Genomic DNA, 57,671 nt, shown 5'->3' with positions numbered 1-57,671 from the left:
CTGAAGTCAAGATTAATTCTGTAATGGATGGGCATCGAATGATAAATGTCGATCATCCCGCTATAAAAGAGTGGGATTGGCCCGCGATGACGATGGATTTTAACGTGGCAGATAACATTACCTTGTCTGATTTGGCCTCTGGAACGCTTGCGCATATTGAAATTTCAAAATCCTCAAGTGGCGAATATCTTGTTTCTACCATTCATGTTGTTGAAGAGGCAAGTAGTGAAACAAGTACCGCTGTCGACGCTGTGTGGACTCAAGCAACGGTCAATGCAGTGATGAGTGCTAGCAACCAGTTAAGCCTTGAACATGACCCTATTGAGGCGTGGGATTGGCCTGCAATGACAATGGATTTTAACGTCGCTAATGAGGTTGATTTATCTGACATTACCGCTGGTATGCGACTGCACATCGAAATTACCAAAACCCAAGACGGTGCGTACGTTATTACCACAGTACATATACAAGCATCTGATAAAGGAACGATGGATAACAGCCAACATGAAGGAGCGCACGAATGATAGAAGCAGTCATACGTTGGTCGGTCTCAAACCGCTTCTTTGTTTTACTCGCAACCATCATCATAGTCGGTGGCGGTTTAGTTACAATGAAAAATACGCCAGTAGATGCGATCCCAGATTTATCCGATGTCCAAGTGATAATCAAAACGAGTTATCCTGGTCAAGCGCCACAAGTTGTAGAAGATCAGGTAACGTACCCGCTAACGACCGCCATGCTTTCCGTACCGGGTGCACAAACGGTTCGAGGTTATTCGTTTTTCGGTGACTCCTACGTTTATATCATTTTTGATGATGATACCGACTTATATTGGGCAAGAAGCAGGGTGCTTGAATATTTATCGCAAGTTGCCCCCAATCTACCTGAAAACGCCAGGCCGCAATTAGGTCCAGATGCCACAGGCGTTGGTTGGGTTTATCTGTATGCATTGGTCGACAGAACCGGCCAACACGATATTTCTCAATTACGCAGTTTGCAAGACTGGTTCTTGAAATTTGAGCTCCAAACTGTGCCTGGCGTGTCCGAAGTCTCGGCGCTAGGGGGTATGGTGAAACAGTATCAAGTGAAAGTAGATCCTGAAAAACTCCGCGCTTACGGTATACCGCTTTCTCATATTCAGATGGCAATAAAGCGAGGGAATCAAGAAGTTGGGGCCTCTGTAGTGGAGCTTGCAGAAGCTGAGTACATGGTTCGTGCTACGGGGTATATTTCTGATAAGAAGGATATCGAAACTATTCCTCTTGGCGTCAATGACAATGGCACACCGCTTTTAATAAGGGATATTGCCACTGTAGATATCGGTCCACAAATGCGCCGCGGTATAGCAGAGCTAAACGGCGAAGGGGAAACAGTCGGCGGTATTGTCGTGATGCGTTTTGGCGAGAATGCTCAAAAAACGATAGATGGCGTCAAAGCAAAACTAGAGGACTTAAAAAAAGGACTACCTGATGGCGTTGAGGTGGTCACTGTTTATGACCGTTCCGCATTAATTGAAAGGGCCGTTGATAACCTAGCTTCAAAACTATTAGAAGAGTTTATCGTAGTCGCTTTGGTATGTGTCGCCTTTCTTTTTCATGTTCGGTCGTCACTCGTCGCTATCATCAGTATTCCTGTTGGGATCATTACCGCGCTAATCGTTATGTATATGCAAGGTATCAATGCCAATATCATGTCGTTGGGCGGCATTGCTATTGCCATTGGCGCCATGAGTGATGGTGCGATCGTTATGATTGAAAATATGCACAAACACATGGAAAAGACGCCTCTTACCAAGGAAAATCGCTGGCAGGTTGTTATCGATTCTGCGGTCGAAGTTGGACCTGCGTTATTTTTCAGTTTGTTGATCATTACGGTTAGTTTTGTACCTGTTTTTACGCTTGAGGCCCAAGAAGGGAGGATGTTTTCCCCTCTTGCTTATACGAAAACATATGCAATGGCTGCATCAGCGGCACTTGCGATTACACTGGTCCCAGTCTTAATGGGGTATTTTGTACGTGGAAAGGTGTTGCCTGAACACAAAAACCCAGTCAACAAGTTTTTAACGTTTTTATACATACCGACGCTCAAGACAGTTTTGCGCTTTCCAAAGTCAACGATGGTCGCAGCATTGATTGTCTTGGCTATCGGGGTTTGGCCAATTGATAAAATTGGTAGTGAATTTATTCCCCCGCTTGACGAAGGCGATTTGATGTATATGCCGACCACCTATGCCGGCATATCAATCGGGAAGGCACGAGAGCTTCTTCAACAGACCAACAAATTAATAAAAACCGTACCAGAAGTAGAAACGGTATTTGGCAAAGTAGGGCGGGCGGATACGGCGACGGACCCCGCGCCACTGACCATGATTGAGACATTCATTCAATTGAAACCCAAAGAACAATGGCGAGAAGGGATGACCACGCAGGACCTTATTAAAGAGTTTGATGCAGTGGTCAATTTACCGGGCTTAACCAACGCATGGGTGATGCCAATAAAAACCCGAATTGACATGCTTGCCACAGGAATTAAAACCCCTGTTGGGATTAAAATTGGTGGTCCCGATCTAATGGAAATTCAAAAAATCGGCCAACAAATTGAGTCAATATTAACTGACGTCGATGGCACGGCTTCAGTGTATTCTGAACGCGTCGCTGGCGGTCGCTACTTGAAAGTCGACATTGATCGCGAAAAAGCCGCCCGATATGGGCTCAATATCGCTGATGTTCAGCAAATTGTCTCTAGTGCAATTGGCGGTGTTAACGTAACACAGAGTGTAGAAGGGCTGGAGCGCTATCCAGTAAATATTCGTTATCCGCAGTCATACCGAAGCTCTCCAGAGTCGCTTTCTTTGTTACCTGTAGTGACACCACAAGGAAAACGTATAGCCTTAGCTGATGTTGCTGACGTCTACATCGAAGACGGACCACCGGGTATCAAGAGTGAAAACGCGCGGCTCAATGGATGGGTGTATGTTGACATCGATGGTGTAGACATAGGCACGTATGTGGCTAACGCGCAGCAAGTTGTTGCTGAACAACTCGTTTTACCCGCCGGCTATTCAATTAATTGGTCTGGCCAATACGAGTATATGTTAAGGGCAAAGGAGAAGCTCACATACGTTGTGCCTTTGACGCTCGCTATCATCGTTATTCTATTGTACCTCAACTTCCGAAACTTCATTGAAGTAGCCATTATTATGGGAACGTTGCCATTGTCGATGGTTGGTAGCATATGGCTTATGTACATCGAAGGCTTTAATTTCTCCGTGGCCGTGGGCGTAGGTTTCATTGCTCTGGCCGGTGTCGCTGTAGAAATCGGAGTCATTATGCTTGTATATCTCAATCATGAATATCAGGCACTGATGGATAAATGCAAAGAAGAGGGTACCTTACCGAGCGTCAACATGTTGACCGAGGCAGTACTGCACGGTGCAGGATTGCGTGTTCGTCCCGTCATGATGACAACGGCCACTATCATCTTTGGATTGCTGCCGGTGTTATATGGCTCTGGTACGGGGTCCGAAGTCATGAGTCGTATTGCGGCGCCGATGGTGGGGGGAATGGTTAGTGCGATTATTCTGACACTACTCATATTACCTGCCATTTATTTAATGTGGCGCAAACAACAGCTCAAGAACCTGGCTGTCGTTGCGTAATGAAAGTACCTGTTCGCCGTTCACATCGTTGGCTTATGCTGCTTGTCGGCGGGCAGGTGTTGTTTTGGTCGTTAAGCGGCCTTTACATGGTCTGGTTTGATATCCACTACATTCACGGTGAACATTTTTTTACCTGGGCCCAGCGCGATGATGAAAGACGTCACAGGCTTGCTGATCGACAATACCATTGACCCAAATGCCATCAATATTGAAGCATTTGTGTCATCTATAACCCATCAAGTCTAAGGAGACTTCAAATGAAACTAATCTTTTCAATCCTCATGGTAGCCTTAAGTTTTTCTACTTTTGCTCACACAACACTTAAGACATCTACACCTAAGGATAATGCGATGTTGATGTCATCTCCACCTGAACTATCATTGGTTTTTACCAAGCCTGTAAGGTTGGCTAGAGTCACATTGCAATCGAAAAGTGGGGAAACCATTCCGTTTGAGTTTAAGCCAAGTACGGAACTCGCTAGTGCCTTTAGTTACGAATTACCCGGATTACCAGTAGATACATACACTGTCAATTGGATGTTGCTAGGTCAGGACGGTCACAAAATGGAAGGGGCTTTTAGTTTTATGGTGCATGCTTCAATGATGAAACATAACGACAAAAAGCACGACAGCACGCACGGCAACCATTAGAGGACGCTATGGACATTTGGCAGTTGGGGTTGTTGATTTCAAAGTTTGGTGTTTATCTCGGCGTATCAGCGCTGCTTGGTGGTGGTTGGATTTTGTGCATTACCAATACTGATATTGACACCAAATTTACTTTACCCGCAAGCTTACAAACAACGGTAACAAGGCACATGTGTTTGTTTGCGGTCATTGGCATCATTTTTAGTGCTTTTGACTTTTTGTTTCAGGTTGGGCAGCTCGCTCAATCTGGATACGCTGGTATGTTTGACCCCATTATGCGAGAGATGGTCGCGCATTCAACGCTCGGAGATGTTGCAAAAAGTCGACTAGTGCTGTTCGCAAGTGCGCTACTATATTTAACCTATTTAGGTCATTCAATTAGAAAAACCGCCATTATTTCAAGTCTCTCTCTTGGAATTTTCATTGTTATTGCGTTGGCAGGATTTGGGTATACATTTACGTTAACTGGGCATACTCAACAGTTACAACCTAGTTTAAAATTTATCCTGGCTGCTCATGCCGTTATTGCGCTCGCGTGGGTGGGTTCACTCTGGCCTCTTTCAAGGACGTGCGTAGAGCTTTCTACCCCCAATTTGCACCATGTCATGACAAAATTTGGGAAATCGGCGATGTACCCCATTGGGGGGCTAATTATTGCTGGTTTACTACTGGCTTGGCAACTTGTGCGTTCTGTTAGCAGTTTGCTCGACACAAACTACGGCTTTGTATTGCTTGTTAAGCTGTTGTTTGTTGGTGCTATCTTTCTAATCGCGTTGTTACACAAACTGCGATTGGTTCCTCAGCTTTTAACCGGCATAACCAGTCCTCGAACGCTTCAAAAATCAATCCAAATCGAACTTTGTATAGGGATATCTATTTTAATGGTGACGGTGGTGTTAAGTACCGCCGTAGGCCCCAATTATTGAAGAAACACAAAATGAAAAAAATCTACTTGTTGTCAATCGTACTCTTTCCTTTGCTGTTAACTAACTGTGTTAATGCTCATGATAAAACGCATAACGACACCAGTAATAGTCCTATGTTCTCAGGGGTAGACTCCGACGCAGGAATAATAGCAAAACAATTCCACAAAGCACTCTCCGAGGCTAATGCAGAGACAGTCATGAGCTTACTTGCCGATGATGTCCTTATTTTGGAAGGTGGCAGAATTGAGCGCAGTGCCGACGAATATCGTGCACATCATTTGCAAGCAGACATGCAATTTTCATCTGCCGTAACCACGAAGACGATTGAGCATCATGTTCGTGTGCATGGTAATACAGCTGTCTCCATTTCAAGAAGTCACACTTCTGGAAACTATAAAGGTCGAGATATTGATAGGACAGGCAATGAAACGCTCTTTTTAACGCTGATCAATGGACAGTGGAAAATCAGTCATATTCATTGGTCTCACTAACTCCCCACCAAATTAAAATAAAAAGGTCAAAACGATGAAACTTTTCTATGCAAGCTGCGTTGTTATTTTTTTAGCCACATCACCATACATTTATGCGTCTGAGCAAACGAACGACGAAACCGAGATACTAGAAATGATCCAAGATATTGAAAAGGGGTGGGAGTCTGGTAACGGTATGCCGTTCTATCAACATTATCTTGGCCAGGTAGGTGCGCGTTACATTGAGTCAGGCGGTCAGAATAAAGGGTTAGAGGATTTGGTCAAAAATCATGTAGAGCCGGAAAAAGAGGTATTGAAACGATTGACCATTGATATTCTAGATATCGAAACAAACGTTGAAGGAGACTTCGCTTGGGCAGTTACGACAGTAAATGTTTCAGGAGAAGTACGCAAAACCGGCGCAGTTTTTGATAAAAAAGGATTTCAAACCTATTTGTTTCGCCGAACTGATGAAGGATGGAAGGTCATTCATTCGCATTCATCTACCCGTGATAATAAGCCACATAAGCACCGTTAACAACGTTGAATTCCGTGCAAAATCGCAATATCACATTGGATGCAATACGAACGTTAGCCATTGTGTTGATGGTTGTATTCCATTTTGCTTACGACCTTCGTTTCTTTGGTTGGGTTGATTGGAATGTCCCCAATGGAAAAGGGTGGAGGGAGTTTCGGTATGTAATATTGACGCTCTTCTTCGTGAGTGTAGGCGCGTCGCTCGTGCTCGGGAATTATCGAAAATTTAGTCTAAAAATGTTTTTACTGCGGCTGTTTTCCATAGCGTTCTGGGCCGCGGTAATATCGCTTTTTACGTATTATTTTTTTAATGCAAACTGGATATTCTTTGGCGTATTGCATTTTATTGCTGTAGCGAGTGTTTTGTGTGTTCCGTTGATTAGAAAACCCATATTGTCGCTGTTGTTGGGTTTTGTTGCGGTCACGTTGTTTAACATTGGCCTAGTATCCAGTAAATGGCCATTTAATCTGATCAGTTTGTCACTACCTCATTCTCCAAACGATTACGTTGCGATTTTTCCATGGATAGGTGTTGTATTGTTTGGTATTGCGATAGGGCACGTTTTGAAAAGCGGATTTGATCCGTTTGCAAAATGGAATATCCCGAATAACTTGACTCTTCTCGGACGGCATAGTTTAGCGGTTTACATATTGCATCAACCTATCTTTTTTGCGCTGTTTGGTACTATCTATTGGTTTAGCTCATCGGTGTAACTATGCACCTTTTACTTTGCCATAAATCACCTTCAGTAATTAATATCCGCTATGCTGCCGCAGACATAAAATTACGATGAGATATGCACATTATGAGGGAAGGTAGAGTCAAGGCAGCAGAGTAATGCTTGATAAACGCATATGCGCTTGCGCGCAAATGCGTGTGTCGATACACTCTCGATATCAACGCTAATGTGTTTACAGCAACGCAAGATTAATTCGGAGAAGATTGTGCTTTTAGTGCCAACAAACCCAGACTACCGTTAATACTCAAACAGTTTTGGTCGTTCTTCTTTGAAGTTGGTGTATTTTGACCACAAAGAGTTGCATTCTCTTGACTCTATTACGTCAGTTATTTGTCTTACAGTAGCCATATCGTTTTCTACCAGCAATGCAGACACTTGTGATAACATTTCGGCTTTAGCGGGTTGTTATTCAAAAATTTCATGAAGTCTCAAACATCCCCTGATAAAAACCAAGCTGTCTACCATGCAGATTACGCGAAAAATGAAACGCGGTAACCGCTCTGGTGTTTTGTATTCGCTTCGTTTAACCAAAAGAGTAAATTCTGCTCAAAAGCAACAAGGTTTTCATTGATCCGTTGCGTCGCATCGACATTCAATATACCAAACCGCGACATTTCAGCCTCATAAAATGCAAGATCTAGTAATGCTTCGTAATACAGCATTTTAGCATCTTCTAGCTTGTTTTTGACTTTTTCAAACCGTAAAATTGCGTGCTCTTGAATTGAAATCACTTCTCTTAATATGCTTGGATCACACCGAACCGTTGCTGTTTCATCAATTGAAGTAAGCGTTAAGTCGTTAAAAAACCGATCGTAACCATCTTCCACTAAGAACCGGCGAAGATATATGGAGACCGCGAGGTTTTTAAATATCAGCCCATTTTGTGTTTCTGTTTCTCCCATTAGATTTTCAAATGCTGTCTCTGCATATTGAACCTTGTCTAAATTTAATTGCTCAAGACGCCTTACTTCTTCCTTATGGTCTTGAGTGAGGCGAACAATATCGTTTTCGTGCCTCTCAGTCAGTGAATTAATTTGCCGCTGCGTGTTCATTTGTAGTTCTATCAGTTCACGATCCGTTGCTTCTCTCAAGGCAACTAAGTCGCTTTCAGCTTCATCTTTAACTGCCTTCGTTCGCGAACTTTGAACATGGTTCATCCAAGAAGCGAGTAGTGTTTCAGATTTAGTCGATTTATGCAGTTGATTTAAATGGGGTTGCAATTGCATTCGAATGTCTTACATGTTGAGAACCTGCAAAGACCGCTTTACCTGCTCTAACTCTTGAGCACTCAACTCACGTAACTCTGCGTCAGAAGCCTCTGAAATTTTCTTATTTGCGTCATCAATTTGTTGCTCAATCCGAGCCAGTCGCCTGTTGACTTCTGAACTCGAAAGGGTGGCATTTTCCAGCAAAATCAAGTCACGATTAATTTCATCAATTTGTGCTTTAAGACCAGTTAATCCTCTGTAAAAATCGCCATGCTCACGATCATTTGGATGTGCGAGCGATGATGACATCACAAGAAACAAACATATCCATCTTTTCATAAACTATTTCCTTGTTACAAGTAACCACAATGCCAATTCAATATGGGTAGAACATACGTTCACAATATCGAAATCGTCACAGCAATGACTAAAAGTTTTTTAGTCAGGGCGCAGAAGAGAACTCATAAACAGACCAGTAGGATCGTATTGTTGTTTTAATAATTTCAAACGAGCTGTGTGTTGGCCGTAGTAAAGTGCAAGTGGCGACCCATTCCCCATGTCATAATTTTGGTAAGAATGGCCATTAAAAAACGGTGATAGCAAATCGAAAGATTTATTTACCCAATCGATAACTTCAGTATCGTCACATTCAGCTTGAGTGATCCCTGTGATACTACAGACGAAAGAAGCGTTGCGGTGAATAAATGCCGAACCGTCAGCGTTTACATCCTGAATAGCGCCACAAAGCGGGTCTAGCATAAATCCACCTGAATTTACCGGACAAGCACGGTAACATGATAAAAGTGTTTCAATGAATTCGTCTGATAGCTCACCTTCAATTATGCCATTGCGCCAATACAAGTTCAGATCACTATCGTAGTTATTGGACTGGCATTCAACGTATTGCGAACGCCTACTTAACAATTTGGCACCGTCTTGCCATTTGGCTACAGATTCCAAACCGTGCACCGAGTCCTCACTAAACCCCATTATCGAAATTCGTGCTTTATCGTGCGTAGATCGCGAGAGATATGCATATAGAAAAACCGATCTGTTATCACTGAGCACTATTTCGCTATATTGCCTAAGAATAGATCGTGCGTGACATAACGGCCACTCGAGTATTCGGCCATCAATATTTTGGGGGGCATCGTGTAATTTAAACGTGATATCGGTCACAACGCCAAATTGACCATGGCCACACCCTTTTAATGCCCAAAATAACTCCGCGTGTTGGGATTCGGTCACTTGTCTTACTTTACCGTCAGCAGTTATCAATCCAAACGCGAGTACATTGTCGCAACTCAAACCAAGCTTTCTGGACAAAAAACCGATCCCCCCTCCCAATGTTGCGCCGACAACACCAACATCGGGACAGGTACCCAAAGGAACCACTTTATTGTGTTGCGCTAGAAAATGGTCCAATTCACTATTTTTGACGCCTGCGCCGACGTTTACTGAGCTCTTATCAACATTCAGTACAGTTGTTTTAAACATCGACATATCAATTACAATTGCATTGTTAAGGACCGACATGCCACTTACACCATGCCCTTGACCCTTAATTGTAATGGATAAGCGCAACTGCTTTGCACATTTGACAATGTGTATAATATCGGTCTTTGTCTTAGGTTGAATAATTACTAACGGAAAACGCGAAACACCTTGATTGAATACTTTCCTGTTTTCTTCATATTCTGCACTACCCGGTGACCAGAATGCGCCGCCAACAAGACTTGCCAGTTCTACCAGGCTTGTTTCAGTAGCACGCGTGTCAATTGAATCTGTTTTTGTCTGTTTTGCAGGTGAAACTTCAACAATACTCTCTAGTAAATTCCAACTACGACTTCCAAAAGTGTTTGGCGTGACATCGCTCAGCAATTGTCGCAGATATTGTGCAACTAATCGGGGAGGTAAAAGCTTGTTTGCCGAAAACATACTGCGCATTAACTCCGATGCAGGCAAAGCTCGATTTGAGGCTTGCCTTATCGTTTCCTGCATCTTCGTGTCGACGTTTCCAGGAGCCACAGTTGTAAAAACAGCAATATCGTTATCGACTTCAAGTTGAAAACACTGGCACAGCATATTTAATGATGCTTTGCTTACACAATAAGCTGAGGCGCCAGCAACGGGTTGTACTGGCAAATCACTGGTTAAAAACATCACGCGGCTATGACTAAATTTTTTTAAGCATATCTGCGTTAAAAGGCGAGGTACTTCGACATTTATCCATTGGGTTGCCTCCCACTCATCAGGGGCGACGTTGCTAATATCTCCAAATGGCATGACAACACCTGCGCAATGGATCAGGTAGCTAAAGTGAGTATGCTGATTGACAACGTTTTGAAGGCTTTTAATACAATCCCTATTAGTGAAATCGATACACTCGATTCTGACCCTATCCCCATAAGACCTTTTAAGCTGTTGTAAAGTTTCTGGATTTCTACAAAGTGCTACGATCTGGATAAAAGGGTAGGAGAGTAGAAGCTCTTTTGTAAGCGCAAGTCCTATACCAGAGCTAGCGCCTGATATTAGTGCTGTCTGTTGATACAACATCTTAAAAGCCTATTTCGTAGAAGAGTGAAAGCTCACTTATATGTTTGATAGCTTCAGCATAAGTAAAGTCCTTGAATGGATAAATAAGTTAATGATTTGATTACAGAAATGTAATCAAACTGTAATCGATTCGTTGTGAAGCTTTGATCTGAATCAACTACATTTGAAATGAAATCACTACGATTAAATACATAAACATTTAAGGGTAAGGTTCAGTGACTCGGTTCTCGTTAGTAAACATTTGGATAGCACTACTGCTGGTCAACACGTTATCGGTGAGTGTCCATGCTACGCGTGACATCGGATTTCATGAACATGCATCGACGGTGTTTATCAATGGTGAACGTGCACACGATGATGAGCAAAAAGAGCCTTTCACATCTTGTTATTGCCCAGACTGTTTTTATACGGACAATTCGTCTTCCAACGCACCTCTTGCCATTCTTGAAGCACACTCCTGTTTTTTAATTGAGGCGCTAGAGGATAGAAATCACAGAGATCGTTATCAGGTGCTCAAAAGACCTGTTCCGCCAAATCACCCGCCTCCCATAGAGTTTTTTGTTACTTCGTAAGCGCACTTAACAACGCAGTGCCAAATAAGTAAATCAACCCAGTTAGTGGGTAAGAAATACAATTTAAAAAGAGAAATACTATGCGATTACGTAAAGGAGTGTTGCATGCAATGATTTTTGTGGCCGGTATGATCACATCGTCACCATTGCTTGCATCTGAGACCACCGACCGGTTTGTCTTTGTGGGATACGGTGACGTTAAATATGAAAGTGCAGATGTAGCCGACACCGATGCTTTTTCGGCCAGGTTTATTCCCATTTTTTTATTCAGCTTAAATGACAAAATGCATGTCGAAGCAGAACTCGAGTTTGGATTGGGCGAAAACGGGGAGACCGAAACCGAGCTCGAATACGCTGACATCCATTATTTCCTGAACGACAACACAACATTAACTGCCGGAAAATTCCTTTTACCATTTGGGCAGTTTAGTGCCAACTGGCACCCTAGTTGGATTAATAGAAGTATATGGACCCCCGGCGTCTATGGCGCTCATGGCTCGAGCCAAGCAATGGATCCATTGTTACCTATTCTTAGTGACGTAGGCGTAGCTGCACAGCAAGTCTATCAAGTCGGCTCGGCCAAGGTGTTTGTGGATGTTTTCATGACAAACGGTCCGCGCTCTGAAGCTGCTCATGACGAAGAAGAGATTGAGGATGATCATGATGATCTAATAGCTCGCTTTTTCGCACCCTCTGCTGCAGCTGATCCTGATTCGGAAGAAGATGGTCATGGTGAGGCGTTCCCGGAAGTGGAATTTGAAGCGACGAGTTCTGACAACAATAGCAATAAAGCGTTTGGTGGCCGCCTGGCTATTGCCTTACTACCTTCAATCGAGATTGGAACGTCATATTATCAAGGTGCCTACGACGAACAAGGACAACTAGATATCACAGCCAATGGGTTTGATATCAACTTTATTAGTACTCACGCCATCATCAGAGGCGAGTATATTAAAACTGAAACGGACTCATTTGTTGAGCGAGATCATGAGCAAACTATTGACTCATTTTCACGCAATGGATGGTTTTTACAAGGTACTTTCTTCGTTGGGCACGCTTTTCAATCCCTAGGTAGTACTGAATTGGTCCTTGAATATGCTGAAACCAATAAAATTGAAGAAGCGGAGCGCTGGATGGTAGGTGTCAACTATTGGTTGGACCCTCGTTCAGTTATTAAGGTGGGCTATGAAGATACAGACGTAGTTGAAGGTCCTGATGATACACGGTTTGCTGTGCAATTCAGCTATGGATTCTAGGGGATATCATGAACAAGAAATTAATTATATGTGCACTAATCACATTTATTTCGTTACCGAACTTGGCAGACGATGAAACCACACTTTCTGGCGCAGAGTTAATTAATAACAACTGTGCGCGTTGTCATAACAGTAGGCCTGTGCGTGAGTTTTCTATCAGTGAGTGGAGAGTGATCATGCCACACATGCGCGAAAAAGCGCATTTAACCGGCAGCGAAGTAAAAGCCATTCTTGAATTCATGGAAATAGCTTCTAGTCCTGCTCAACCGGTAGAGGTGACTCTGGCTAAATCATTAACAGTCAATCCACGTGACGTACTCACTCGATATGGTTGTCAGGGGTGTCATCAAGTGCAAGGCGCAGGCGGAACACTCGGTCCATCGCTGGATAATGTTATTAGCGAAAAAGGCAGGGCATTCTTTTTGCGCAAAGTTAAGGAGCCTCAATTTAATAACTCGTCGTCCGCAATGCCGCAAATGCCGATTACAGATGATGAGCTTGAAGCTTTAGCTGAGTTTTTATCGTCCATATAGCCTATTGACCTGAGTCTAAGACATTAGATTAAGGTGACAAGACGTAAACTTTAAACCTAAAACGCTCAACTGAGCATAATCAAAGGAAACAATCTTATGAAAAAGCTTACTTCACTATTACTGGCCAGTGCTTTAGTCGTTGCGCCAATAGCGACTTCTTTTGCATATCAACAGACTGACAAATCTGATATGCCGATGATGGATGGTCAGATGATGCAAAAGATGCAGACGCATATGGAAGAAATGCGCGCAGTATTGGATGCCGTTAAGAGTGAATCGGATCCGGAGAAGCGCGAAGCCATGTTGCATGAGCATGCCCAAAAGATGCAAGACATGATGGGCATGATGGAAGGAAGCGACTCGATGGGGATGAAAGCGGGAAAAGGAATGAAACACAAACACACTGATATGTCCACCGAAGACAAAATGAAAATGATGGAACAGCGTATGTCGATGATGGAAGACATGATGAGCCAAATGATGGGGCACACCGCTGAAAAGTCTAAACCAATACATAAACACAAATAGAGCTAATCACCACGTTACGAGGCAGGAGGTGACCTGCTGTCTCGCTTATTTCAATAATCACAGGAATTTTACATGAATAAATTAATTAAGTTTTTTTCAATTGTAGTCTTGTCAGTTGGACTCCTCGGAGGATGCGCAAGCCAGGTTTATCACGACTACATCATGAGTGGGCAAGTTGTTACAGTCGATGATAAGCAAGCAGTGGTATGTGTATCTGATACGGATGGTTTGAAGGAACATCAAGTTTTTAATGTCTATAGAACTGTCTACGACCCTACAGCAATCTCAGAAGGTGAAAACAGCTATTCACGAGAGTTCGTTGGGAAAATTCGTCTTGGAAAAACTAAGGATAAGCACTTCGCGGAAGCTATTGTGCTGGATGGCGAAATTACGCGTTATGACATGGTCGAGTTTGACCGTGGTTTTTGATTAATATTTTAATTAGGAGTATGCCGTTGTGAATAATAGAGTTTATCACCAACCCTACCGTATAGCGATTATTGTGACGCTGGTATTAGTGAGTGTCTTATTCACAACCGCGTGCTCAGCAGTACCACAAAGTACTGAGCCAGACAAAAAAAACAATTCATCAGAAACTAAAGAAACTCAGCCTGAGTTAAACGTTGATGACTTCGCTAAAATCCAAACCGCTTTGCGCTCGTTAGACAATTCATTAGCGACCCAGCCAAAAAGCAATGAGAGTGTAAATCCGAGTGATACCAGTGTTTCACTCAATACATCATCAATGCCACTTTCAGCAACAAACACAATGAAAATGGGAAAGAGTAAGAATAAAGGCATGATGCCAATGCGCGGGAAATCGTGCATGGGAATGATGTGCAAAATGATGATGAAAAACAGCTCAATGATGGGTACACCACCTGAACAAAATAAAACACAGATATCTGGTTCTCCATTAAATGAAAGCTTACCCGGTGTCAGTGGAGCGCTGCATTTATACCACGTTGGAGAGCAAGCTTTTTTCTTAAACCACAAAGAGACACTCGAATTGACCGATGGTCAGTACCAAACGCTTCTCACGATCCGAACTGAATGGGAGTCTACTCAACAAAGCTTTACGCTGCAGCGAAGTGCGTTAGAAGCATCGTTGTGGGAATTGACCGCTCAGGGGCTACCTCAATACGACAATATCAAAGACACCATTGCTGAAATAGAAGCCACAAACAGCGCCTTGCGGTTGCAGTTTATTACATCGGTAGGGAAAGCGGTATCAGTATTAACGCCCTCTCAGATCGCTAAGATAAATAGCCTGTGGATGGCCGAACAAACAGGTGAGTTATGAGCATGTGGTGGCCACACACATCATTTTTTCTGCGTTACGCCGTCATTTTGAACGTTATGCTGTTATTCGCAACGACGAGCAGTTACGCACAGCAACAGCCAGAGGATAGTGAGCATGCGAGCCACCATCCTGAAGCTACCAATGATCCCACTGTCAACGCTAATACGGATGTTTTGCCGACTGCTACACAAGGTAAAGGGCCGCTGGGCAATGCTGACGCCATGATGGGACCCGGTATGGCAAAAGGCATGGATAAAATGATGGAGAAAATGGGTGCACCCAAACCTAAAGATCTCTATCCCACGCTAATGCGCATGCATTCAGCTACACCCGAACAAAGAGAGACTGTTCTGGTTAAAGCAACCGCAAGAATGCAACAAGGAAGTGAGCAACTTGCTACAGGTTTTGATTGGCTTGCCCGCGCAGCTGCCACTGATGACTATTCCCAAATGCAAATGGCTGTTGAAACAGTTAAAGAGGGTATAGCCCATTTTGACAGTGGTCTTGCTGCGAAACGTGCCATACAAGACGGGCAAGAACCACGAAGAGTGGCATTAACCTGGTTCAAGTCACAAATGAATTTGCTTCCCAGTGCGCCGGAAAAAGGTACTTCAACCCTATTTGGTATGACACCGTTTCACAGCGCAGTGATGCTCGTTTTACTCATATTTACAATTGTTATGGTGTATGTGTATGGATTTAAGATGCGCAGAGCTGCCGCGCTGCTCGAAGAGCTTAAGTCTACAGACACCGCAAGCACATCTGCGCCAACGACAAAAGTTTCCTCTGTTGTCGAATCTAATCCGGCTGCCCAGCAGCATGCTTCGGCACCAGCGCAAAGTAGCGAGCCAGCATTGTCATCCACTGCCTCATCGCGCAAGGGCACGTTTAGTGGCGATATGGTAGTAACCGCGATTTTTAATGAAACCCATGATGTTAAAACGTTACGTCTAGCCAGCCCAGATGGACAAACCATTCCATTTGATTTCGAACCAGGTCAATTTGTCACGTTCACACTGAACATCGATGGTTTTGAAAAGCCAGTTAAGCGCTCATACACCATTGCATCATCGCCCACTGAACAGTATTACTTTGAAGTTACGATAAAGCGAGAGGAGTTCGGTGTGGTTTCTCGTTATATGCATGACGCGGTTGAGGTAGGAAATACGCTTTCAATTAAAGCCCCCGGCGGTAAATTTTATTTCAATGGTCATGGTTCAAACAGCGTGGTGTTGATTTCTGGGGGAGTGGGGATCACACCGATGATGAGCGCTGTCCGCTACTTGACGACGACGTGCTGGGACGGTGATATTTATTTTCTGTTTTGTACGCGAACGTCCAACGACTTTATTTTTGAACAGGAATTAAAATATCTGCAAGCACGTCATCCTCGGTTAAAAGTACTGGTCAGTATGACTCAAGCAGAGGGTACATCCTGGATGGGGCCCCAAGGCCGCTTTTCATCCGCAATGATAAACGAATTTGTGCCAGATATTGCCTCAAAAACTGCGCATATTTGTGGGCCTCCTGCAATGATGGATGCTACGAAAAAAATGCTAGCCGAATTGGGTATGCCTAACACGCATATTAAAACCGAAGCGTTTGGGGCTGCTAAACCAGAGCCCGCTCCCGTTAAACCTCAATTAGCCACTAACACCAACGCAGGCGACAACAGACAAGTACGGTTTAGTCTTTCAGACGTCGAAGCCCACGCGGGTCCGGATGAGACCGTATTAGACGTCGCTGATGGACTCGATGTAGATATAGAGAATTCATGCAGAGCGGGTTCGTGCGGGAGTTGTAAGGTGAAACTGCTACGTGGTGACGTCGATATGGAGGTTGATGATGGGCTGGAGCCTGAAGATAAGCTCAGTGGGTATATTCTGGCGTGCCAAGCTATCCCTAAATCTGATGTGGAGGTTGAGGCTTAATGAATTCTCAAGAGCGCACAATTGTAAGCAGCTTGGTTGTCCTAATGATCCTGCTATGGCTCGGTTTTTTATGGCATAGAGACCCAGCATTCCCAGGCAGTTTTATTGGATTTGGCGTGGGTTTAAGCGCTTCGGTATTAATGCTTATCCCATTGGTATACATGACCATTAAGCGTAACAAATCACTTAAGAAAGTCGTGACGAAGCACATCGCTATGCCAACGCTCCTGCGTATACATATCTATGCTGGTGTGCTGGGGCCTATTCTAGCGCTGATCCATAGTGCCCATCGTTTTGATAGTGCTACCGGAGTTTCGCTTGTTATCTTTATGATGGTCGTTGTGATCAGTGGGTTTGTGGGTCGATATGTACTCGGTCTTATTTCATCGAATGTGAAAGAGAAAAAGCGCCAAGTAAATGAACTCCACGTTGCGCTTTCTAACGCAAAACAGGCGTTGAAAGACGCAGTCTGTGATGACAGATATTCGACGTTTGCCCAAACATCCGCACGACATATTCCTTACATCACGTTAAATGTGCCTACTTCAGCACAAAGTAAATTGTTCAAACAAGAAAGCCAGGTTCTTTCTATCATTGATACAATTTCCGATGTTGAGTACAGCATTCTCATTCATGACACCGCGAAGGTGTGGTTTGCTCGTTGGTTAAAATTTCACATCGTGATTTCAATGACACTTTATGTAGTCCTGTTTTTTCACATTTTCAGTGAAGTTTACTTTGGACTGCGCTGGTTATGATGAAATGGATAATAATCGTTCTTGGCTTAGTTGCTGCTGGCTTTGGCGTCAGTCATTTCATTCATATGCCTGAAGATAGCGCACAAATTCCATGGGAAAAAATGGTTGAACCCGGTTCACTCAATAAAGCACATGCCTTTCTCGCGGATGACTGTTTGAGTTGTCACACACCGGTGAAGGGCGTTGAGCGTGACAAATGTGTGGCGTGTCATGCAAATGATACGCATATCGTTGCGCGTCAACCCACTGCATTTCATACCGACATCAAAGAATGTGCAAGTTGCCATGTAGAGCACAAAGGTGAATCGGCCAACATTTCGCTCATGAGCCATATAGCGTTAGTCGACATTGGTTTCAATATGCTCCCCAACCCAAATGTCCCGTTTGACGAGGGCGCTGCCACCATGGCGTTTTTGGAGAACATACTAGCGAATAAACAAACTCCTGAGCCCTTGTTTGTGCACCCTGAGGTCAGTGATAAAGAAGCCTTATTAAATTGTACGCAATGTCACAGCAACGATGATCGCCATTTAGGTCTATTTGGAGAGGATTGCGTGCAGTGTCACAGCACAGACAAATGGTCATTGCCAAAGTTTATTCACCCGTCGAGTCAATCACGTGATTGCAATCAATGTCATGAAGCGCCGCCCAGTCACTATATGCAGCATTTTAAAATGATTTCCGCCAAAGTGGCAGGCGAGCCTAAAGCTAAAGTTGAGGAATGCTATGCCTGCCATCAATCTACGTCCTGGAACGATATTAAGCGTGCCGGGTGGTATAAACACCATTAAGGGGTACAAACTGTGATCACAAATTCCATTGCGCTCGCAACCTCGGTGCTGATCGCAATAGTATTGTGTCTGCCTCGCTTACGACAATCTTTCCAATGGCGAGCAACAGTCACACCGTTGGCTTCCATTATTGGTAGTGGCTTTTTGATCATTGCACCACTGCTGCATTCGGTAATGGGGAAATGGGCACTGCTTGGAATAGTGTTGTTGTCCATTCTGGCATATGCGCTGGGGTCGGTTATTCGCTTCAATATACGCCACGCAGAACCTGAGCTAGCTAGCAATCAACAAAGCAGTATTATGACGCTTGAAAAAGCAAGTCAATGGGCGCTTGGTGCGGCATATGCCATTTCCGTGGCGTTTTATATTAGTTTGTTTGCAGCGTTTGTTTTTGATCGTTTATCTATCTCTGATACGACGTACATCAAACTGTTTACCAGTGGGTTGCTTGTCATCATTATGGTGGTCGCTTGGCTTCGAGGTGCTAGGGGGCTAGAGACCATTGAGCTATTCGCCGTGACAATAAAGTTGGCTATTATAGTAGGTGTGCTCGCAGCGCTGGCAACCTACGACATACAAGTACAAAGTGCTTGGTTTCAACATGAAGCGATACAGGCATTGAGCCATTTTGAAACTGTTAGCATGCTCGCAGGGATGCTCATGGTAACGCAAGGGTTCGAGACAACCCGTTTTATGGGGAATAACTATACGCCAGAACAGCGCATTAAAGCGAGTCGTTATGCTCAGTGGATCGCTATTTTTCTCTATGTTGTTTTTATCGGTCTAACGTGTCCTATTTTCCTGAATTTTCCGATCACGGAATTAAACGAAACAACGATTAGCTACACCCTAGGGCAAGCAATATGGGTATTGCCGATTTTATTACTGGTTGCCGCCACGGCAAGTCAGTTAAGTGCAGCATTAGCCGATACTATCGGTGGCGGAGGCCTCTTAAAAGAGCTTTTCCATTTACCTATCTCCCCCCAATTTTACTACGTTTTAGTTATCGCCATCGCAGGTATATTAGTTTGGTCATCTAACGTATTTGAAATTATTAATCTCGCTTCAAAAGGGTTTGCACTTTATTACCTGATCCAAACAATAATCGTGATCAAACTCGTGATGCGTCAAAGCACAGGTCAACGCATTAGGTCAACAAAATTACTTGGTCTATCGGTGATCGTTCTCTGTTTATTCTTTGTGATTGGCTGGTCAATTCCAGCACCTCATAGCTAATAAGGAAAATACCGATGCTATCACTAGAAACTACACCAACAATTGACCAAATTAAAAATGCGGCTAAGCGCTACGCTATCATTGGTGTTGGAAATCTACTGCAGCGAGATGATGGCGTTGGTGTGCACGCGGTTCGTGCTCTGCAACCCCTGCTAAAGTCTTATTCAAATGTATCTTGCATTGACGCTGGGACACTGAGCTATGAACTTTTGGAGTGGGTCGCGAGTTCCGATCATACGATAGTCATCGACGCGGCCTACATGCGCTGTTCGCCTGGTACGGTGAGAGTGTTTGAGGACGAGGCAATTGCGGATCAGTTTAAGCAAGCGACGACCCATTCCGTTCACCAGATCACGGTGCGTGTGTCCTGCTTGCTCGCGAGGACTATGGTTTGCAAGGTCAGCTAAAGTCTGATTGTGGAAGCGTTGTTCCTCTTATTGATCCAATCAAGCATTTGGAAGGTGTTCGTTTTGTGCGTGACCCAACTCGTGGAGGGTTGTCAGTATTACTCCATGTCGTTGCTAATGAAACAGGCTTCGATATCGAGTTAATTGAAAATAATATTCCGGTGCGACCTGAAGTGGCAAGCGTGTGTGAAATATTAGGCTTTGATCCGTTTGTTTTAGCGTGTGAGGGACGCATTGTTGCTGTTGTTGCCCCTGACATAAGCGGTAAGGTGCTAGAACACTGGCGGAGCATTCGAAACGGGGAGCAGGCCGAACACATTGGTGTAATAGTAAAAAACACCGAATCAAAAGGGCGCGTGACCATTGTTACGCCAATGGGAGGAAGACGTTTCATGAATGAACTCGAAGATGAGCCGCTTCCAAGGATCTGCTGAAAGAATAGGTGTTGACCTGTGAGCAACACATAGGTTTACCCTAGTAACGTGAGAGTAGAACATAGGATTAAAGGCGTGCTTAACCGCATATCTATGTTGATAAAAGAGGAGCGTTAAAATGCGCGTTAAACAAATTGCAGATGCACTAGAGATTAGCGCGGACAGCGTACGGTATTACACGCGCATTGGGTTTTTGGTGCCAAGTAAATCGCACAATGGTTACAAGTATTACAGGCCCGCTGATGTGACACGACTACGGTTTATTTTAAGCGCGCGTTCATTAGGTTTCTCTATCAATGATATTAAGGAAATTCTGTTCACGTCATCACAAACCAACGCGCCATGCCCGACGGTTCGGCGCCTTATTGAACAAAGGTTGAAAGAAACTGAACAGCGGTATCAGGACATGCATGAGCTAAGACTGCGCATGCGAAAAGCAATCTCAGAATGGGAAAATACACCGGATCAGCATCCAACGGCCGATACGATTTGCCATTTGATTGAAGGTTTCACAACACTTAAATCATAACATTATTTAGAGAGGGAGTGGCTCATGAATTCAAAAACGGACGATGCGAAAATTCATTCGTGTTGTGGCGGTGACAAAAAAGTATCAACCGCTAGTAAGGCGGTCGAGAGTGAAACACATACTGAGCAAGTCTCTGCGTCTTCGGGTGAGCTACAACTCAATATCCAAGGTGCAAGTTGCGCCAGTTGTGTGTCTAAAATTGAAGCGGCCTTAAAACAGGTCTCGGGTGTCACCAATGCTGAGATGAATTTTGCTGAACGCTCGGTGTTGGTGATGGGCAGTTCATCCTCCCACGCATTGATTAAGGCGGTAGAGCAAGCTGGGTATAACGCAACATTAGCGAATACGGATTCAGATGAGGCTGCCATTGAAGAAAAGGAACAGGCGGACTGGGCATATTATAAAAAACTAATGCGAGACATGGTCATTGCATTATCTCTGGGTGTGCCACTGATGCTTTATGGCTTGGTGACGGGGGAAATGAGCGTCAACACGACCACTGAGCGGATCGTGTGGTTGATTGTAGGGATCATGACATTGGGTGTTATGGTGTTTTCTGGTCGGCATTTTTATGTAGGTGCTTGGAACTCCTTTAAAAACCACGCCGCGAACATGGATACTTTGATTGCATTGGGGACAGGAACAGCCTGGTTGTACTCTATGGTCGTTGTGTTTTTCCCCGGATATGTGCCTGAAATGGCGCGGCATGTCTATTTTGAAGCAACAGCCATGATAATTGGTCTCATTAATTTAGGCTTAGCGCTTGAGATAAAAGCACGCGGTAAAACGTCCGAGGCAATTAAACGACTGATTGGTTTACAAGCCAAAACAGCTCGCGTCATTCGTGATGGGCATGATATAGATATTCCGATTGAAGATGTTCTGCTAAATGATCTTATCCGGGTTCGCCCTGGGGAGCGCATCTCTGTTGATGGCTTAGTTGTCGAGGGCCAGACAAGTATTGATGAATCAATGCTAACGGGTGAACCCATGCCCATAGAAAAACGAAAAGACGATGAGGTCGTTGCCGGCACGATAAACAAATCAGGCTCTATCGTCTTTCGAGCAGAGCGCGTGGGAAAAGATACCGCGCTTGCTCAAATTATTAACATGGTAAAACGCGCACAAAATTCTAAACCGCCTATTGGTCGATTAGCTGATATGATTTCCGCCTATTTTGTACCGGTCGTCATGATCATTGCCGTGATCAGTGCGCTGGCCTGGTTGAATTATGGTCCATCTCCTGAAGTAGCTTTTGCAATCGTTTCTGCGACCACAGTACTGATTATTGCCTGCCCTTGCGCCTTGGGTTTGGCCACACCGATGTCGGTGATGGTCGGTGTGGGAAAGGCGGCTGAAGCGGGGGTTCTTATCCGAAACGGCGAAGCGCTGCAATCTGCATCAAAAATAACCACTATGGTTCTAGATAAAACAGGCACTATTACTGAGGGGGCCCCTAAAGTAACAGATGTCGTTATAGCTTCAGATCATAGTCACAACGATGTGCTTTCTTTGGCGGCTAGCCTTGAGTCTGGTTCTGAGCATCCACTTGCCATGGCGATCGTTGAATCTGCAAAGGAGCAAGGTGTGCCGATCCATTCCGTTACTGATTTTCAGTCCATTGCGGGGAAGGGGGTTGAAGCCATGCTAAATTCTCAACGCCTGCTATTTGGAAATGAAAAATTGATGATAGACCAAGGGATCGAGCTTCATCATTACATCGACAAAGCGCAGAGGTTAGCAGCGGATGCAAAGACCCCTATGTATTTTGCTATTGATTCTACATTAGTTGCCGTAATTGCCGTCGCTGACCCAATAAAATCTGACTCAATAGATGCGATAAAGCGGCTACAGCATAACGGGATACGAGTTGTGATGTTAACCGGGGATAATCGACTGACCGCAAAAGCCGTCGCCCGAAAAGCGGGGATTGCAGATTACGTTGCCGAAGTGATGCCGGAAGATAAGGCAAACAAAATACTTGAGCTTCAACGTGAAGGCGAAATTGTGGGTATGACCGGTGATGGCATAAATGACGCACCGGCCCTTGCTCATGCCAACGTCGGCTTTGCCATTGGTACAGGAACGGACGTTGCCATTGAAAGCGCCGATATCACCCTGATGCGCGGCTCGTTGCATGGTCTGGCCGATGCTATAGCGGTTAGTAAAGCCACCTTGCGCAACATTAAGCAAAACTTGTTTGGAGCCTTTATCTACAACGTAGCAGGTATACCTTTTGCGGCGGGCGTGCTCTATCCATTTTTCGGAGTATTGCTAAGCCCAGTTATCGCCGGAGCCGCCATGGCATTTTCTTCGTTAACAGTGGTATCAAATGCGAACCGGCTTCGCCTATTCAAGGCAAAGGACCACTAAGGAGTTTTCTTATGATGATAATTAATATTGTAGGACTTACGGGTATTGCACTGATTATTTGGTGGTTTTGGTTATACAAGCCTGATCAGACAGTTACTGAAAGTAACGAAATACTCATAGAAGTAAAAAATGGCGTGTACTCACCAGCGTCTATTCAGGTAAACGCAATCCAATCTGTTACGTTGAAGTTTTTGCGCAAAGATGAGTCTCCCTGTTCCGAAGTACTGCTAATTCCTTCATTAGATATCAGTGAGCAGCTAACGCTTAATGAGGTAACACCAATTCACCTCGAAAACGTCCCACAGGGCGAACATACTTTTCACTGCCAGATGCAGATGTATCGCGGTGTTCTTACGGTGGTATAGGAGGAGTCATGAAAAACAGTCACCCCAGATTTTGGTCAACACCTACAGGGTGGGCAGCATTAGCGATGATCGCTGCCGTTACTTATTTTTTAATTTTCGAACATGGTCATCATGTCCTTCAGTTTCTTCCCTATTTGATTTTATTGCTGTGCCCATTCATGCATATGTTCATGCACAGTAGCCACGGTAAACACGGACACGCCCACGAACATTCTCGCGACAGTGACAATAAGCAGAAAAGTTTTCAGGAATTGAGTGATAACAACGCGGCTTATCGTGATGGATACATTCAGGGGTTGGAGGAAGGCCGAAAGGAGTCACTTAAAAAGGACAACCAAGATGAATGATACATATGATTATGGCTTATGGTCAATGGTGATACTGAACTCAGCTATTTTTATCTTTTTTGCATTCAGTTTTGTAAAGCCAAAATCTTCCACCGACTGGCGAAGTTTGGGGGTATTTTCTGCGTTTATTGTAGCCCTTTTTACCGAAATGTATGGCTTCCCACTGACTATTTATTTCTTGTCAGGATGGCTTGCTGAAACCTATCCGGAAGTAAACTTTTTTGCGCACGAAAACGGACATCTGTTGCATACTTTCTTTGGTTTTAAAGGCGACGCCCACTGGGACCCATTTCATATCGCCAGTATGGTATTTATTGTTGCAGGATTCTTTATCTTGTCCTCAGCATGGAATGTGCTGCACCACGCTCAGAAGAACCATCACTTAGCTAAGACTGGATGGTATGCGCGGTGTCGCCACCCTCAATATTTAGCCTTCATACTGATCATGTTCGGTTTTTTGTTGCAATGGCCGACCATTCCCACACTGGTCATGTTTCCAGTTTTAGTTGTTGTGTATGTGAAACTGGCAAAGCGTGAAGAAGCTCTGGCTATTGCTGAATTTGGCGATGAGTATGTGAGCTATATCAACACGACACCTGGCTGGATCCCAAACCTCAACTTTAAATTAAAAGGTGAAAACCATGAAAAAATTCACTAAATCAATCATTTTTTCAACCACATTAGTAATGGCTGCAACATCGCAAGCTCAACAAATGGAAGAGCATGAGCATAAGGGCTCAGACAAGCCAGAGATTCAAACGGGAATGCCTATGCGTGGCCAAGATATGCATATGATGAATGCAAAAATAAAGTCGATGAAGGAAGAAGTTAACGCTATCAAAGAAGAAAAGAATCCCAGCAAGCAGCGTGAAATGATGAAAAAACACATGCAATCCATGATGGGAATGATGCATATAATGCACGAAAAAATGGAAGGGCAACCCATGCAAAACCAAGTTGATATGGCAGAAAGGCATCTTAAGATGATGGAAGTAATGATGTCGAAAATGGATGGAAGCCATTCACCCGAATCTCAGAAACATTCAAATTAACACCCGAGGAGAAAGATATGAGTGATTTAGACCACAGAGTCGGTGTCAGAGAAGCAAATTTAGTCGTTCGGAATTTACGGCTCAGCAATGTCTATGAGGCAAATTGCGAGCCCCTAATTGAAGAGATTGACAAGCTCTTTGGCATTGATGAGGTGAGCTACAACATCAAAGAAGGGGCTATTCACCTGGCATATGATGCGACACATATCGATTTAGACGGTATTGAAGCGATCATTCGAAAACACGGCGCAGATCTTCACAATGACTGGTGGACACACACAAAAGAAGGTTATTACCAGTTTGTAGATCAAAATATAAAAGACAATGCGACGCACAAACCGTGGAGTTGCCACCACTTGCCGCAGGGCGCTCACAGGAAGCGTACATAACCTTATTGTGCTCTACGTTCTCACTCAACAACAATGCTGAGCGATGTCGTTACATTATGATGCTGACTTTAAGGAGGCGTAAGATGAAAATTCGAGAAAATGTATTTGCGTTCGCGTGCGCCGCATCGTTCAGCTTCGAGAGTGTTGTTAGTTGTTAGTTCTTTGTTCATTATTACAATGCCCGACATGATGTCACCCATGGCTGGTAATATAATGTTTTCAGACTGGCAAGGGATGATATGGAACGTGCCTTTATTGGGTGTAGTGATAGGCGGAGCTTTATGGGCTTTGTTCGCAGGTGTACTGGGTTGGCTTATTGCCAGTATTTACAATAGGCAGCTGTAGTAGTGAGGGCTAAATAAATAGTCAGTATTTGTCCTTTTAGCACAGGTACGATATTTGCTGATATCTACTGCCACATAAATTTAAACTAACGGTGAGATATTATGATAACCAATAATTCAGAATTAGCCTTACAGCAAGCCATGCAACTACCCAGTCAAACCAATACAGAGAAGCAGGGTTGTAGCCAGCCACCTGAGTCAAAAGGACAGGAGTTTGCTGAAATAATGGATACACTGAAGCAGCAAAAAAGCGGTTAAAGTGTGCCACGAGTAAAAATAACCGGCACGCTAATGCCGGTTAATTCCTTTCCTATTCATAACAACTGCGCTTACCTTTTAGGCTGCTACTCTGCCTACGCTGAATATAGTCTTACTCCGTCGGTGTAGTTCATGAACAGCTTCAATGATTTGCATCAGTTATAATTTTTATCATCATCATCATACGCATGGAGCTTTAGAAACCATTTCTCTGCCGCGAATACGATAAGAAGTCCAGCCACAGAAATCCCAACAATGAAGATATCTGATTTTGCTTTGACCCACATAAAAGATAGAAGAACAATGATATCGAGAATAATTGCACTGACTAGTACCCAAGCTTTAGCTTGCACATCATCTCGTAAATGCTTGAACACTCCCCAGTGGATGAAGATATCCATTACGATATAAAAAACTACACCGATTGAGGCTATGCGGCTCAAATCGAAGAATATGGTAAGAAATATTGCGATGACTAACGTATAAATTAAGGAATGTCTTCTTATATCTCCCGGTAATGAAAAATGACGGTGAGGCACAAGTTGCATTGATGTAAGCATCGATAGCATTCTTGAAACAGCGAAGATGCTGGCAACGACACCGGAAGATGTGGCAATAATCGCGAAAGCTATCGTAAACCAAGCACCATACTGGCCGAATGCCGGTCGAGATGCTTCAGCAAGCGAATAATCTTTTGCCTGTATTATTTCGCCAATTGATAAATTTGCTCCGACTGCAACTGCGACAAAAACATAAAGTACCACACAAATCGATATAGAAATGACTATGGCTCTTCCTACATTTTTTTCTGGTTGTTTGAGCTCGCCTCCGCTGTTTGTAATTGTAGTGAATCCTTTGTATCCCAAAATACCAAGTGCCACGGCTCCGAGAAAACCGGTTGCGCTGGTATCTTGCGGTTGAGCTGAAACGCTCTCAAACGACAAACCGGTTGCCCACAGCCCACCAATTGCCAAAACTGCAAGTCCTGCTATTTTGATAAAAGCCATAATAAATGAGAGGGTCTGGATGAATTGATTACTCAAAATATTAACAATGAATGCCACAATAAGAAGACTCACGCCAAGCGCTGGTATAAGCCACTCAGCGCCCTGAGAGTCAAACAATTGTAGGACATAAGTGCCAAAAGTGCGGGCTACCAAACTTTCATTGATAACCATGGAAAAAAACATCAGCAATGCACAGGCACCGGTCAACAGACCTCTACCATAGGCTTTTTTCAGAAACATGGCGATACCACCTGCAGAGGGGTATTTCTGTGCCATTTTGACGTAACTGTATGAGCTAAACCCTGCAATTATCGCTGCAACTAAAAACGCAAAAGGAAACCATGTGCCTGCCAGCTCCGCTATTTGCCCGGTTAAAGCAAATATACCAGCACCTATCATTACACCAGTTCCCATCGATACCGCGCCCCAGAGGCTTAACGAATCTTTCCTGTCTGAATGCTCGTGTTCATTCATATTGGTTACTCCTTTATGTCATGTGAGCCTGAGTAACAACAAAAGCAACCTGCAGCAAATATAAGGACACAGGCCCATTACAAAACAAATTCGAAGACGTGTAGAAAGAAATAACTGGCAATGGCATACCAGTTATTTCATTTTTAGCGTAGGGCGTTTAAAACCAAATCCTTGCACCTAACACTACACCAGTTTCACTGGTTGACTTGCCTTCAGCCTTTAATGCATCAGCTGTATTTCCCAAAGCTTTGCTGTAATAAACACCGACATAAGGTGCTACCTCCCTCACTATTTCATGCCGATATCGCAAACCAATACGAATATTACTCAACCCGCTTTGACGGTCATACTTTTCAGAATCGGTGAGGTTGGCAACAACTTCCAGTCGCGGTTGCAGATAGGAAACTTGACTTAGTTGCCAGTCATATTCGGTTTCATTGATGAACTGCATGTCACCGTCTTCGTTAATACGCAGTGAATTTTCCATTTCAAACCAGTAAGGCGCTAGACCTTGATAACTGACCACCGCATAGTTTTCCATATCCGCATCGGATGACAGCTCTCCCTTTGTGCCCACACCAAATTGTATAGACCAAAAAGAAGAAACGAGATAACCGTACAACAGTTCTGCTCGTTCCAGATCAGTAGGCATTCCATCGTTTTGTGTATTTTCGCCTTCGCTTTTAAAAACAAGACGATGGTAATCTCCGCCATACCACGCCTGCATGTCCCAGACCGCTATATTTTGCTGCTCATCAGTGCGAGTATATTCAAGCCGGTCAATTAGAACTTGGCCAAAATATTCATTAGGAATAGGAGATGGCCAGTCATCTCTTGATTGAGCCAAAGCATTGTCAACGCTCAAAGTTAATGTTATTAGGCCTGCTATTAATATCTGTTTCATTTTAATCTCCTATGCGACCTGTACAACACGAAACATACCTGCTTCCATGTGGTATAGCAGGTGACAATGAAACGCCCACTCACCGGGGGCATCTGCGCTGATTTGTAACGAGACCTTCTCTCCAGGCTTGAGGCTGATCGTGTGTTTACGAGGTCTTGGATATTGGCCGTTTTCAAGTTCCATCCACATACCATGTAAATGAATAGGGTGATCCATCATAGTGTCATTAACCAAGATCAGACGTAGTCTCTCGCCATAATTGAAACGTACATATCCGTCTACTTCACTAAACTTTTTGCCATCGAACGACCACATGTACCTTTCCATATTGCCCGTTAAGTGAAGCTCAATTTGACGTTCCGGCTCTCTTTCGTCAGGCCAAGGACTTTCACCGACTAAATCTGTATAAACAAGGACACGATGTGGGCTGTCTTCCAAACCGATCCCAGGTTCATCCAACCTAGAGCTTGGATTTTTAGCAATCATCGCTGCACCAGCGCCGTGCCCGTCTTCGCTGTGGACAATGTCTATGCTTTCTACTGGGAGCTTTTTGGAGGGGGTCATTTCTCCTTCCATTTGGGTGCCATGCATTGTATGGGCGCTATGCTGCCCCATTCCTTTCATTTCACCTTTTGGAGCAGCCATGCCCGAGCTGTCGACCTTGGACTTATCCATATTCATGCCTTTCATACCAGACATGTCCATCCCCATCGCCGCCATGCCACGCTCTGTGATAACTCGCTGTGGGGGAACCTCTGCAGTAAGGCCAATTGACGGGGTTAGGGTGCCACGCGCATATCCACTTCTATCAAAACTTTCCGCAAAAAAGGTATAAGCTTTTCGCTCTTTTGGCTGAACGATTACGTCATAAGTTTCCGCTACTGCAATTCGAAATTCATCCACATTTACTGGTTTAACAGGCTGACCATCTGCAGCTACAACCGTCATTTCAAGCCCTGGGATGCGAAAGTCGAAATAAGTCATCGCAGAACCATTTATAATCCTCAACCGGATTTTTTCGCCTACTTTAAACAGGGCCTGCCAGTTGTCCTGTGGTGTCCGGCCATTCATTAAGTATGTATATGTACTGCCTGTAACGTCAGCTATATCGCGAGGGCTCATACGCATTGCACCCCACATAGCACGCTCTTCCCATGTATCGGCAAACCCTTTTTTCTTTACGTCTTCTAACGTGTCGAAAATAGTTCGCTTTTGATAATTGTAATAACCTTCCGCTACCTTCAGTTTTCGCATAACTTCATGGGGGTCTGAAAACGTCCAATCGCTTAAAATAATTGTATGTTCCCTATCAGCCCCAATGTCTCCATTTGCAGGGTCGATCACAAGAGGTCCTAAATGGCCCAACTGTTCTTGGAGGCCTGAATGACTGTGGTACCAGTAGGTGCCGTTTTGCTCGACATCGAATGCATATTTAAATGTTTCGCCAGGTTTTATTCCGGCAAAGGAAACTCCCGGAACGCCATCCATATCTGGTGGTAAAATAATCCCGTGCCAGTGTATTGAAGTATCTTGGTTAAGGTGGTTAGTTACATTGAGGTGCGCTCGCTGTCCTTCTTTCAATCTAATCAACGGGCCCGGCATTTGACCGTTGATCGTTATAGGTGAGCCCATATTTGAGCCTATTGGCAATTGCGCTTTTGACACATTGAGATTTTTAATATCACCTGTCAAAACTTGATCTTTAAAATGGCGACCAACAGGTGCTGCCCATAGAGGACTAACGTTGGTTAACGCAGCCGCAGCGCTCGAGGTTAGGGCACCGAGCACAAATCTTCTGCGACCGTTGTCGATAGAATTTTTCATAGTTTTTAGCCTTTGAATTGATACTAACTGGACGAAGGAAGTTCATCCATTTAAAAAGTATTACTAACTAAGTCAGTGCCTTAGGCTATCGGTGGACGAAAAGGTGGAGTGAAAATTTTGAAGGGAACAGCTAGAGCGATAATGTCATACTGCTCAGCAAACGTTGTTTCAAATTGACGAATGGGAACGTAAAAAAGACTTGTAAAGTGGTAGCAATTGGTAGCTATACACATACATCCATCATTGCAGCAACCTGATTTACCCGAATGCGAGGGGTGTCCATCAGTGTGAGCGCTTTGATGCTTAGAACTAGGTGAACTGCTACGTTTCTCCTCATGAGCGTCTGCGAATTTGTGAGAAACCTTAGTTAATGAGCTATGTTCATCCATTTTCATTTCACACGCATCAACTGGCACGGTAAACAGTACCAATAAATATCCAATGCATAGTGTGAAAATAATAGATCTCATAACTTTGTATTTGCTCTCAACCTTTACGCGACGTTATTCCCTTAGACAAGATAAGTCTTAAGGACACTTTAATCAATGACATTTGCTTGTAACTAAGATAAACAACTTCCTATGTAGTTAAACAAGCAGTCTTTTCAATCTTAAAAGCTGATAGAGTTACTTTTATTAAGTTTAGTCGATAAGCAACTCTTGTAACTAAAAAGATAACATGAGTAATGCGCCTGCTATCATAAAAATGTTTTCTGATAGTGAAACAAAACCTAACGGCACGTTACTGTCCCCACCGACACAAGCACATTTGAGCTCCCGTTTATCCACATATACTGCTTTAAAGACAGAAATTGCCCCAACGGTTCCTATAAATAGTGAAAATGGCGCAACAGCTATGGCAGGCAGGTGAGCTACCATTCCTATCCCCGCGTAGGCTTCAAGAAATGGGTAGATGTAACCATATCGAAGCCACCTCATTGCCAACAAATCGTAGGTTATGAACGAATTTGTAAAACTATACAAATCCTTCAATTTTTGAACTGCAAGTAGTGTCATTGAGAAAGCAATAAAGAGAACCAGTGTTCTTATAGAGATGAAGTCTTCAGAAACAAAGAACTGGAATGCTAACGATAGCAGAGCTGCCACAGAAAAAATCGCAATAACAGGTGCATAAGTAGTTCCGTTCTGCCCCGCTTCTCCTTTCCCGAAGTATTTACGAAGCTCATCATATCCACCAATTCGCTTTTCTTCGATGAAGGTTTGAGGCGTCGTTTCTACACCATGCTTTTGCTTGAAATCATCGGTGTCATTACGTGAAGTAAGATGATTGTCTTCTACTAAATAGCCTTCTCGCTCTAGTAAGTCTTTTGACCTTAAACCGTAAGGGCAAATGTGCTCTTTAGTAACCATTCTATATAGGATAGCTTTCTTACTCATTTTCCTTTCCTTTATTCAATTTACCTTCAAATTGAGGAATTGGACGCTGTTCGGCCTGTTCCTGAGTTGTTACCTTGCCATTCTTATTTATATCCTCTATCAACCACTCCATCTCCTTTATTTCCTTTCGCTGAGCTTTAATAATGCCGTTTGCTAATTCTCGTACGCGAACGTCTTCAAGGTTAGAACGCTCACTAGTCAAAATAGCTATAGAGTGATGAGGAATCATTGCTTTCGTGTAAGCGGTATCTGAAATGGTACTTTGTGAACGAACAAGATAGATACACAAGGCGAAAGTAAGTGCCGCTATTATAAAAATGGCTGTATTGAGTTTCTTGTTGCTATACATACCTAACATGAAAGCTAACATTATAATCGCCATGCCTGCCCCCATATAGAGTGCCATATAAGTCCTTGTCTCACTGAACCAGACATGCGAGATAGCGTAGGTATTTAAGTACATCATTAAAAACATCGCTACAGTTGAAGTTATTATCATTGCAGCGAACTTAGAGTATTTCATATGTAATCCTTACTTAAGAAATAGTTAATATTTGTAGATCTTTCTAACAAAAGAAAGCTTGAGAGAGGTTACAAACCAATCAATCTTAACTAGTCAAGTTTTGTACCAACAAGGAAATATTATGTTTTTGTCTATATTAATAGTTTTAGCTGCGCTGTTGAGCTGCGTAGGGCTGCATCTTTTTAATATTTCAGTAGTCGCGGACAATATCAGCGAGAGATTGAAGGGAGCTTGGATAAAAACACTGTCGGTAGTCGTTATTGCCATTTTGAGCCAACTTTTACTAGCAGTCATTTTTACTCTGGCGTATGAAATTGGACTTTATTTCGAGCTCGGCGATTTTAAGCAACCTGCCACTTCCATGGATATTTTTTACTTTTCACTAACTACGATTACTACATTGGGTCTTGGAAGTATCGAGCCGGACGGACATCTACGAATGATAGCAGGAGTTGAATCGGCTACAGGGTTTCTACTAATAAGCTGTTCAGCATCGAAAGTGTTCAAGCATATGTAATGTAAAAACTGTAACCTGAGAAGATGTAAACCTCACCCGTCAGGACTAGTTTTTAATGAAACAATGTTTCGCAAATTATTGTCTTTTTAGATACTAAAAAGCGAACAATAGAGCACTCTTTGCTTCTCTCTTAAAGAAGTTTGAGGGTATAGCTTAGCAAACGTTTCAGAACCAAAAGCACGGTTGAAAGCTGACTTTATTATCTCAAAACTGATTTAAATCTGGGCTATGATCTTGGCGCTTTTATTCGAGTCGCTTATGCAGATATATTTGGGATTACTACAGGAGCATACGCACAACTTCGGTAATTCCTTCATCCCTGATAACTCTAGTTTCCAAAAGCAGTTACAGCTTGAGTTCAAACAGATGAACATACGAGCTGCGCTGTGCTATTTACTTCTCTTACGGACATTTTTGCGGGTTTTGAGGTTCTTCCTGCAGACTTTCGAAGATTATGAATCAATACTAGTAATTGAATTTTTTACTGAGTTATGATTTTCGTTTGGTTTTAGAGCGCATTGATTAAATTTACATATCTTCAATAACTATTCTTTATTTTTAAAAGCAACCGAAGAAGCCACCGTTAAACGACAAAAAAGTAACCTTATCTCCTATATGGTGGACTAAATACACCCACGCCTTTTATACTCTTCTACCCATTCCTTGAAGCGTTTTTCATCGCGCTCTGCGGTCTTTGCGCGTCTATGTAAGGTTTTCTTAGACAATGCTTTTGGTTCTTCTTTATCAAAAGTAACTCCAGATAATGCATCTGCAAACATCTCGGGTTTTACATGACTGTAATGCTGCTCGATCATTTCTGTACTGGTTCCACATTGACGCGTAATTACGTCTATGCTGGTTCCGTTGAGAAGCTGCCACGTAATGTAAGTGTGTCGGAGAGAGTACAGCGTTCGAGGTCCTCTGGGTGACTCTTTTAATCCGGAACTTTGAAGAGCTTTCTCAAATGCCTTACCTAATTGCCTTGTGGGCTCGCCACTTGCTAGCAAAAATAGCTTTTGATTGGGTGTGCGCAATGGAAAGCGTTCTCGTAGGTTCGTTAGGGCTCCTATCACATCACGTTTGCAAACTACTTTACGCGGTCCCGTATATTTTGTTGTTTTACCCTTAGAGACATTGATGAAAAATTGAGCTTTTGAACCTTGAGTTTTAATCTCGATATCTTTCCAAGTTAGGTGTTCCATCTCCGTGCCGGGCCTAATTCCGGTATTAACTGCTATTTCACAGTAATCGTATAGTAACTCACGAATTTGACGGGTCTTTTCACTATGAGCGTTTTGCTCACCTTCATATATTTCGTTGAGGATAACATCATACTCTTCTTCAGAAAAAGCCGCACGACGTGTGCCTGTTCCACCTTTCGAAGAAAGAACAGGTACTTGAGCGGCGATCATCCATTTTTGCTCAATAGCTTCTTTAAAAACGAGCTGAAGAGCAGCATTGTGAGTTAATAATGTAGAGGAGGCTGGAGACTTCTTCATTCGTCCCTTACGCCACTCATCAAACTTAGATATTTCTTCTTGGTCAATTGAGGTGATAAACGTACGCGAAAAGTAGGGGATGTGGTAGTTTTCTAACGCTCGAATATAGTCTTTATAGGTGCGTTTACCGCCCCCGTGTTCTAGTTGCTCTTCAAGCTTTTCGATGACGCGGTCAGCTACGTCTTTGAATCGCTTACTTTGGACTAGTGTGTTATTTTCGTGTCTAATTTGGTGGTCTAAGAAGATTCGATGTGCCATGGCGATAGCTTCGTCTTTATCTTTCTTCTTAGTTGATTTACAGAGCCATTTTTTGTGATTGGTTAGTATAAATCGCGCATACCAGCGCTCACTGTTATCTTGTTTAAAGATATACAGCTCGTCGTTTATGTCGTGTCTTTCAGTCTGTTTTGCCATAGCGCCAGTAAAACAGAAAAGAGCTCTCTTTGCAAAGAATTTGCAAAGAAATTAAAAGTTGCATATTTTCAATGCTTTAGAGTGGTTATTTGCATTGAAAATCCGCGTGTCCCTGGTTCGATCCCGGGTCGAGGCACCATTATTTAAGCCCTTGCAGAAATGCGAGGGCTTTTTTGATTTCGGCGGTTGAAAAACACAGGCACACGCTAACGTGCCCCTGCGGCTGCGCCGCGCGTTACAATCCCGGGTCGAGGCACCATTATTCAGAAAGCCCTGCATGAAAATGCAGGGCTTTTTTGATCTCGGCGATTGAAAAACACAGGCACACGCTAACGTGCCCCTGCGGCTGCGCCGCGCGTTACAATCCCGGGTCGAGGCACCATCATTTAAGCCCTTGCAGAAACGCGAGGGCTTTTTTGATCTCGGCCAACCAGTCCCAAATTATCAATCAAATCCGGTTTTTCCAAAAACTATTCTGATAAAAGTTCTTTCTCTAGTACTTTAACCATCCAGTTATGCCAAATTCTGCGTTAATACATACGAAAGGGTACTTAATTTAGCGAGCGCTGCACTTATTGACTTTTAATCTAAGTAATATCATGCACTTAATCGTCGAGGTTTGATTTAATGCGTTTTGCATGGATTACGACTAGGCTTTAGTTGTGGACATTCACAATTTAAATTAAAAGGGAGTTTAATTACAATGCTTAAGTATATTCATAGTTTTCTGTTATCGAATAAAAGCCATCGAGTACGTGTGAAGTCGCCAATTGAATTTAAATTAGGTGCTTATGTAACATTCTTCGTGGTTTCATCTATTGTATTTTCCGGTTCTACCTTAGCAAAAACGGTTTGTAGCACTGAAGTAGTAGAGGAAAAAGGCACCCCTACTCTCAGTTCTGAATTGATTGATGCAATGCATGAAGCAATTAGCACTAACACTTTTGACCTTAACGAACCTTATACTTTGATAAGCAAGAAACATTTCTGTACGGGTGTCGGAAAGTCCAATAAAGGAACCGAAAGTGCTTTCGAAGCCTTTAACAGAGTCCCAAATCCTGATCCAGCACCGAAAGAAGGTGATAAGAAAACAGTCAAACAGACTAGAGCTGATGGAACCAGGGAGTGGACTTACACTTATTTGAATGGAGTTTGGGTATTGACTGGATACAAATACACACCTTTGCCTGATGCTGATAGTTTGGATCCATAATTGACCGGCCTCAAATAAATGGATTCACGATATAGACGAATTTGGCATGATAATTCCCCCTAGTGGGGCTTATCGATGAAATCGAAATGAACAGATAGTTTCCACTATAAAGCAGCATGAAGGGGGGGAAGGAAAATTAACACTTCAAGTCATTGATGATGACGAACACTCAAGCGCTAAGATATCTGTAGCAAACTTAAAAACTCATGAAGTGAAGACACATGGAATGTGCCTTTGGTGACTTTTTAACGTCCGGTCGAAGTATCTGAACCGTTTTCATACCTAACCTATTACCCGCACTAATTTCGGACTCCTCACTGTCTCCAGTAACCCATATCTCACTCGGAACTGTGTTATAGCCTTTGGTATGCCCAAAGTAGCCATAGAAAAAGGCGCCGCTAAGCGCGTAATAAGCCTAGATGATATGGGCAGAAGTGTTATGCAAACCGTAGAAAAGCTCTCGGCAGGTAGTCGCTTGTAAGTATAGTGAGTAAATACTTACAGAATGCAATTTCTGTCCTAAAACCTGTAAAAGGATTGTTATAACTTTTCTTGTTCCAGAAAAGCTAAGGTGTTTTAATAGCAACGCTTAATAGTGAGTAATGCTGCTGCAGAATGCTGTTGCTGTAGCCGATACTATGGATAGGCTCACTATTTAGTGCGTAAAAATATAAAAATCGATACGTAAGTGGAATGGTAAGGTAAATCATTGTCGACATAATAATATAAAAGACAATGGCTTATGTGTGTTAGCAAGAACAAGGTAGGCAAAGTTTTATTACTGCGTATGTTTTGTAGTACCTAACTAGAATAAAAGGCCTGCTATATTCCTTACAGATTTGAGAGCAAATATATGCTTATTCTTACGGTATGACACTAACCCGGGATTATAACGAGTAGTTGGGGACTCTTATGAAACAGCAAACGCTTATAGCAGTATCAGCTTTAATGTTTTCTTCTTCTGTTTTAGCTAATGGTGGCTTTGAACCGAATAAGAAAGCATGCGTGAACGTCGGAAAAGAAATCACTCGCGTAAGCACTGAAATGGACGCAGCTAAGTCAGGTATTCAGAAGTCATGGCTTAAGCGTCAACTAAGCGCACTAGAAACGAAACGCAATTCTTGCAGCACACAAGGTTTTAAGCCAAACCGGCCCGAGCTAGCAAAAGTTTAATTGTTTTGTATTTCGATTTGAAAAAAGTCTTACTTCGGTAAGACTTCTTTGTTTTTACTTCGACACCGAGCCTACGCCTCGCCCAGAGTCTTATCGAGAAGACATTGAAACAGCAGAGCACATAGGCGCTGACAAAAGTCAGTTTACCAGCATGTTCGTGCGGCTTGCGAATCGGGTTGGGACTTTAGTTCGCGCTGGCTAGCTAATCCCAATTCATTGGCAAGTATTCGTACAACTGAAATTATTCCCGTAGATTTAAATGCGCTTTTGGTAACGCTTAAATAGACTCTGGCAAGCGTGACTAAAGGTGCCGAGCAAGCGCGCTACAGTGCGGCATCTACAGCGCGAATTAACGCAATAAACATCTTGTTAAAAAAAGGTGGCGTGGTAACCACTTCAAACGCTACGTCGCAACAATGGGATGCGCCAAATGGCTGGGCACCGCTTCAACTGTTTGCCGTTGAAGGGCTGCGCAACTATGGGTTTGAAATGCAGGCTCAAACCATCATGCTGCGCTTTTGTAAAACCATTGAGCGTCACTTTGCATCAAGCGGTGTGCTACTTGAAAAGTACAATGTGTGCGAACCGGAAATAAAAGCAGGTGGCGGTGAATACGACGTACAGCTAGGTTTCGGGTGGACCAATGGCGTGTATACCCGTTTTCAGACATATCTGAACCAGTAAACAAGCTACCATTAAAACAAAAACGCGCGGTACCGTAACAACGGGCCGCGCGTTTTGGGTTGTGTAGATATTAATTGTCGCCTGAGCGGTTACCCATATCAATCGACATGGCAATATCATCGAGTATGTCGTTTAGCCCAGTAATTTTCTCGTTAGCAATAAATACGCTCATCTGCGACTCAACCATGATATGGTCGGAAGTCGCATCGTTTTCAAAGGTATTGTCTAACGCGTTCTGTACGCGATCGAAAAACTGTCGTGCACTTCGTTCTTCAATATTGTGCAGACATAAAATAAATTGCTCGGTACCAAATCGTCCTAAAATATCGTTACCGCGGGTAACATTTTGAAGAGTTTGTGCAATTTGTCGTAATACTAAATCACCTTTTGTTGACCCCATTTTCCGCGTTATTTCACGCAGGTTGCTAATGTCGAATATAGCAATGGCAATGGCCCGGCCTTTTTTCGGCGCATCAAGCTTGTTAATGCGGGCTATCGCCGAATTCGCATTAAGTAGCAGAGTAACGGGATCGATGGCTTTGCGCGCAAGGTGTTTTCTACGAAGTACGTAGCCAGTAATACCACTTACCAGAAGGAAAATAATAATAGCGGTATACAGCGTGTTCTTTCGTTGCTGTTCCGCTTGTTCAATCGCAGATTCCAAATCATAAATGCGGGTATACAAGTTAGCTGCACCAATAATTAAGGCCGAGTCTTGAGTAACTTCACGGCGCTTAGTCACTTCTTTAGAATAAATCTCGTGCGCTTCTTTCGCCTTAGCTAAGTCCTGCAGTGCGATATACATGGATACGTTGAAGCTAAGGTAATCCAAATTTGAACGAAAGACCGGCGGTATCGCATCATCATTTAACGCTTCAATACCTGATATATACTGCTTAATACAGGTGAGATCGTTGTCATGTAAGCAAATCTCAGCTTTGTGCCAGTTAACAAGAAGCTCGCCTAACGAACTCGAGATGTTCGAAGACGCTTTTTCTAAATCGGGAAGGGTGTAGGTAAGTCGGTTGTAGTTTTGTGTCTTTCTATAGTAAATAGACAGTGCATACTGATACAAGAAGTTGGTTAGCGGTGTGTCTATTTCGCTATTGAGTACACCTAGTTCTAAAATGCTCTGATAAGCTTTGTCGGTTTGACCGCTACTTAACAGCGATACAATGGCACTAATAAGAATGCTTACCTTGTTACTTCCTTCGTATACAAGCAAGCCCATTTCATGCGCTTTTAGATATTGCTCTGCTGCTAAGGCATGTTGCTCTAAATCGCCATATAGTAAACCAATTGCGTTGTGAATATGCGCTAACTCACCGGGGCTGCCGTCGTTTGAATAACGCTTAAGCACACCAAACATTTTACCTAATCTTATTTCAGGTGAAGTGGTTTCTGAACAGTAGTTAATAAGGCCTAAAGAAGAGCTGGTAAAGATATCGCTGTGGCGCTCGGGCGATGATAGTTCTTGGGCTTGTTGGTAGTACTTACAGCGTGCTGGGTTTTCTCTGGCGTCATAAGAAAAGCCAATTTGATAAATAGCCGATGCAAACGCATAAGAGCTTTCATCAATATTGCTTTGCATAATGGCTTTAAGCAGTATAGTTTCAGCTTCTTCGTACTTACCACGGCAAATTAAAAACTGCCCTTTGGCTACGGTTAACGCGAAACGTTGTTGCGAAGTAAGCGACTCTAGCGCGAGTGTGTCTTCAAGTTCAGGAAATAGAGACTGGTTAGGACAGTCATAGGAAGGCGTGCGTACCTTTTCGATAACGGCATCGATATTGTCGTTTGCCAATGCAGCAAAAGAAGCTAGCGCAACGCTCAAGAAAGAGAATACTGTTAAGGATAACCTTTGAACCATGAGAAATAACGTTTTTGTTTTTTCTTCATAATATCGATTTGAACCCCGAACTACTACAAGGGGCACCTAAAAGTTACGTATTTTTTGTATCTTAATGCGTCTACTATTCTCTAAAACGTTGGGCTATATAAGCATGTGTTAGGTATTTACCCTATATTGCTAATGGGTAGGCGAACCAAAACTAACCAATATAGCTACTCCAACCAAGGCAACGGCAGACCATACAATAGTTGCTTTAGTCGCCCGTTCACCAAGTACCCATGCAACCCCTAGCGACATTAATGCGCTTGTAGCAACAAGGGTTTGAACCACGGCCGCTTTCGCATAAGCGAATGCAAACATTTGTAGGTAAATAGCAGCAGTAGTGCCAAGTAACGTGGCTAACACAAAAGCAGGCCATACACGTTTTCCGCTGTCGCTTTCATAGTTAATAACGGGCATATAGCGCGTTTTGGTTATGGCTATAAATGGCACCACAAATACCATACCGCCAACTAAGCGTAAGAACGCAGCGCTGGCAGCGTCAATTTCACCGGCACTTAAAATGTCGCGGCTAACTACGGCACCAACTGCCTGACATAACGCCGCGCCCACACCATACAAATAGCCACTGGTAGCAAATACATGAGTAGTGCTGCGTTTACGTACCTTTATAACCATATCTACCGAAAACAGTACCACTGCAACGCCAACCCACTGCTGCCAGGTAATCCATTCGCCAATAAACGCCATAGCAAAAAGGGCAGTGAATAAAGGCGCAAGGGTTTCGGCGACCAACACCGCTTGGCTATCGCCAATGCTTTGCAAGGCTTTAAAAAAGCAGGTATCGCCAATGCCTATACCAATAAGCCCGCTAAGCAATAGCCACAAAATAGCATGAGTACTAAGCCCCGTTGGCTGAACCACTACTAAAACCAGTGCCAAAATGGCAATAGAAATAAGCCCCTTCCAAAAGTTCATGGTAAGCGGCGAAAATGCGTTACCCGTTCCACGGAATAAACGCGCAGCAATTGCCCAACAAAGCGCTGTACCTAGCGCAGCAAAAACACCCATAAATTACCTGTTAGAACTTTGCCACAAAATGCAGGGGTAAATAAGTAGCTTGCCAAAAAGAGCGGCTATGCTAATGCAAGGTGTGGGCGGGGTAAACTTAAATCACATCAGTAGTTTTTAACTAAATATATTGAAGCCTTAAGCAAACGTAACTGAAGGCTAATGGCTTTCGTGGCATTATATTGGCGGTAAAATAAAAGAGTAAGAGTAGTGCTGCATGATTCTGAGCAGGCGCTTACTAATTGCAATAACGACAGCGAAGTAAAAGGGCTAAAAAAGCGTGAGTATTGAGCAGATGAACTTAACCGGCATTAAAGGTGTAATATTCGATTTAGACGGCACCTTGGTAGAATCTAGCCTTAACTTCACGCAAATGCGCGCCGACGTGGGCTGCCCACAAAACGAAGATATTCTTACCTTTGTAGATGCCCTTAGCTGCGCCGAAGCCAAAGCGAGTGCGCACCGAGCTATATTGCAGCACGAACTTGACGATGCGCAAAATGCTAAGTGGTTACCCATTGGCAAAGCCATGGTGGAAAAGGTGCAGGCACACAAGCTCCCCATGGCAATCGTTACCCGCAACTGCCGACAAGCCACCGCAATTAAGGTAGCAAATAACAGCATTCCCATCGATTACGTGCTAACCCGCGAAGATGCCCCAGCCAAGCCCGACCCAACCGCATTACTGATGGTGGCGAACACATGGCAGCTTCAACCTGAAGACTGCCTGTATGTAGGCGACTTTATTTATGACCAGCAAGCCGCCGAGAATGCTGGGATGAGGTGGTTGTTGGTTTAAATATCAATCATTAACTCCCGGTTTCTTCGGTTTTATAGGTCCTATCGGCAAAATCACGTAAAAGTCTTTACTAAATGCTGATGAAATGGCTCCACCATATACTTTAGTATACTCTTCGTCTGCAAGCTCTTGCATGTTTGTTTTTTGTTCGATATTCATGTCTTTTCCTTTTTATATTATTGATTCTCAAGCTCGAGTGAGCATTCATAAAGTAATAGTTGGACAGGGATGTAAGACATGTTTACTGAGACAGTTTATCAATTTCGGCTGAAAATCCACGCTTGTGTCTCAATACTTCTATTTTGTTTTCTAATTATTCCAAAATTGAGCCAGGCAATTGGTATTAATTTGGAAGGAGTGACTTCATTCGATGGGATTCCTTCAGGTGTTATTCGCGATTTGGAGGTATCCGATAAAGTAGTCTATGTAGCTGCTGAAAATGGTGTATTTGAGGTAATTGGAAATGAATCCGAGAAGTTAGAGTTCAATACATTCGATCAGGCTACGGGAATTATCTCTGATATTCATATGAATGACTCTGACCTCTGGATTGTTGAGTACGGAGTGGGCGTTTTTAAAGTTAATTTAAAAACCAAAAAGTCGCAAAAAATGTTCAGCGAGCGTGATTGGTCGAGCTCTGTTTGGAGTATGGCGATGACACCCACGCATCTTTATTTCTCATTAATTGACGATGTTATTAAAGTAGATAAAAAAACAGGGCGGTCAACGAGTATAAACTCTCAGCTAAAAACCTTTAAATTAAACAGTGTTTACTCTCTTTTTGCCAACAACAATGATGTCTATATTGCTTCCGACAAAGGTTATATTTCAATTGAAGGGACTCAAAATAGCCCTCAAGAATTTAAGCTGGGCGATACACTACCACTACTTTCTAGTGCAACCTTCATTAAGGTGATAGATAACGAGTTATATATTGGCGGTATAGAAGGATTATATATTTTAGGTAGAAAGGAGCGTTATATTCCAACCGAAGGAATTAGCGGGACTTTCATTCATGATGTGGTCAAAGACGATGAAGGAAAGATTTGGGTTTCCGATGGTCGGTTATTAATGCTAGAAGGTGAGAAGTTTTCGGCCCCTTCTTTCATGAATCCAATACTTACGTCTGAATCGATTAGATCGATAACCAAGATAGCAATAGGCCCTTTCAATTCAATTTTAATTGCTTCATCTCAATTAGGTTTAATTTCATTACCTAAAACAAAGGTAGTGACAAACTTAGTGTCATTTAAAGGTAGTGTCTTAAGAGAAAATATTCAGAAAACATCAACAAACGAAACCGAAACAGTTGTTCGAACTGAGAATGGCCTTTTTACGCTAAACGAGCGAAATGGAGAGTTGGTAAATAAATTCTCAGAAAAAAAGGACACAAATTTTTGCACTTCCAGAGAAGAGAAAATTTTTCTACAGCTAAAAGAACTTAGTCCTTCATTACTTTGTAAGAGTAGCTTCGCACACTCTATCATCGAGAGTAAAAACGCCTTTTATTTCTACTTTGATGATGGAGAGGAGGCGAATTACTACTATGTCGTTGATAACACTATACAAGACATCATTAAAGCACCTAAGAGAGTTGTCTACAGTGTCCTCTTGAGCGGTGGAGAGCTCGCTGCATTTGATGAGTTTGATGACGTCCATTTTCAGTTATCTAAATTTAATTGGCGAACGATTACTGCTGAAGAAGGCCACTGGTTTGGACTCCAGTGTTTAATAGAGTTAGAAGAACAATATTTACTATGTACATCAGGTGCTGGATTAAAAGAAATAGATAAGAAAAGCGGTTCTGTGAGTTCTTCGGCGATTTCAGGCCTAGAAAGCTTAAGATTTATTAGAGGAGCCATGGTTACTGAAGAAAACCACCTTTGGATTGCATCTAATATGGGCCTTTTTATTAAGCCCCATCACAGCGAGTCAGCTTCTAAAGTAGGTATTCAATTTGGACTATTCGATACAGACTTTGAGTACAAAAGTTTCGAACAGTTAAATGAGAAAGTGCTAGTCAAAGGAGATAAATATAGTTACTTACTGGATGAGAAAAAGCTAATTGAAAGTCTCAATACGTTTTCAGCTATGGATGTGTCGACTGTTCTTAGTTACGTTCAGTGGAGCGATGGAGAAGGGCAGCATATCGTTTATTTTCCTGAGTCTTTCGACTTTAAATTCGACAGAAGTTTTAAGGAAGTAACGTTTAACTTTGTTGTCAGTGATTTCTACAATAAAAGTAGGGGCATTGAATTTAAATTGGATGACGACGCTTGGGTTTTCCATAACAAACCAGCGATGAACTTAACATTGAGTGACATGAATACTGGTGCTCATACCCTCAAAGTAAACATTTCAACTGATAAAGGGCCTTCAAAAGAGCTGACAATTCACTTCCAAATAGAACCGCCGATTTGGACTTCTTATATTGGGTATATAATATACTTGGTTACCTTAGCAGTAGTCTTATGCCTATGGAAAGTGGGTGTGTTAAGTAAGCTATATGAGAAATTCAAAACAACCAAAGCCTACAACCATCTTACCCGCTACGAAATAACAGATGGGCAATCAAAATTTGAAAAAATGCTCCGTAGTAAAGAGCGATTCATTAACGAAATCACGCACGAACTTCGCACGCCTATTCAACTCATCAACGGTTCGTTAGAAAACATGTCTCATACGTCCAATTTAGCGAGTAAAGAACTAATTTGCGTTCAGGACAACATGAAGAGAGTTGAGCAGTTAGTAAATCAAATGAGCCAAGATGTGCCTAAGGCTTCGGCTGCTGCCGACTACTACAGGACTTACTCACCAGATAATATAAAGTTTATCGCATTATCATTGGAGCCATTAGCTAAGCAGAAAAGACAGAGCTTGGAGGTGCGCATTAAGGGGAAAAAAGAGATTTCCCTTATCAATGACAGTTTAGAGAAAATCTTGGCAAACTTAATTCAAAACGCAATTAGGTTCACTCCAGAGCTTGGCACGATAAAAGTCGTTGCTACACAAGATAGCAAAATGCTTAAAATTATCGTAAGTGACGATGGAGAAGGAATAGAAGACCATCTACAAAATAAAGTATTCGAAAGGTTTACCAAAGGGAGCGGCGAACACGAAGGTCTTGGCATCGGTTTAGCAATGGTCAAAACTTTAGTTGAATTGAACCAAGGTGAAATTGCTTTAGAGAGTCAAAAAGGTGTTGGAACAAAAGTTACCGTCACTTTACCCATTGACGATATTGAATACGTAAATTCACATGCTGAAAAATTGTCACCAGCAAACGCTAAGTCGAATAAAAAATCAATATTAATTGTTGATGATAGCAGAGAGTTTCGCTCTTATTTGTTTGATATGTTTTCTAGCAAGTATCGCTGTCTAGTCGCGCGAAATGGTGTTCAGGCGTTAGATGTCATGCAGCACTACTTGGTCGATTTAGTCATCACCGATCAAATGATGCACGAAATGGATGGACTGAGTTTAACAAAAGCAATTCGCAGCAATACTAGCTATGCCAATATCCCTATACTTATGCTAACCGCTGAAACAGGGGCTGAGTTAGAAAAATCAGCATTAGAAGAGAAGGTGGATTATTTCTTGGCAAAGCCTGCATCTAATGAGGAAATTACTCTTAGGGTTGAGCATTTGCTGTCGGTCAGAGAAGCAAAAGAACGAGAAGAAGAGGAAAGTGAAGAGCCAGCATTTAAATTCGGATGCCTGAAAATTCCCGAGTTTGATAACGAAAAGGATATGGCGTTCTATTTAAATTTTATCGCTGTATTGGAAAAGAACTATCACAATGAGTCATTCAATAGAGATCAGGCAGCCTCGCAGTTATTGATAAGTCCAAGAAGCTTGAACCGACGGATGTCAGAGTTGTTTGACTACAACTTCAGCGAGTTTCTTTCACGCTTTAGAATTGAAAAATCCATTCCGTTATTACTCGAGGGCAATAGCATTCTAGATACCTGTTTGGACGTAGGGTTTGGCACCGCTGCTTACTTTTCTACGTCCTTTAAAAAGGTCATGAACTTACCGCCCAAAAAGTTTGTGGAACAATACAATAAAACAGTAGCGTAAAGACAAGATCTGACAGTACTAAATATACCTACGCCTTTCCGCCAAAAAGCCAATCAACAGAAACGATGCTACATAGCCTGCACCTTGGTACTGCCAGGGTAAGTAGGCTAGGGTGTGTTTTAAGAACGGAGCGCCGTACAAGGTTAGTGCGCCATAGCCAAAGGCACACAGCACTACAAACAAACTAACGCGAATGGTGAAATGGTAAGGTGCCAGTATGCGTTTTACATGGCCGTTAATCAGGTCGCCGTACACCACTAAAATAGTGGCCATAAGCATAATGCTCATTTCGGTGTAATAGGGGCTTAAGGCGCGAGAAAGGGCACTGAAAAGTTCACTCATAAAATTACTACTATTATGACGTTTTTACTGTGTGCCCATTATAACCACGGCAAGGCCAAAAGCGTTAGCTAACGCCTTTATTAAGTGCGCTTACTGCTTTAAAACCTTGCTCTATAGTGGCAATGCGGTCGGTGGTTTGATCGCGCTCTACAAATTTATGTTCAATACCGGCTAACTTGCCGTGCGCGAATATCTCTTTAAAGTTAATCGTGCCTGTGCCCACATCAGCAAAGCTGCCGTCTTCGGCCATATCTTTTACATGCCAAAGTTTAAAGCGGCCTGGGTACTGCTTAAAGTAATCAACGGGGTTTTTACCGGCTTTTACCGTCCAGTATAAATCCAGCTCCATGGCAACAAGATCAGGGTCGGTCTGAGTTATAAGCACGTCTAATGGTGTCTTTCCGTCACGTACTTCAAATTCAAAATCGTGGTTGTGGTAGGCAAGCGTAATACCTTCTTTCTTACAGGCTTCACCAATAGTGTTTAGCTTATCGGCAAGGGCTTGGTATGGCGCAATGCCTGTACCGCGCTGCGCTTCGCTAAGCCAAGGAACTACCAAGTACTTGTGACCAACGGTTTGTGCGTCATCTAAAATTTGTGTCAGGTTAGTATCGAACGCGTCTAACTGAATATGAGCCGAAGGCGCAGTAAGGCCATTGTCATCAAGCAGTTGCTTAATTTCCTTTGCGCTATGGTCAAAGTAGCCTGCAAATTCCATTTCCGAATAACCAACATCGGCGACCAGTTTAAGCGTAGCCGGCACACTTACTTTCATAATATCTCTAAGCGTGTAAAGCTGCAGACCAACAGCACTTTTGTGCATGCCCTTCATCATAGCTCCTTTATCACTGCCATGCCCCTGAACCGAACTAGTACGTGCCAAAACAGCAGGAGCGCTCATAGCCGCCAGTAAACCAGATGAATATTTAATGAACTGTCGTCTTGAAACGCCAGAGCCAATATTACTGGCCGCGTCTAAAATTGCTGTCTTACTTAAGTTTGTTTTACTTAAATTCACTGCTTGCTCCTTTTCTGTAGTGGTACATTGGTGATGACGCATCGCTATCATCAATTAACCCAAAGCTTTGCCCGTGCTCTCACGCACAATTAGTTCAAACGGCATAATAACTTTGGGGGCCTTGCGAATTTTTCCGTTAAGAAGGTCCACCAGTAGCGTAACCGCCGTTCTACCAAATTCTTCTGCAGGTTGAGCAATAGTGGTTAGCGGTGGATCCACAAATGCTGAAAACGCAATGTCATCGAAACCTGCCACCGATATGTCATTAGGAACATGTAGGTTGGCTTGCTTGAAGGCTTGCATGGCACCAATAGCCGTTTCGTCGTTCTCACAAAATACGGCGGTGGGTCTACTTTGAAGGTGACTAATGGTTTCCCCTGCGTTGTATCCGGCCTGTAATGAAAAATCCCCCGGGAACAACAAGCTCTCATCAAAGGCAATATTGGCTTGCGCTAATGCGTCTTTATATCCAACCAAGCGTTCTTGGGTAAGCGGACTTGAATTAGGTCCTTTGATCATGGCTATACGGGTATGGCCTAATGAAATTAAGTGCTCGGTCATTGCTTTGGCTGCAGCACGGTTGTCTAACGACACAACAGGATATTGACCATCGTCAATCACCTCACAGGCATTCACCATGGGAAGCAGGCCATTGTCGTTGATCATCGTGGCATCAAATGGGTTGTGCGCACGTAACTGTATAAGCCCATCAGCCTGAGAAGTACTTACCATCTTGGCGTAATGGCTTTCTATTTCACTATTACCAAGCGTATTGGCAAGTAAAATGGAATAGCCCAGTTCGGCTGCCGCTTCCTGCATACCGCTAATAACACGGGCAAAAAATACGTTTGCTACCGTAGGCACCAGTACCACTAAATTATGCGTTTTTCCCGAGCGAAACTTAACTGCCATTAAGTTAGGTTTATATCCAACTGCCTGAACAGCGGCCATCACCTTATTGCGCGTTTTAGGAGAAACACGCTCAGGTTGTTGCAATGTTCTTGATACGGTAGCGACCGACACGCCGGCACTATCTGCTACATCTCTAATATTTGCCATTTACGTTATTGTTGTTTGTTAATTCACTCGCGCATTGTAAACCTAACCCAGTAGAGGTGTGGTCTATACGATGGTAGCGAATTCAAAATTTACGTGAAATTAATATGTAACCGTTTTCATTTTAAGCAAAAGAATACGCACTTTCATTAAAACGTCAAAGGTTATTTGTAGGATTTATGTAAATTTGAGCTAGTGTTATGTTCAAATTTGGTGCAGGAATAGGCGGTTAAAGGTAGTAAAGCCCCGGTATTACCTCGCCATTTGTAAACTTTAGATTAATAAAATGCTGTTTTTTGTATTGACCATTAAAATGTAACGGGTTACATTTTGTGGCATTAGTAACACCAATAGTGCGTTTGCACACAGAGGAATTTCAATGCAACCAATTCGAATGGGAATGATCGGAGGCGGGGAAGGCGCGTTTATCGGTGCCGTGCATCGTCATGCCGCAGGGTTAGATGGGAACTACCAGTTGGTGTGTGGCGCATTTAGCCGCAACGAAGAAAATAATACGCGTACTGCTTCTGCATTGAACTTATCAACATCGCGTACATACGATAGCTGGCAGTCAATGTTAGAAGAAGAAGCCAAATTACCTGAGCAGCAGCGCATGCAGGTTGTGGTTATCGTAACGCCTAATCATCTTCACGTACCTATTTCACTTGCCGCAATAAAGGCGGGCTTTCATGTCTTCTGTGAAAAACCAGCAGGGGTTAGCTTTGCAGAAGTAAAAGAGCTTCAAGATGTTATTCACGCCAGTGAATCGCTTTACGGCTTGGCTCATACCTACCTTGGTTATCCTATGGTTTGGCAAGCACGTCATCTCGTTGAAAGCGGTAAGCTGGGCAAAATTCGAAAAGTGTATGTTGAGTATCCGCAAGGCTGGTTGTCTGGCGAAGAAGAAACGCACAATAAGCAAGCGCAGTGGCGTACCGATCCAGCAATTTCTGGCGCAACGGGCGCAATGGGCGACATCGGCACTCATGCCTTTGGACTTGTTGAGTTTGTATTAAACGACAGTGTTACCTCGTTATGTGGCGAGTTAAACACGCATGTTGAAGGACGTCGTTTAGATGACGACGGCGCCGCGCTTATTAAAACTAAGAAGGGCGCATCAGGTGTGCTGATTGCTTCACAGGTTTGTGCTGGTGAAGAAAACGCATTGAAGATCCGCGTCTACGGTGACAAAGGTGGCTTGGAGTGGCGTCAAATGGAGCCAAACTCCGTTATCTATCGCCCTGTTGATGCCCCTTATCAAGTGTTTAGAGCCGGCCAGGGTCAAGTTGGGTTATGTGATGCTGCATCTGCACGTTGTCGTGTTCCAGCTGGCCACCCAGAGGGCTACTTAGAAGCAATGGCAAACTTGTATACCGATTTTGCAAAAGCGGTACGCGCGAATCAAAAAGGTAAAGCTGACGGCGTTCCAGGAATAAATTCAGGCATACGCGGAATGGTATTTATAGATGCCATGCTTGCCAGTACTGACAGCGACACCAAATGGGAGTCGGTCAGTCAGGAAGGAACGCAGTAATGCAATTAAAACATACAATGAAAAAGGTGAGCGCTTATGGCTACTAATCAACAACCTATAAAAGGGCCGGCTATCTTCCTTGCTCAGTTCATGGGAAAAGAAGCGCCGTTCGATACGCTCGAAAATATGGCGAAGTGGGCAGCGTCGCTTGGTTACAAGGGAATACAGGTACCTACTGACCCTAGTCTGTTTGATTTAGAAAAAGCAGCCGAGAGCCAAGAGTACTGCGACAACATTGCTAAAATTTGTAAAGACGCAGGCGTAGAAATCACTGAGCTTTCTACGCACTTACAAGGTCAGCTAGTGGCGGTTCACCCCGCTTACGACGAGTTATTTGATAACTTTGCGCCGGCGCACTTACACGGCAAGCCAAAAGAGCGAACCGAATGGGCAATTAATCAGCTCAAATGTGCGGCTATTGCCAGCAAGCGCTTAGGATTGAAAGCTCACGCTACCTTTTCTGGTGCGCTAATGTGGCACTTGGTTTACCCGTGGCCTCAGCGTCCTGCTGGCTTGGTTGAGCAAGGCTTTGCTGAATTAGCCAAGCGTTGGAAACCCATTCTCGATGCATTCGACGATGCGGGTGTTGACGTATGCTACGAAATTCACCCTGGGGAAGACTTGCACGATGGCGCTTCGTTCGAACAGTTTTTAAAAGCTGTAGATAACCACCCACGAGCAAATATTCTTTTCGATCCAAGTCACTTTGTTTTACAGCAGCTTGACTACCTTGACTTTATTGACCGCTACCACAGCCGGATCAAAATGTTTCACGTTAAAGATGCCGAGTTCAATCCGAACGGCAGAAACGGTGTGTACGGCGGCTATCAAGACTGGCAAGACCGCGCGGGACGTTTTCGTTCCCTTGGCGACGGCCAAGTCGACTTCAAAGGTATTTTCAGCAAGCTTACCCAGTATGGCTTCACAGGTTGGGCGGTACTTGAGTGGGAATGCTGCTTAAAAGACAGTGCGCAAGGCGCAGCAGAAGGTGCACCGTTTATCGCTTCACACATTATCGAGCCAAGCAAATATGCGTTTGACGACTTTGCTGGTGGAGAGGTTAGTGAAGCGAAGAATAATCGTATTTTAGGCCTTGAGCGCTAAGCGCCATCAATAGGATAACAATAACTATGATAACCCTACGCCTTAGTTTGATGATGTTCCTCCAGTTCTTCATTTGGGGAGGCTGGTTTGTAACATTAGGCACGTATCTATCAAATACCCTGTCTGCCAACGGTGGACAAATCGGCATGGCTTTCTCAACCCAAAGTTGGGGCGCCATCATTGCCCCCTTTATTGTGGGCCTTATTGCTGACCGGTTCTTTAATGCAGAAAAGATCCTCGGCTTATTACATATTGTTGGCGCCGTGCTTATGTACTTTATGTATCAAGCGAATGATTTTGCCAGCTTCTACCCTTATGTGTTGGCTTACATGATTGCGTACATGCCTACGCTTGCTTTGGTTAACTCAGTGTCATTCGGGCAAATGGTTGACCCATCCAAAGAGTTCGGAAAAGTTCGTGTGTGGGGCACTATCGGCTGGATTGTGGCAGGCCTTATGATTAGCTATGTCTTCTCATGGGATTCTGCCCAGTCTATTGCCGATGGTATGCTCAAAAACACGTTCTTATTGTGCAGCGTTGCCTCGCTAATGTTGGGCGTATTCAGTTTTACACTGCCAAACACGCCACCTCAATCTGGCGGTAAAGCGGTAACTATACGCGACATTCTTGGCTTGGACGCGTTGGCACTGTTAAAAGACAAAAACTTCTTTGTATTCTTTCTTTCATCTGTACTTATTTGTATTCCACTGGCGTTTTACTACCAGAATGCGAATCCTTTCCTTACGGAAATAGGCGTTGAAAATGCAACGGGCAAAATGACACTTGGTCAAGTTTCCGAAGTGTTGTTCATGTTGGCTCTGCCAGTATTTTTGAACCGTTTCGGCATTAAAGCCACGTTAGTGATAGGTATGGCGGCGTGGGTAGTACGTTATGCACTGTTCGCATTCGGAAACGCTGACGAAGGTTTGTTCATGCTTATTGTTGGTATTGCACTGCACGGTATTTGTTACGACTTCTTCTTTGTATCAGGGCAAATCTATACCAATGCAAAGGCGGGAGAAAACGTAAAAAGTGCAGCGCAGGGGCTAATTACCTTAGCGACATATGGGGTAGGTATGCTGGTGGGCTTTGCAGTGGCAGGCGCAATTACCGACACCTACACGATGGAAACCGGTGCGCATAGTTGGCAGCAGGTCTGGTTATTCCCAGCAGGGTTTGCCGCGGTTGTGTTAGTGCTATTCGCCATTCTGTTCAGAAAGGAAAAGGTGAACGCAGATGCATAACATTACCCGCAGAAAATTACTTCAAGGTATGGCTATGACAGGGGCAGGCATTGCCGGAACAGGGTTAGCAGCAGCTGGTTTAGCCACTGCGATGCCTGCTATAGCGAGTATAAACGGCACGAAAGGTAGCAACACCATGAATACGCCGCTTAAAGGAAATGTAAACCATTCGGTAAGCCGATGGACCTACGGCGATTTAAGCATTGAAGAGTTGTGCCAGACCGTAAAGCAATTAGGATTTGGAGCCATTGACTTGGTTGGTCCTGAAGATTGGCCCGTGCTAAAACAGTACGGCATCGATTCTTCTATGTGTAACGGCGCCGAGATAAGTCTTGAAGACGGCTTCATTCACAGTGAGCTCCACGACGAACTAGAAGCGCGTTATATAAAGCACATCGATTTGGTCGCTGATGCAGGTTATACAAACCTTATCTGCTTTAGCGGCAATGCCCGAGGCATGTCACGAGAAGACGGACTGGAAAATGCGGTTAAAGGGTTAAAACGCATTTTACCTCATGCTGAAAAACGCAACGTAGTGATTTTCATGGAGCTGTTTAACAGCAAAGTCGACCACCCTGATTACATGGCCGACAATTCTGCATGGGCGATAGAACTTTGCAAACGCCTAGGTTCTAAGCACTTCTCACTGCTTTACGATATCTACCACATGCAAATTAATGAGGGAGATATCATCCGAACTATTCGAGATAACTATCAGTACTTTGGCCATTACCATACGGCCGGCGTACCTGGGCGTCACGAAATAGATGCTTCACAAGAACTCAATTACGAAGCAATTGCTAAAGCCATTGTCGAGACCGGATTTAAAGGCTACTTAGCACAAGAGTTTATACCCACACCGAAAACCAAAGCCAACAGAATAGCGTCGCTACAACAAGCGATCCATATCTGTGATGTGTAACGTGCGAACAGGCACAGCGACGAATTAAGTTTTAAGGACGTGTTATGGCGAGTAACGAATATGATGCAATAGTTATTGGATCTGGTATCAGTGGCGGTTGGGCTGCTAAGGAGCTAACTGAGAAGGGCCTAAAAGTGCTCATGTTAGAACGTGGCCAAAATATCGAGCACATTAAAGATTATAAAAATGCGCACAAAGAAGATTGGGATTTCCCTCACCGAGACTTGCCTACTCAAGCAATGAAAGTGGATTATCCCGTGCTCAAGCGCGACTACCCGCTAAATGAAAAAACGTACGGTATGTGGGCAAATGAAAAAGAAAACCCTTATACCGAAGACAAGCGCTTCGACTGGTACAGAGGTTACCACGTAGGTGGACGCTCACTTTTGTGGGGACGCCAAAGCTACCGTTTGAACAAAGAAGATTTCGAAGCCAATGCTAAAGAAGGCATTGCAGTCGACTGGCCTATTCGCTACGACGATTTGGCACCATGGTATGACTACGTAGAAAAATTCGCGGGTATCAGTGGTAATCGCGATGGCTTAGATGTATTGCCTGATGGTGTATACCAGCCACCAATGCCAATGAACATTGTAGAGGAAAGTGTTGCGGCGCGGGTGAAAAAGGCCTATGAAGGCGCGCGGCACATGGTGCATGGCCGCACTTCAAACATGACACAAAGCAAGCCCGAAGAAGGACGTGTTCATTGCCAATACCGCAATAAGTGCTGGTTGGGTTGTCCTTTCGGTGGCTACTTCAGTACACAAGCATCTACGCTTCCAGCTGCGGTTAAAACAGGTAACTTAACCCTTCGACCTTTTTCGATAGTAAAAGAGATCTTGTTCGACAAAGACAAGAAACGCGCGACTGGCGTTGAAATTATCGATGCTGAAACCAACGAGACCTATGTATTTAAAAGCAAGATCATCTTTGTAAATGCGTCTGCACTTAACTCGGCGTGGGTACTGATGAACTCTGCCACAGACGTATGGGACGGTGGCTTAGGAAGCAGCAGCGGCGAGTTGGGTCACAACGTTATGGATCACCACTTTAGAGTCGGTGCTTCAGCTGAAGTTGAAGGTTTTGACGACAAATATACCTACGGTCGCAGACCGAGTGGCTTCTATGTGCCAAGGTTTAGAAACTGGGGAAGTGATAAACGAGACTACCTGCGTGGATTTGGTTATCAAGGCGGCGCAAGCCGTTCAGGTTGGCGCAAAGACATAGCTGAGCTTGGTATAGGTGCTGGACTTAAAGATGCGATAACCGAGCCTGGTCCATGGACAATAGGCATGACAGCGTTTGGTGAAATTCTTCCGTATCACGAGAACAAAGTGTACTTGAACAAAAAAGTCACCGACAAATGGGGCTTACCAGTACTCGCAATGGATGTAGAGATTAAAGAAAACGAGCTTAAGATGCGTAAGGACATGCAGCAAGACGCGATTGAGATGTTTGAAGCGGCTGGCCTTAAAAATGTTCAAGGCTGGGATGCAGACTACGCACCTGGTATGGGCATTCATGAAATGGGTACGGCGCGTATGGGAAGAGATCCTAAAAGCTCTGTGCTTAACGCGCATAACCAAGTATGGGATGCACCGAACGTATTCGTGACCGATGGTGCGGCAATGACATCGGCCAGCTGTGTTAACCCTTCACTGACCTATATGGCATTAACGGCGAGAGCCGCAGACTTTGCCGTAGAAGAGTTAAAGCGAGGAAATCTATAATGGAACGCAGAGAACTACTTAAACTCATAGCAACTGCTACAGGCACAGCATTGTTCGCAGGTAATGTACTTGCCTACACAGATGTGCCCGCTGTACCGCTTAGCGACACATTATTTAATGAAAAAGATGTGGCTTTGCTGAATGAAATGGGTGAGGTGATCATTCCTCAAACTGACACGCCTGGAGCAAAAGCGGCCAACGTTGGCGCGACAATGGCTGTGTTGATAACCGATTGCTACACACCTTTGCTTCAGAAAACCTTTCTTGATGGCATTAAGAAAATATCTTCGTTATGTCAAAGTCGTTTCAACAAGCAATTTGTTCAGCTTACCAAGCAAGAACGAGAGGCTTTATTTAACGACCTGGATGTAGAAGCGAAAGCGGCGAATCTTGCTAACGGTGTTTATCAAGGTGTTGAAACAGGAAAGCCAAGTCAGTGGGAGCCAGGCACCGATGAGCCAACCCCTCACTACTTTACGTTATTAAAACAGCTAACACTTTATTGCTTTTTCACGTCTCAAGTTGGCGCGACTAAAGTACTTCGATATGTGGCTATTCCTGGACGTTACGACGGTGCATTCCCTTATAAAAAGGGCGACAAAGCGTGGGCAACCTAAGCCTGCGCTATCGAGCTGCCAAACACAACACAGTTATACAACGGATAAAACAAGGTACTGACACTATGAATAAAACACTCGTCGCTTCAACTGTGGCTTTACTTATGCCACTCTCTGCATGCGCAACGACAGATGCAGATACTGAGAAAAGCGAATCGCGGTTAACCCGCGAACAACAGGCCGCTAAAACAGAAGTTTGGGAACCTGTTCCTGAAGTGGTTTCTTTTGATAAGGCAGGCGTGCCCTCTGATGCCATCTCTTTAATTGGTGATGACCTATCTAACTGGACTTCAGTAAAGGAAGGTGATGCTAAGTGGACGCTGGAAAACGGTGTTCTAACAGTGAAGCCGGGAACAGGCGATATCAAAACGAAAGCAGAGTTCTGTGATGTTCAGTTGCACGTAGAGTGGAAAGCGCCACAGCCAGAAGCAGGTATGGAAGGACAACAGCGCAATAACAGTGGTATCTTCCTGCAGCAGCGATATGAAATTCAAGTCTTGGACTCATATCAGAATAAAACTTATCCCAATGGTCAAGCGGCAAGTGTTTATAAGCAAACTATTCCTTTAGTTAACGCTATGAAGGCCCCTGGCGAATGGCAAACTTACGACATCATATATAAAGCCCCTACCTTTAACGGTGAAGCGCTAGCAACGAAAGGTTATGTTACGGTAATACATAACGGCGTAGTGGTTCAGAATCATACTGAAATTCAAGGGACAACAGAATGGATCGGTGCACCTAAGTACAAAGCTCACGGATGCGCACCGCTTCAATTACAAGATCACGGCAACTTAGTAAGCTTTAAGAATATGTGGGTAAGACCACTTTAAAAAGCTAGTCGATAGATATCTTCAATCTCTTCAATACTCAATTGCTTGGGATTATTGCGAAGAAGGCGAGTTACTTTACTCGCCTCTTCTGCTAATTCACCTACACAAGAAGGCGGAATATTGAAGTGGGTGAGTGAAGCGGGAATGCCTACATCGCGACACAGTTTTTCTATAGCAACTAATAATAGTTTAATTGCTTCCTCTTTTGAGTGGTGGCGCTCACATACCTTTAAAAGCTTAGCCACACAATAAAGTTTGTCTTGGCAGAACGGCGCATTTACTTTCAATACATGAGGTAGCATTACCGCGTTACTCATGCCATGTGACAGATGAAACCGTCCCCCTAGTGGATAAGCTAAGGCATGTACTGCCCCCACGCCCGCGTTTCCAAACGCAAGACCGGCCATTAAACTGCCGGTGGCCATATCTTCACGTGCTGATAAGTTCTCACCATTGTTATAAGCGTGAAGTAATGAATTGAAGATAAGCTTCAGTGCTTTCTCTGCCAGAGCGTCGGTTATCGGACTAGCATTTACACTTATATAGGCTTCAAGCGCGTGAACGAATGCGTCTATACCGCTTGCTGCTGTAATGGACTGTGGGCATGTTTTTGTCATCTCCGGTGCAACAATCGCAACATCGGGTAGAAGGCAGGGACTAACAATCCCTTTTTTCATCTGTGCTATCGGATCTGACAAAATAGCAATGTTGGTAACTTCTGAACCTGTACCGGCGGTAGTGGGGATAACAATAAGAGGCAAACGACGTTTCGAAAGCGTATTTTCTCCGAAGAGTTCACTGAGGGGGCCAGTATGATCGTATGTAGCTGCAAGTACTTTTGCACTATCAATAGCGCTACCTCCACCAAGAGCAATAATTCCGTCTACTTGCTTCTCACGAAGTATCGCTAACTTATCTTCTATGATATTCACTTCAGGCTCTGGTGGAATGTCATCAATAATAAGTAAGGGTGAAGAGGGTAATAGTGTGAGTAGTTGCTCAAGAAGACCAGATGAAGAAACGCCCTTGTCAGTAACGATGGCACATTCCTTTATGGATAATCTCGCCATTTCATCCGTGAGGGCTTTAATAGCGCCAAGACCCGTTATGAGTTTTCCAGCGGTTTTAAATTCAGAAACCTTCATGCAACCCCCTCAATAATCCACGTACACGTTCAAATACTGTTCTATTAATTTATAGTACACAGCGTGACTTACCAATTAACTAACCTTATAGATCGTGAAAAGCGCGGTGAATTAGTAGTTTTTATGAACGTATTGCACATTGTTTATGCAAACGATCGAAAAATAAGGATTTTTTTAAAATACTTGTTGACGTGAGCGCTCATTTCCCTAAAATGCGCATCCGCTTCGGGGGAAAAGCAAAACAGCAAGCCTCCTGAAGTAAGTCTCTACTACCTTTATAGGCCAGTAAAGATGGGAGTTTAGAAGAAACGCTTCAGAAAATAAATTTTCAAAAAGTGTTGACAACGAAAACTTCCAGCGTATAATGCGCACCTCACTCGAACAGGGTGAGTCACTAAGAAGCAACGGCTTCAAGTGAATGTTCTTTAAAAATTTAGACAAGACAATCTGTGTGGGCACTCGTTAAGAGTGTCACAACGACGATTCATATTTCGATATATTTAATTGAAGAGTTTGATCATGGCTCAGATTGAACGCTGGCGGCAGG

57 protein-coding genes and 1 pseudogene (1 of these 58 running past the window's edge) are annotated in these 57,671 nt (G+C 43.6%); 42 read left to right on the top strand and 16 right to left on the bottom strand.

Annotated features, from left to right (window positions below; translation table 11 throughout):
• From MHM87_RS12625 to MHM87_RS12595, 7 genes are all read left to right on the top strand, one after another.
• On the top strand, positions 1 to 524 hold the end of the coding sequence (locus MHM87_RS12625) for an efflux RND transporter periplasmic adaptor subunit (protein ID WP_014996987.1). 1,495 nt of this gene lie to the left of the window's left edge; only the last 524 of its 2,019 coding nucleotides appear in the window; its start codon lies beyond the left edge, outside the window; the stop codon is at positions 522 to 524.
• On the top strand, positions 521 to 3,658 hold the full coding sequence (locus MHM87_RS12620; RefSeq protein ID WP_014996988.1) for an efflux RND transporter permease subunit: 3,138 nt from the start codon (positions 521 to 523) through the stop codon (positions 3,656 to 3,658). Before MHM87_RS12625 ends, MHM87_RS12620 begins: the two co-directional genes overlap by 4 nt.
• A 257-nt stretch (positions 3,659 to 3,915) precedes the next feature.
• The gene (locus MHM87_RS12615; protein WP_239259363.1) at positions 3,916 to 4,308 is read left to right on the top strand and encodes a copper resistance CopC family protein; all 393 of its coding nucleotides are present in this window, start codon (positions 3,916 to 3,918) and stop codon (positions 4,306 to 4,308) included.
• A gap of 8 nt (positions 4,309 to 4,316) precedes the next feature.
• Entirely contained in the window at positions 4,317 to 5,231 is a 915-nt protein-coding gene (locus MHM87_RS12610) for a CopD family protein (RefSeq protein WP_014996992.1), read from the top strand.
• A gap of 11 nt (positions 5,232 to 5,242) precedes the next feature.
• Positions 5,243 to 5,722 carry a nuclear transport factor 2 family protein gene (locus MHM87_RS12605; RefSeq protein ID WP_239259361.1) on the top strand — a complete coding sequence of 160 codons (480 nt, stop codon included), beginning with the start codon at positions 5,243 to 5,245 and terminating at the stop codon, positions 5,720 to 5,722.
• Positions 5,723 to 5,756: 34 nt separating this feature from the next.
• Positions 5,757 to 6,239, top strand: a complete 483-nt coding sequence (locus MHM87_RS12600) for a nuclear transport factor 2 family protein (protein WP_012516840.1) — start codon at positions 5,757 to 5,759, stop codon at positions 6,237 to 6,239.
• 14 nt (positions 6,240 to 6,253) lie between these two features.
• The gene (locus MHM87_RS12595; RefSeq protein ID WP_014996994.1) at positions 6,254 to 6,952 is read left to right on the top strand and encodes a heparan-alpha-glucosaminide N-acetyltransferase; all 699 of its coding nucleotides are present in this window, start codon (positions 6,254 to 6,256) and stop codon (positions 6,950 to 6,952) included.
• A 496-nt stretch (positions 6,953 to 7,448) separates the two neighbouring features.
• Here the strand turns inward: MHM87_RS12595 and MHM87_RS12590 are convergent, their stop codons facing one another.
• The 3 genes from MHM87_RS12590 to MHM87_RS12580 form a co-directional block, all read right to left on the bottom strand.
• On the bottom strand, positions 7,449 to 8,204 hold the full coding sequence (locus MHM87_RS12590; protein WP_012516842.1) for a hypothetical protein: 756 nt from the start codon (positions 8,202 to 8,204) through the stop codon (positions 7,449 to 7,451).
• 9 nt (positions 8,205 to 8,213) lie between these two features.
• A complete protein-coding gene (locus MHM87_RS12585; RefSeq protein ID WP_012516843.1) occupies positions 8,214 to 8,525 on the bottom strand; it encodes a hypothetical protein in 312 nt (103 codons plus the stop codon).
• 99 nt (positions 8,526 to 8,624) lie between these two features.
• Positions 8,625 to 10,742, bottom strand: a complete 2,118-nt coding sequence (locus MHM87_RS12580; protein WP_044556707.1) for an SDR family NAD(P)-dependent oxidoreductase — start codon at positions 10,740 to 10,742, stop codon at positions 8,625 to 8,627.
• A 215-nt stretch (positions 10,743 to 10,957) separates the two neighbouring features.
• On the opposite strand from MHM87_RS12580, the gene MHM87_RS12575 reads away from it, so the two are divergent.
• The 21 genes from MHM87_RS12575 to MHM87_RS12475 all read left to right on the top strand — a co-directional run bounded on the left by MHM87_RS12575 (position 10,958) and on the right by MHM87_RS12475 (position 26,148).
• A complete protein-coding gene (locus MHM87_RS12575; protein ID WP_157187941.1) occupies positions 10,958 to 11,314 on the top strand; it encodes a hypothetical protein in 357 nt (118 codons plus the stop codon).
• An 80-nt stretch (positions 11,315 to 11,394) separates the two neighbouring features.
• Positions 11,395 to 12,570, top strand: a complete 1,176-nt coding sequence (locus tag MHM87_RS12570; RefSeq protein ID WP_168476582.1) for a porin — start codon at positions 11,395 to 11,397, stop codon at positions 12,568 to 12,570.
• Between the two features lie 8 nt (positions 12,571 to 12,578).
• Positions 12,579 to 13,103, top strand: coding sequence for a c-type cytochrome (locus MHM87_RS12565; protein ID WP_014996996.1), 525 nt, complete (start codon positions 12,579 to 12,581; stop codon positions 13,101 to 13,103).
• 96 nt (positions 13,104 to 13,199) lie between these two features.
• On the top strand, positions 13,200 to 13,631 hold the full coding sequence (locus tag MHM87_RS12560) for a hypothetical protein (protein ID WP_012516848.1): 432 nt from the start codon (positions 13,200 to 13,202) through the stop codon (positions 13,629 to 13,631).
• A 72-nt stretch (positions 13,632 to 13,703) separates the two neighbouring features.
• Positions 13,704 to 14,060: a hypothetical protein gene (locus MHM87_RS12555; protein ID WP_012516849.1), complete on the top strand. Its 357-nt coding sequence runs from the start codon at positions 13,704 to 13,706 to the stop codon at positions 14,058 to 14,060.
• A gap of 28 nt (positions 14,061 to 14,088) precedes the next feature.
• The gene (locus MHM87_RS12550; protein ID WP_044556710.1) at positions 14,089 to 14,934 is read left to right on the top strand and encodes a hypothetical protein; all 846 of its coding nucleotides are present in this window, start codon (positions 14,089 to 14,091) and stop codon (positions 14,932 to 14,934) included.
• Positions 14,931 to 16,865 (top strand): 2Fe-2S iron-sulfur cluster-binding protein, encoded by a 1,935-nt coding sequence (locus MHM87_RS12545; protein ID WP_014996998.1) that lies wholly within the window; start codon positions 14,931 to 14,933, stop codon positions 16,863 to 16,865. Before MHM87_RS12550 ends, MHM87_RS12545 begins: the two co-directional genes overlap by 4 nt.
• On the top strand, positions 16,865 to 17,623 hold the full coding sequence (locus MHM87_RS12540) for a hypothetical protein (RefSeq protein ID WP_014996999.1): 759 nt from the start codon (positions 16,865 to 16,867) through the stop codon (positions 17,621 to 17,623). The genes MHM87_RS12545 and MHM87_RS12540 overlap by 1 nt, the downstream gene beginning before the upstream one ends.
• Entirely contained in the window at positions 17,620 to 18,414 is a 795-nt protein-coding gene (locus MHM87_RS12535; protein ID WP_014997000.1) for a cytochrome c3 family protein, read from the top strand. Before MHM87_RS12540 ends, MHM87_RS12535 begins: the two co-directional genes overlap by 4 nt.
• A gap of 12 nt (positions 18,415 to 18,426) precedes the next feature.
• Positions 18,427 to 19,650, top strand: coding sequence for a hypothetical protein (locus MHM87_RS12530; RefSeq protein WP_043959777.1), 1,224 nt, complete (start codon positions 18,427 to 18,429; stop codon positions 19,648 to 19,650).
• Positions 19,651 to 19,664: 14 nt separating this feature from the next.
• A complete protein-coding gene (locus MHM87_RS12525) occupies positions 19,665 to 20,057 on the top strand; it encodes a hydrogenase maturation protease (protein ID WP_014997002.1) in 393 nt (130 codons plus the stop codon).
• Entirely contained in the window at positions 20,042 to 20,491 is a 450-nt protein-coding gene (locus MHM87_RS12520) for an AIR synthase-related protein (protein ID WP_239259359.1), read from the top strand. Before MHM87_RS12525 ends, MHM87_RS12520 begins: the two co-directional genes overlap by 16 nt.
• Positions 20,492 to 20,609: 118 nt before the next feature.
• Positions 20,610 to 21,020, top strand: coding sequence for a MerR family transcriptional regulator (locus MHM87_RS12515; RefSeq protein WP_015066020.1), 411 nt, complete (start codon positions 20,610 to 20,612; stop codon positions 21,018 to 21,020).
• A gap of 24 nt (positions 21,021 to 21,044) precedes the next feature.
• Complete coding sequence (locus tag MHM87_RS12510; protein WP_239259357.1) at positions 21,045 to 23,393, top strand: heavy metal translocating P-type ATPase; 2,349 nt, start codon at positions 21,045 to 21,047, stop codon at positions 23,391 to 23,393.
• A gap of 11 nt (positions 23,394 to 23,404) precedes the next feature.
• Entirely contained in the window at positions 23,405 to 23,758 is a 354-nt protein-coding gene (locus tag MHM87_RS12505) for a cupredoxin domain-containing protein (protein WP_239259355.1), read from the top strand.
• An 8-nt stretch (positions 23,759 to 23,766) separates the two neighbouring features.
• Positions 23,767 to 24,105: a DUF2933 domain-containing protein gene (locus MHM87_RS12500; RefSeq protein ID WP_168463278.1), complete on the top strand. Its 339-nt coding sequence runs from the start codon at positions 23,767 to 23,769 to the stop codon at positions 24,103 to 24,105.
• Positions 24,098 to 24,763 (top strand): isoprenylcysteine carboxylmethyltransferase family protein, encoded by a 666-nt coding sequence (locus MHM87_RS12495; RefSeq protein ID WP_024015555.1) that lies wholly within the window; start codon positions 24,098 to 24,100, stop codon positions 24,761 to 24,763. Before MHM87_RS12500 ends, MHM87_RS12495 begins: the two co-directional genes overlap by 8 nt.
• Positions 24,747 to 25,157, top strand: a complete 411-nt coding sequence (locus tag MHM87_RS12490; protein ID WP_012516911.1) for a hypothetical protein — start codon at positions 24,747 to 24,749, stop codon at positions 25,155 to 25,157. Before MHM87_RS12495 ends, MHM87_RS12490 begins: the two co-directional genes overlap by 17 nt.
• 17 nt (positions 25,158 to 25,174) lie before the next feature.
• A complete protein-coding gene (locus MHM87_RS12485) occupies positions 25,175 to 25,546 on the top strand; it encodes a hypothetical protein (protein ID WP_012516912.1) in 372 nt (123 codons plus the stop codon).
• A gap of 99 nt (positions 25,547 to 25,645) precedes the next feature.
• Positions 25,646 to 25,891 carry a DUF5676 family membrane protein gene (locus MHM87_RS19890; protein ID WP_012516913.1) on the top strand — a complete coding sequence of 82 codons (246 nt, stop codon included), beginning with the start codon at positions 25,646 to 25,648 and terminating at the stop codon, positions 25,889 to 25,891.
• A gap of 101 nt (positions 25,892 to 25,992) precedes the next feature.
• Positions 25,993 to 26,148 carry a hypothetical protein gene (locus MHM87_RS12475; protein ID WP_020745207.1) on the top strand — a complete coding sequence of 52 codons (156 nt, stop codon included), beginning with the start codon at positions 25,993 to 25,995 and terminating at the stop codon, positions 26,146 to 26,148.
• A 155-nt stretch (positions 26,149 to 26,303) separates the two neighbouring features.
• Here MHM87_RS12475 and MHM87_RS12470 read toward each other — a convergent pair whose 3' ends face one another.
• The 5 genes from MHM87_RS12470 to MHM87_RS12450 form a co-directional block, all read right to left on the bottom strand.
• Positions 26,304 to 27,629, bottom strand: a complete 1,326-nt coding sequence (locus tag MHM87_RS12470; protein ID WP_239259353.1) for an APC family permease — start codon at positions 27,627 to 27,629, stop codon at positions 26,304 to 26,306.
• 157 nt (positions 27,630 to 27,786) lie between these two features.
• The gene (locus MHM87_RS12465) at positions 27,787 to 28,533 is read right to left on the bottom strand and encodes a copper resistance protein B (protein WP_239259351.1); all 747 of its coding nucleotides are present in this window, start codon (positions 28,531 to 28,533) and stop codon (positions 27,787 to 27,789) included.
• A gap of 9 nt (positions 28,534 to 28,542) precedes the next feature.
• Positions 28,543 to 30,357, bottom strand: a complete 1,815-nt coding sequence (locus tag MHM87_RS12460; RefSeq protein WP_014978042.1) for a copper resistance system multicopper oxidase — start codon at positions 30,355 to 30,357, stop codon at positions 28,543 to 28,545.
• Between the two features lie 665 nt (positions 30,358 to 31,022).
• Positions 31,023 to 31,754: a glutaredoxin gene (locus MHM87_RS12455; RefSeq protein ID WP_239259348.1), complete on the bottom strand. Its 732-nt coding sequence runs from the start codon at positions 31,752 to 31,754 to the stop codon at positions 31,023 to 31,025.
• A complete protein-coding gene (locus MHM87_RS12450) occupies positions 31,747 to 32,277 on the bottom strand; it encodes a DUF305 domain-containing protein (RefSeq protein ID WP_012516919.1) in 531 nt (176 codons plus the stop codon). The genes MHM87_RS12455 and MHM87_RS12450 overlap by 8 nt, the downstream gene beginning before the upstream one ends.
• 121 nt (positions 32,278 to 32,398) lie before the next feature.
• Here MHM87_RS12450 and MHM87_RS12445 point away from each other — a divergent pair, with 121 nt between their 5' ends.
• Positions 32,399 to 32,794, top strand: coding sequence for an ion channel (locus MHM87_RS12445; RefSeq protein ID WP_239259344.1), 396 nt, complete (start codon positions 32,399 to 32,401; stop codon positions 32,792 to 32,794).
• Between the two features lie 623 nt (positions 32,795 to 33,417).
• On the opposite strand, the gene MHM87_RS12440 is transcribed toward MHM87_RS12445, so the two are convergent.
• The gene (locus tag MHM87_RS12440; RefSeq protein ID WP_014978046.1) at positions 33,418 to 34,707 is read right to left on the bottom strand and encodes a tyrosine-type recombinase/integrase; all 1,290 of its coding nucleotides are present in this window, start codon (positions 34,705 to 34,707) and stop codon (positions 33,418 to 33,420) included.
• 703 nt (positions 34,708 to 35,410) lie between these two features.
• Between MHM87_RS12440 and MHM87_RS12435 the strand changes: the two genes are divergently transcribed.
• The 4 genes and pseudogenes from MHM87_RS12435 (at position 35,411) to MHM87_RS12420 (ending at position 37,777) form a co-directional block, all read left to right on the top strand.
• On the top strand, positions 35,411 to 35,920 hold the full coding sequence (locus tag MHM87_RS12435) for a hypothetical protein (RefSeq protein ID WP_202941707.1): 510 nt from the start codon (positions 35,411 to 35,413) through the stop codon (positions 35,918 to 35,920).
• Between the two features lie 912 nt (positions 35,921 to 36,832).
• Entirely contained in the window at positions 36,833 to 37,093 is a 261-nt protein-coding gene (locus MHM87_RS12430; protein WP_061094013.1) for a hypothetical protein, read from the top strand.
• A gap of 195 nt (positions 37,094 to 37,288) precedes the next feature.
• A pseudogene (locus tag MHM87_RS12425) lies at positions 37,289 to 37,378 on the top strand (trehalase family glycosidase); the annotation flags it as partial.
• 12 nt (positions 37,379 to 37,390) lie between these two features.
• A complete protein-coding gene (locus tag MHM87_RS12420; protein WP_239259341.1) occupies positions 37,391 to 37,777 on the top strand; it encodes an alpha,alpha-trehalase in 387 nt (128 codons plus the stop codon).
• Positions 37,778 to 37,847: 70 nt separating this feature from the next.
• On the opposite strand, the gene MHM87_RS12415 is transcribed toward MHM87_RS12420, so the two are convergent.
• Both MHM87_RS12415 and MHM87_RS12410 read right to left on the bottom strand, forming a co-directional pair.
• On the bottom strand, positions 37,848 to 39,647 hold the full coding sequence (locus tag MHM87_RS12415; RefSeq protein WP_239259339.1) for a GGDEF domain-containing protein: 1,800 nt from the start codon (positions 39,645 to 39,647) through the stop codon (positions 37,848 to 37,850).
• Positions 39,648 to 39,806: 159 nt separating this feature from the next.
• Positions 39,807 to 40,700 carry a DMT family transporter gene (locus MHM87_RS12410; protein WP_239259337.1) on the bottom strand — a complete coding sequence of 298 codons (894 nt, stop codon included), beginning with the start codon at positions 40,698 to 40,700 and terminating at the stop codon, positions 39,807 to 39,809.
• Positions 40,701 to 40,980: 280 nt separating this feature from the next.
• On the opposite strand from MHM87_RS12410, the gene MHM87_RS12405 reads away from it, so the two are divergent.
• On the top strand, positions 40,981 to 41,499 hold the full coding sequence (locus MHM87_RS12405; RefSeq protein ID WP_239259335.1) for an HAD-IA family hydrolase: 519 nt from the start codon (positions 40,981 to 40,983) through the stop codon (positions 41,497 to 41,499).
• 3 nt (positions 41,500 to 41,502) lie between these two features.
• On the opposite strand, the gene MHM87_RS12400 is transcribed toward MHM87_RS12405, so the two are convergent.
• A complete protein-coding gene (locus MHM87_RS12400) occupies positions 41,503 to 41,658 on the bottom strand; it encodes a hypothetical protein (protein WP_239259334.1) in 156 nt (51 codons plus the stop codon).
• Positions 41,659 to 41,736: 78 nt separating this feature from the next.
• On the opposite strand from MHM87_RS12400, the gene MHM87_RS12395 reads away from it, so the two are divergent.
• The gene (locus MHM87_RS12395; RefSeq protein ID WP_239259332.1) at positions 41,737 to 45,579 is read left to right on the top strand and encodes an ATP-binding protein; all 3,843 of its coding nucleotides are present in this window, start codon (positions 41,737 to 41,739) and stop codon (positions 45,577 to 45,579) included.
• 18 nt (positions 45,580 to 45,597) lie between these two features.
• Here MHM87_RS12395 and MHM87_RS12390 read toward each other — a convergent pair whose 3' ends face one another.
• From MHM87_RS12390 to MHM87_RS12380, 3 genes are all read right to left on the bottom strand, one after another.
• Entirely contained in the window at positions 45,598 to 45,921 is a 324-nt protein-coding gene (locus MHM87_RS12390) for a DUF3392 family protein (RefSeq protein ID WP_014947959.1), read from the bottom strand.
• A gap of 64 nt (positions 45,922 to 45,985) precedes the next feature.
• Positions 45,986 to 46,939: a sugar phosphate isomerase/epimerase gene (locus MHM87_RS12385; RefSeq protein WP_239259330.1), complete on the bottom strand. Its 954-nt coding sequence runs from the start codon at positions 46,937 to 46,939 to the stop codon at positions 45,986 to 45,988.
• Between the two features lie 54 nt (positions 46,940 to 46,993).
• Positions 46,994 to 47,998: a LacI family DNA-binding transcriptional regulator gene (locus MHM87_RS12380; protein ID WP_239259328.1), complete on the bottom strand. Its 1,005-nt coding sequence runs from the start codon at positions 47,996 to 47,998 to the stop codon at positions 46,994 to 46,996.
• Positions 47,999 to 48,374: 376 nt separating this feature from the next.
• Between MHM87_RS12380 and MHM87_RS12375 the strand changes: the two genes are divergently transcribed.
• The 7 genes from MHM87_RS12375 to MHM87_RS12345 all read left to right on the top strand — a co-directional run bounded on the left by MHM87_RS12375 (position 48,375) and on the right by MHM87_RS12345 (position 55,979).
• Positions 48,375 to 49,529: a Gfo/Idh/MocA family oxidoreductase gene (locus MHM87_RS12375; protein WP_069943597.1), complete on the top strand. Its 1,155-nt coding sequence runs from the start codon at positions 48,375 to 48,377 to the stop codon at positions 49,527 to 49,529.
• Between the two features lie 36 nt (positions 49,530 to 49,565).
• Positions 49,566 to 50,633, top strand: coding sequence for a sugar phosphate isomerase/epimerase (locus MHM87_RS12370; RefSeq protein ID WP_239259326.1), 1,068 nt, complete (start codon positions 49,566 to 49,568; stop codon positions 50,631 to 50,633).
• A 26-nt stretch (positions 50,634 to 50,659) separates the two neighbouring features.
• Positions 50,660 to 51,877, top strand: coding sequence for a nucleoside permease (locus MHM87_RS12365; RefSeq protein ID WP_239241390.1), 1,218 nt, complete (start codon positions 50,660 to 50,662; stop codon positions 51,875 to 51,877).
• Entirely contained in the window at positions 51,870 to 52,799 is a 930-nt protein-coding gene (locus MHM87_RS12360; protein WP_239241389.1) for a TIM barrel protein, read from the top strand. Before MHM87_RS12365 ends, MHM87_RS12360 begins: the two co-directional genes overlap by 8 nt.
• 44 nt (positions 52,800 to 52,843) lie before the next feature.
• Positions 52,844 to 54,529, top strand: a complete 1,686-nt coding sequence (locus MHM87_RS12355; protein WP_015066066.1) for a GMC family oxidoreductase — start codon at positions 52,844 to 52,846, stop codon at positions 54,527 to 54,529.
• The gene (locus tag MHM87_RS12350) at positions 54,529 to 55,146 is read left to right on the top strand and encodes a gluconate 2-dehydrogenase subunit 3 family protein (protein WP_131138197.1); all 618 of its coding nucleotides are present in this window, start codon (positions 54,529 to 54,531) and stop codon (positions 55,144 to 55,146) included. The genes MHM87_RS12355 and MHM87_RS12350 overlap by 1 nt, the downstream gene beginning before the upstream one ends.
• Before the next feature lie 65 nt (positions 55,147 to 55,211).
• On the top strand, positions 55,212 to 55,979 hold the full coding sequence (locus MHM87_RS12345; protein ID WP_075177568.1) for a DUF1080 domain-containing protein: 768 nt from the start codon (positions 55,212 to 55,214) through the stop codon (positions 55,977 to 55,979).
• On the opposite strand, the gene MHM87_RS12340 is transcribed toward MHM87_RS12345, so the two are convergent.
• On the bottom strand, positions 55,976 to 57,124 hold the full coding sequence (locus tag MHM87_RS12340; protein WP_239259324.1) for an iron-containing alcohol dehydrogenase: 1,149 nt from the start codon (positions 57,122 to 57,124) through the stop codon (positions 55,976 to 55,978). The genes MHM87_RS12345 and MHM87_RS12340 overlap by 4 nt on opposite strands.
• Positions 57,125 to 57,671 lie beyond the last annotated feature (547 nt).

The sequence above is a fragment of the Alteromonas sp. Cnat3-28 genome, assembly GCF_022348265.1.
Classification (GTDB): Bacteria; Pseudomonadota; Gammaproteobacteria; order Enterobacterales; family Alteromonadaceae; genus Alteromonas; species Alteromonas macleodii.
The sequence above is the reverse complement of the archived record's forward strand: the minus strand, read 5'-3'. Positions and strand labels throughout refer to the sequence as shown.

What these genes read in the sequence shown, in the direction of transcription:
- MHM87_RS12555 (WP_012516849.1), top strand. Translation starts at nt 13,704, where the DNA reads ATGAATAAATTAATTAAGTTTTTTTCAATTGTAGTCTTGTCAGTTGGA.
- MHM87_RS12365 (WP_239241390.1), top strand. Translation starts at nt 50,660, where the DNA reads ATGATAACCCTACGCCTTAGTTTGATGATGTTCCTCCAGTTCTTCATT.
- MHM87_RS12370 (WP_239259326.1), top strand. Translation starts at nt 49,566, where the DNA reads ATGGCTACTAATCAACAACCTATAAAAGGGCCGGCTATCTTCCTTGCT.
- MHM87_RS12600 (WP_012516840.1), top strand. Translation starts at nt 5,757, where the DNA reads ATGAAACTTTTCTATGCAAGCTGCGTTGTTATTTTTTTAGCCACATCA.
- MHM87_RS12490 (WP_012516911.1), top strand. Translation starts at nt 24,747, where the DNA reads ATGAAAAAATTCACTAAATCAATCATTTTTTCAACCACATTAGTAATG.
- MHM87_RS12590 (WP_012516842.1), bottom strand. Translation starts at nt 8,204, where the DNA reads ATGCAATTGCAACCCCATTTAAATCAACTGCATAAATCGACTAAATCT.
- MHM87_RS12355 (WP_015066066.1), top strand. Translation starts at nt 52,844, where the DNA reads ATGGCGAGTAACGAATATGATGCAATAGTTATTGGATCTGGTATCAGT.
- MHM87_RS12525 (WP_014997002.1), top strand. Translation starts at nt 19,665, where the DNA reads ATGCTATCACTAGAAACTACACCAACAATTGACCAAATTAAAAATGCG.
- MHM87_RS12455 (WP_239259348.1), bottom strand. Translation starts at nt 31,754, where the DNA reads ATGAGTAAGAAAGCTATCCTATATAGAATGGTTACTAAAGAGCACATT.
- MHM87_RS12485 (WP_012516912.1), top strand. Translation starts at nt 25,175, where the DNA reads ATGAGTGATTTAGACCACAGAGTCGGTGTCAGAGAAGCAAATTTAGTC.
- MHM87_RS12565 (WP_014996996.1), top strand. Translation starts at nt 12,579, where the DNA reads ATGAACAAGAAATTAATTATATGTGCACTAATCACATTTATTTCGTTA.
- MHM87_RS12465 (WP_239259351.1), bottom strand. Translation starts at nt 28,533, where the DNA reads ATGAAACAGATATTAATAGCAGGCCTAATAACATTAACTTTGAGCGTT.
- MHM87_RS12475 (WP_020745207.1), top strand. Translation starts at nt 25,993, where the DNA reads ATGATAACCAATAATTCAGAATTAGCCTTACAGCAAGCCATGCAACTA.
- MHM87_RS12495 (WP_024015555.1), top strand. Translation starts at nt 24,098, where the DNA reads ATGAATGATACATATGATTATGGCTTATGGTCAATGGTGATACTGAAC.
- MHM87_RS12610 (WP_014996992.1), top strand. Translation starts at nt 4,317, where the DNA reads ATGGACATTTGGCAGTTGGGGTTGTTGATTTCAAAGTTTGGTGTTTAT.
- MHM87_RS12585 (WP_012516843.1), bottom strand. Translation starts at nt 8,525, where the DNA reads ATGAAAAGATGGATATGTTTGTTTCTTGTGATGTCATCATCGCTCGCA.
- MHM87_RS12545 (WP_014996998.1), top strand. Translation starts at nt 14,931, where the DNA reads ATGAGCATGTGGTGGCCACACACATCATTTTTTCTGCGTTACGCCGTC.
- MHM87_RS12350 (WP_131138197.1), top strand. Translation starts at nt 54,529, where the DNA reads ATGGAACGCAGAGAACTACTTAAACTCATAGCAACTGCTACAGGCACA.
- MHM87_RS12340 (WP_239259324.1), bottom strand. Translation starts at nt 57,124, where the DNA reads ATGAAGGTTTCTGAATTTAAAACCGCTGGAAAACTCATAACGGGTCTT.
- MHM87_RS12615 (WP_239259363.1), top strand. Translation starts at nt 3,916, where the DNA reads ATGAAACTAATCTTTTCAATCCTCATGGTAGCCTTAAGTTTTTCTACT.
- MHM87_RS12440 (WP_014978046.1), bottom strand. Translation starts at nt 34,707, where the DNA reads ATGGCAAAACAGACTGAAAGACACGACATAAACGACGAGCTGTATATC.
- MHM87_RS12535 (WP_014997000.1), top strand. Translation starts at nt 17,620, where the DNA reads ATGATGAAATGGATAATAATCGTTCTTGGCTTAGTTGCTGCTGGCTTT.
- MHM87_RS12380 (WP_239259328.1), bottom strand. Translation starts at nt 47,998, where the DNA reads ATGGCAAATATTAGAGATGTAGCAGATAGTGCCGGCGTGTCGGTCGCT.
- MHM87_RS12430 (WP_061094013.1), top strand. Translation starts at nt 36,833, where the DNA reads ATGAAACAGCAAACGCTTATAGCAGTATCAGCTTTAATGTTTTCTTCT.
- MHM87_RS12345 (WP_075177568.1), top strand. Translation starts at nt 55,212, where the DNA reads ATGAATAAAACACTCGTCGCTTCAACTGTGGCTTTACTTATGCCACTC.
- MHM87_RS12445 (WP_239259344.1), top strand. Translation starts at nt 32,399, where the DNA reads ATGTTTTTGTCTATATTAATAGTTTTAGCTGCGCTGTTGAGCTGCGTA.
- MHM87_RS12360 (WP_239241389.1), top strand. Translation starts at nt 51,870, where the DNA reads ATGCATAACATTACCCGCAGAAAATTACTTCAAGGTATGGCTATGACA.
- MHM87_RS12450 (WP_012516919.1), bottom strand. Translation starts at nt 32,277, where the DNA reads ATGAAATACTCTAAGTTCGCTGCAATGATAATAACTTCAACTGTAGCG.
- MHM87_RS12390 (WP_014947959.1), bottom strand. Translation starts at nt 45,921, where the DNA reads ATGAGTGAACTTTTCAGTGCCCTTTCTCGCGCCTTAAGCCCCTATTAC.
- MHM87_RS12510 (WP_239259357.1), top strand. Translation starts at nt 21,045, where the DNA reads ATGAATTCAAAAACGGACGATGCGAAAATTCATTCGTGTTGTGGCGGT.
- MHM87_RS12415 (WP_239259339.1), bottom strand. Translation starts at nt 39,647, where the DNA reads ATGGTTCAAAGGTTATCCTTAACAGTATTCTCTTTCTTGAGCGTTGCG.
- MHM87_RS12375 (WP_069943597.1), top strand. Translation starts at nt 48,375, where the DNA reads ATGCAACCAATTCGAATGGGAATGATCGGAGGCGGGGAAGGCGCGTTT.
- MHM87_RS19890 (WP_012516913.1), top strand. Translation starts at nt 25,646, where the DNA reads ATGTATTTGCGTTCGCGTGCGCCGCATCGTTCAGCTTCGAGAGTGTTG.
- MHM87_RS12500 (WP_168463278.1), top strand. Translation starts at nt 23,767, where the DNA reads ATGAAAAACAGTCACCCCAGATTTTGGTCAACACCTACAGGGTGGGCA.
- MHM87_RS12570 (WP_168476582.1), top strand. Translation starts at nt 11,395, where the DNA reads ATGCGATTACGTAAAGGAGTGTTGCATGCAATGATTTTTGTGGCCGGT.
- MHM87_RS12470 (WP_239259353.1), bottom strand. Translation starts at nt 27,629, where the DNA reads ATGAATGAACACGAGCATTCAGACAGGAAAGATTCGTTAAGCCTCTGG.
- MHM87_RS12560 (WP_012516848.1), top strand. Translation starts at nt 13,200, where the DNA reads ATGAAAAAGCTTACTTCACTATTACTGGCCAGTGCTTTAGTCGTTGCG.
- MHM87_RS12435 (WP_202941707.1), top strand. Translation starts at nt 35,411, where the DNA reads ATGCTTAAGTATATTCATAGTTTTCTGTTATCGAATAAAAGCCATCGA.
- MHM87_RS12460 (WP_014978042.1), bottom strand. Translation starts at nt 30,357, where the DNA reads ATGAAAAATTCTATCGACAACGGTCGCAGAAGATTTGTGCTCGGTGCC.
- MHM87_RS12540 (WP_014996999.1), top strand. Translation starts at nt 16,865, where the DNA reads ATGAATTCTCAAGAGCGCACAATTGTAAGCAGCTTGGTTGTCCTAATG.
- MHM87_RS12410 (WP_239259337.1), bottom strand. Translation starts at nt 40,700, where the DNA reads ATGGGTGTTTTTGCTGCGCTAGGTACAGCGCTTTGTTGGGCAATTGCT.
- MHM87_RS12580 (WP_044556707.1), bottom strand. Translation starts at nt 10,742, where the DNA reads ATGTTGTATCAACAGACAGCACTAATATCAGGCGCTAGCTCTGGTATA.
- MHM87_RS12395 (WP_239259332.1), top strand. Translation starts at nt 41,737, where the DNA reads ATGTTTACTGAGACAGTTTATCAATTTCGGCTGAAAATCCACGCTTGT.
- MHM87_RS12400 (WP_239259334.1), bottom strand. Translation starts at nt 41,658, where the DNA reads ATGAATATCGAACAAAAAACAAACATGCAAGAGCTTGCAGACGAAGAG.
- MHM87_RS12620 (WP_014996988.1), top strand. Translation starts at nt 521, where the DNA reads ATGATAGAAGCAGTCATACGTTGGTCGGTCTCAAACCGCTTCTTTGTT.
- MHM87_RS12505 (WP_239259355.1), top strand. Translation starts at nt 23,405, where the DNA reads ATGATGATAATTAATATTGTAGGACTTACGGGTATTGCACTGATTATT.
- MHM87_RS12515 (WP_015066020.1), top strand. Translation starts at nt 20,610, where the DNA reads ATGCGCGTTAAACAAATTGCAGATGCACTAGAGATTAGCGCGGACAGC.
- MHM87_RS12605 (WP_239259361.1), top strand. Translation starts at nt 5,243, where the DNA reads ATGAAAAAAATCTACTTGTTGTCAATCGTACTCTTTCCTTTGCTGTTA.